The following is a 57,671-nucleotide window of genomic DNA, read 5'->3' on the forward strand; positions in this document are numbered from 1 at the left end:
AACCATTTTTTTATTTTGTGTATCAATGAATGTGGATTCTAGCAAACCATCATTATCTATATGACTCTCGCATCCAAACATCTCCATAAAATCTACATCTTTAGGATAAAAGAACGACATTTTCTTTCCTATGATCAAAGTCTGTGGTCAATTAATTTCGTACAATTTAGGATGATAGAAAAAAGAATGCTAATTATATAGCCAATGCTTCGCTACCTTTATAGCGCATCGAACATACTCTGATAACAGACGTTATGACAAATAATTTTAGTAACAACAGTCGATCGAGCAAAAACCCACCGCAACTACCTATTTAACTAGGTAGCTTTGGTGGTTTTTTAGGTTTTGGTAAAGGTGTTTTTGCGTCACCAGTCTGCTTGTCATCAGAGTCAGTATGGTGTGGATCATCACTAACAACGTCGCTATCAACCGCACTTATCGTTTTGGTGACCTTATCGTATTGGATGTCATCGGTATAAGGAACGCTGTTTAGCTCGTCATCGACTAAACCATCGTCCAAATCCATTACCTTTTCAGGAGAGCTATACGGCTGCGTATGCTCATCTGTTGGCTGCTTTTCATAGTTGATGTCGGTGTTTGTCTGGGAATGTTGAGCATCAGCATGTTTAGATTCAGGCAGGATTCTGACATCAGACAAACGCCTTACCACATAATTACTCGGTATGGATTTGCCATTTTTTTGTGCGGAGGTATCATCAAATATCATGTGACCCTGACTATCGATACGCGCATATTTCATAGGCTTATCACGTGGCCAGAAAAAATCAGATGGATGACTAATAATATGGCCAAATACCAGTTTTGTGAGGCGACTCCATTCAAAAAAGCGAACTTCTTTAGAACGTAGGGCGACAAACAGTGCCAACGAAAAGCTAACGATCAAGTTGACCAGACCAATAAGTGCCACGCCAAGTATAGAAATTAGGATGAGGCTCCAGCTGATGTCATCAGCAGATATATTGAATAGTCCGTGTGCCAAGTTTGCTGAAGCAAAGGCAATGTGACGAATATCAATTGGTAAGCCGAAGATATAGCCGATAGTCGCGGTACTACCTAAGAACACCCCGAATAAGAAGTTACCCATGATAGCGCCCAAGTTGGCCTCTATAAAGCCGCCTAAACGCTGAAGCCATGAACTAGGCAATATGTATTTTAATAATTTGTGACGTTGTATACGCGCGCCTACGTTGTTATAAACTGCCAAGTTATCGTAGTAGCCGGCAATCAAACCAGATAAGAACAGGTAAACCCCCGCAATAGCAGCATGGGGCAGTGCTAATGAGTGGAACGGGTCGAGATCATGTAGCAAGTGTCCTGCTTTTTCGGTATCGATCATTGGCGCACCAGTATATTGCAACCAAGCAAAAGAGATAATCAAAGCGACGGGTACGGCTAGCATAACGTTACCCATAATAGCGACAAACTGGGTACGCAAGATATCGACGACCAATTCTGATAGCTTGGTCAATTGATGTGATTTTTTACCAGAGCCTTCAGATATGGTAGAAGCGATTGCAGCAGCGGTCATGGCTGGCTGCTTGGTCGCTACTGTGCCACGGATAACATGAATAAATACGAAGCCCAAACCATAAATCATACTGTTGATGAACGCGCGACCCATGGGTGCGAGCGCTAAGTGATACGCTAGTATTTTTATGGTTGCCATAAATGCAATGATAAAGCCACCAATAGAGGCTTTTTTGAGCATCTTTTGATAGCCAGCTTTGTCGGTACTAATATAATGCTCACCGACGCGACTGGCATTTTCTGTGACTTTGCGAGAGAGCAGTTTGGTATTGTTATCAATCAAATAACCAATACTATAGCGCTGATTGGCCGTAGTGATGAGCGCCTGTATCAGTTCGATAACAGCACGATCTCGCTTTTGATTATCATCTGTGACCAACTCAGTCAAAATCCGCATACGCTGCAAACTTTGATCTAAACGCAGCATCATATTAGTCAAACGGATAGAGATACCAGTTTTATAAATCCGCTTGCGTACGGTAGCGACGATATCTTCGCACTGTTCAAGCATAACCAATAGGGGTGCAGGGTCGACTGCTTGCTCGGGCGTGATATCTGTCAAGGTATCAAGCTCATGTGCTTGACGATATTGATTGACGAAGAGTACGGCTTCTTGATTTTGTGCAACAAAAGATGCTGAGTAGTTCAGTATTTGTGGATAGGACTCCATCAAATCAGGATGCAAGCCGATACCGCTGATGCGATAAGACAAAATAATAATAGCGTTTAAAATACTGTTTTTTGCGGTAGCGACTAGATTTAAATGTTTCTCTTCTACGCGCACCAGCTCAACCAGTTTGTCCCATTTTTCCTTTTCAATATTGGCAAGCCAGCGTTCATCAGAGCGTTTATTAAATAAGTAGCCCACCAGTTCAACGACAGAGTCATCTTGTGGTAATAATGGTAAAAACCGATGGCCAATCAAACGGCGTAAACTGTTGAAGAACCCTTGATCGGACATGATACCAGTGTCGGTATACAGCGCGATTTGTCGATATTGGATAATCAGTTTTAGTACAAAACTAGACAGACCATCACCATATTCTGGATGCTGATGTATGATATCAATAAGGGATTGAATTTTTTCGTTGGCCAATGCAGGTTCTTTATCACTGACTCGTAGCTCATCAATCAAGCGTTTGAGTACCGCAGGGTCTGGCACGTCGCTCAAGGCGGTAATCTGTTGTAAAATGCGTTTTAATTCTGACACGTCGCACCCTTTATCATGGTTGTTTCAATCGTTTTTATTATTTAAGTCGGTATAAGTGGTTGAGTAATGTTTGCCAATCATTCAATTGTAGTCGAGCGACATCTTGTCTTGCGTTATTTTAATCGGAACTGCCTATTGATATTGAATTATTTTGTTAGCAGTTATTTTGACAAAAAAAAGGACAGTAACACGACTGTCCTTTTAATCAAGATATTTTAGGTTAGCTTTGCCATGAGCTTAGCTTGCAGGAACGTCGAAATAAGCAAGATCAAAGTTCATCATTGGGTCGCTACCAGCTTTGACCATTTGTGCATGCGCATCGATACGCGGTAAGACACGACCGACAAAGTAATCTGCAAGCTTGGCTTTATTGGTATAAAATTCGCCTTCTTTGCCATTAGCGGCTTCTACCATCAACGCAAACATGTATGAGTAAGCAAGGTAGCCAAACGCATGCATGTAGTCAACAGCACAGCCATTGATTTCGTTTTTGCGTTCACCGATGTTGTTAAGCACAGTGGTGGTTAGCTCTTCAATGGTATCTGCTGCATTTAACGTAGCTTGTTTGATAGCGTGGTCTGCTTGCATGTTGTTAACAAAGTCACGAATCTCGCCCAAGAAGTGAGTGACGTACTTGCCGTTGTTACGAGCAACTTTACGACCTAACAAGTCAAGCGCTTGAATACCGTTGGTGCCTTCATAAATCTGCGCAATACGGGTATCACGAACGATCTGCTCCATACCCCATTCGCGGATATAGCCATGACCACCAAATACTTGCTGACAATCAACAGTGGCTTCCAGTGCTTTATCAGTCAGGAACGCTTTAGCAACTGGTGTCAGTAGGGCAACACGAGCTGCAGCCGCTTTGGCTGACTCAGGATCGGTACTAAACTTCTCTTCATCAAGGTTTTTGGCAACGTACATCGCAAAACAGCGCGACGCTTCAGTGTTTACTTTGGCGTTCAATAGCATACGACGGACGTCAGCATGATGGATAATAGCGTCAGCAGGTTTTTCTGGACTTTGTAGCTGGGTATCGCTACGGCCTTGACCGCGGTCATTGGCATATAGAGCCGCATTTTGATAAGCAAGCTCAGAGCCACCAAGGCCTTGCAAGCCCATAGTGACACGCTCGTAGTTCATCATGATGAACATTGATGATAGACCAGTGTTTTCCGCGCCAACCATCCAGCCTTTAGCATTATCAAAGTTCATGACACAAGTCGCAGAGGCTTTGATACCCATTTTGTGTTCGATAGAGCCTACCGCTAACGTATTGCGCTCGCCTAAACTACCATCTGCATTGACCAAGAATTTCGGTACGACAAATAGTGAAATGCCTTTTGAGCCTTCTGGTGCATTAGGTGTTTTTGCCAATACCAAATGAATGATGTTGTCAGTAAGGTCATGCTCACCACCAGTGATAAAGATTTTGGTACCAGAGATATCATAGCTACCATCATCATTAGGCACGGCTTTGGTTTTGATAATACCCAAATCAGTACCAGCATGCGGCTCTGTCAAGCACATAGTGCCCGCCCATTCGCCGTTGTACATTTTTTCTAGATAAGTTTGCTTTTGCTCTTCAGAGCCAGCCGCATTTAAACAAAGCGTCGCACCAACTGTTAGGTTTGGATATAGGGCAAATGATTGGTTGGCAGTGAAAACCATCTCTTCAGTAAGCATGGTAACCATTTTAGGGAAGCCTTGACCGCCGTATTCAGCATTACCGCTTAAACCAACCCAGCCTGACTCAGCATATTGCTTATAGGCTTCTTTGAATCCTGTCGGAGTCGTGACGACGCCATCACCTTCAAAAGTTGCGCCTTCTTCATCACCGCTACGGTTAATAGGAAGTAGAGTGTTTTTTGACAGTTTTCCCATTTCTTCTAAAATCATATCGACAGTTTCCATGTCGACATGAGCCAAGTTTTCGTTGTTTTGCCAAAACTCTGGCGCTTTGAATACGTCATTTAAGATAAAGCGCATGTCATTAAGAGGGGCATTATAAACAGCCATAAACATTCCTTTGGTTCAAATAATTAAAATTGAAGTTGTTAAGATTATCAACTGTTCTTTTGGTATAACCTTAGCGATTAATAATCAAAGTTTAACAAATAAGCTTGTGAGCGAGTGTATTTCTTCGTGAATTGTGCGTACACCAAAAGTTAGCAGCAGCTATTGAAGTGCTTATAGACACCTCACTGATAGCTACAATGTGAGAAGATAGACAGGTCGGTACTTATAGACAGTTGCTATAGTCAAAACTATGTTGATAGTTATCATAAGCACGCGCAAAATAAAGCGGCAACACACCGAAGTATATTGCCGCTCAAGATTATACTATTGCGAAATTTAGCGCTTTAATTAAAAGGCAAACTGATCAACGTCCATGCTCATGTATGGCTCTACACCAGTGCTGATACGTTGTACGTGCGTAGTAGTACGTGGCAATAGCTTAGCAAAGTAGAACTGAGCTGTTTTAACTTTAGCATCATAGAATGTTTTTTCGCCAGTACCGTTTGCGATAGCAGTCTGAGCAACCAGTGCCATACGCGCCCATAAGTAAGCTAGGGTGACATAACCGCTGAAATACATATAGTCTACTGCAGCGCCGCCGACAGCATCTGGCGTTTCAGTTGCTTGCATGCCGATGCGTGCAGTCAAATCGCCCCATTCTTTAAGATGCTTGGCAAGTGGGCGAATGAACTGACCCATCTCGTCATTTTCTTTGTTTTCTTCACAGAATTCTTGGATAACGTTTACAAAGTTCGCAAGTAGCTTACCTTGTGAACCTAGGACTTTACGGCCTAACAAGTCAAGTGCTTGAATCTCTGTGGTACCTTCGTATAAGCAAGAAATGCGCGTATCACGTACGTTCTGCTCCATACCCCATTCACTAACGAAACCATGACCACCATAAACCTGAATACCATGGTTGGCAGCTTCCAGACCTGTTTCAGTCAAGAACGCTTTAGCAATTGGTGTCAGTAGTGACAACATTTGGTCAGCAAACTTCAACTCTTTGCCTTCGCCTTTTGCGACGGTATCTGCAAAGTGTGAGAGATAATACACTAGCGCACGACCACCTTCAGCAAAGGCTTTTTCAGTCAATAGCATGTTACGAACCGCTGGATGTACGATGATAGGGTCAGCCGCTTTCTCTGGTGCTTTCGTACCTGATAGTGAACGCATCGCTAAGCGGTCTTTTGCATAAGTCAATGAACCTTGGAACGCATACTCTGCTGCAGTCAAACCTTGCACAGCAGTACCGATACGTGCCACGTTCATAAAGGTGAACATACACTGTAGGCCACGGTTTTCAGGTCCAATCAAGTAACCCGTTGCGCCATCGAAGTTCATGACACAAGTTGCAGAGGCTTTGATACCCATTTTATGTTCGATAGAGCCACAAACGACATTGTTGCTTTCGCCAACGCTACCATCTGCGTTGACCGTCATTTTAGGAACGATAAATAGTGAGATACCTTTGGTGCCAGCAGGTGCGCCTGGTAGACGAGCCAATACAATGTGGATAATGTTACCGGTTAGGTCATGCTCACCTGCAGAGATGAAAATCTTTTGACCCGTGATGCTATAGCTACCATCTTCTTTAGGCTCAGCTTTGGTACGGATAATACCCAAGTCAGAACCCGCATGCGCTTCAGTAAGACACATGGTGCCTGACCATTCGCCAGTGACCATTTTTTCTAAATAGGTTTGTTTTTGCTCGTCAGTACCATGATGCTCGATGGTTTGAATAGCACCATGTGATAGGCCAGGGTACATAGAGAATGACCAGTTAGCCGTACCAACCATTTCATTGATGACAGTAGATAATGAGAACGGCATGTTTTGACCGCCAAAATCTTCTTCAGCAGATAAAGCAGGGAAGCCAAGCTCACAATACGCGTCATAAGCTTCTTTAAAGCCTTTTGGCGTGGTGACCTTACCATTATCAAACTTACAGCCTTCAGCATCACCGCTTTGGTTCAATGGTGACAGTTCGTTTTCAGCAAAGCTTGCAGCCATTTCAAATAGGCTGTCCATTAGCTCGCGGTCAGCTTCTTGGAACGCAGGCAGAGTTTTGTAGTGGCTTTCACTATCGAGTAGTTCATGCATAACGAATTGGATATCACGTAAGGGCGCTTTGTATTGCATAACTTCCTGTCCTTTTTGGAATGTAACCGATCATAGCCAATAATGAGCATATGGTCGCACTATCCTCTAGTGCGTTATTCTTACCTAGCCAATCTGAAAATCTAAATAAAGGATAAACAGTAAAGCAGGTCAACCATGCTATCGATTACATAAAATAGTGTTGAAAAGAGTGGTGATTGTCAGAGTCAATGAGAGATTAAATGTGCTCTAACAAATTCACTATAAAAGATAGGCTTTCATAGGTGATTATACAAGTTTGGTGACAGGACTGATAAGTCATGAACCTATCTTGCATCGGTTATGCAATCGACGTTAGGCGCTAGTAAACAGCAGCATTAAGCATATGAAAACTCTAACGTTACTAAGACAGATAGTCCTTTATATGATTAGTATTAACATGAAAAAACGACAGCCAAAAAAATAGCGTTCGCCATAAAGACAAACGCATCGGTATAAATGACAACACTATTTGGTAGAACCGAGCATATAAGTTATTTCACAGATATAAACGTGATAAACATTAAACATGCTCGCATACTAGGAGTTTGAACATAGTAGCTTATGGTGAATAACTTATAGCGAATAGCTTAGCGTTTACTCAGAAGCATTTTGTTTAATCAGCATCTCAGTGGCGACATCAGCAGCCACGGGTTTGCTAAACCAATAGCCCTGACCAATTTTGCAACCCATATCTAACAACACATCGCGCTGCTGCTCAGTTTCGATACCTTCAGCAACGACTTGCATATCTAAAGCAACTGCTAAGTCTAAAATGGCTTTTACAATCGCGTGCTGGGTACGATCGGTTTCAATATTGGAGATAAAGCTCTTATCGATCTTGATAAAATCAAATGGGTACTCTTGCAAGTAGCTCAATGATGCATAACCAGTACCGAAATCATCGAGCGCTAGACGTACGCCAAGCTCTCTAAGCGAGTTAAGCTGTTTTTTTACATTATCATGACGCTGAATCAAAGACGACTCGGTCACTTCGATATGCAACTGATGGGCAGCAACGCCATTCTCGGTCAGTAGTGTGCTTACCATATCAAAGAAGTCAGGGTGGCTGAACTCAGCAGCATCAGCGTTGATACAGACGTGTTGATGAAACCCTTGCTGTTGCCAAATGGCTAGTTGTTTGACAATTTTAATGGCCAGTTGCGAAAACAAATCAAAGGAGAGCTTGTGCGCGATAATGGCATTGATAAAATGAACGGGCTTGAGCAATCCGCGAGTAGGGTGTTGCCAACGTACCAATGCTTCAAAACCTGTGATAGCACCAGTCTCTAATGAGAACTTTGGCTGATAATAAGGAACGAATTGACCTTCAATGGTAGCAGTCCTAAGCTCAGATTCTAACTCTAAACTGCCAGCGGTAGCGCTTTCAATGGCCTCATCGTACCAACGTATATCATCGCCTCCATGCTGCTTGACATAGTCCAATGCTTTTTCTGCTTTGGTCAATAAACCCGTTACTTCGTTATCGTCTTTTGGAAAACAGCTCACACCCACAGAAATATGGTAATAGATATTTGCATCTGTCGCATGGCTCTTGTCAGTAGAGAAGGGACGCTCACACATTTGCATGAGTGTGTCTAGCTGATGACGTACCATATTGGCATCTTTAACTTCAAATAATAGCGCAAAATCATCACCCCCAAAGTGAGAAAAGGAGCGTAAATTATGCAGTTTGAGCTTTTCGACTCCTTCTGCAAAGTTTTTTATTAAATCATTGGCACCATCAGGCCCTAATAGGCTGGCAAGATTGCGATAACGGTCAATGTTTAAGCGTACAAGGACAACCTCTTGGTAACTATCCAATAGCATGTCACTTGTCTGACTCAAAAATACCTTGCGGTTAGGGAGACCTGTGAGCTGATCATAGTTGAGTAAATGGGCGACCTGTTTTTGATCTTTAATAACTGCAGACATATCACGCAGCATACCAATATGATAAGCCATTTGATCTATATAAATTCTGCGATAAGTAATATGACAGTCAATATTCTGTCCATAACGGTTGGCCATCGAAAAATCAAGTTCATAAAAACCATGTTCGTTTAAGTTTTTCTTGATATCTTCTAGAATTACTTGCTCTGCTTCTGATAAAAATTCAGCAGCATATATACCAAGTGGACGACCGATTAAAAACTCTTCTTTGTAGCCAATCAAAAGCTCATAGCTAGGATTGACAGATAAATAACGTAAATTATCATCTAATACAAATATGGCGTCTTCAAGCTGTTCACATAGCGTACTCATCAACTGCTGCTTGATTGATACTGGAATAGTGTCAAAATTGCTCATAATAGTGGCTCACAAAAGATAAGGGCTTATAAAAATAAGAACTGCATTATCAATTTATTAACATTGAGTTGGCATCGCGTTTTACTGTGTACGATACAGAACAGACTTTATTTTTGACTATAAGCATAAAAGATAAAAACTACGATAGTCATACTAATACTTATCAGTTTTTACTAGGTGCTTAAGGCGTGTAAAGTAGCTAACGCTACCACTGGTGCAGTTTCGGTACGCAAGACTCTTGTTCCAATTTGCCAAGGCTCAAATCCAACACTCTCCGCTTGCTGACATTCATCGTGACTCAAACCACCTTCAGGCCCGATCAACAGTTTGATATAAGGGGTCTGTTGTTTAAGAATATCAGATAGAGCGTCAGGCATGGCAGGTTGTCCTGCTGCTGGTACACTCATCTGCATACATAGATCTGCAGCGTTTGCTAATACTTGATAGTAAGAATCATGACTAAGCACAGAAACGATAGAACTGACGGCCATTTGCGCCTTCGTAACGCCAGTAGCCATAGCCTCAGTAGTCTTAGCATCAGAATTGGTATTGCTTAGCCATTCGTTGATTGATTGTGGCGCAAGAATAAGAGGTGGGCGATTAAGGCCGCATTGTTCACAAGCAGCGATGGCCACTTGTTGCCAGTGCGCCAGTTTCTTTTCAACTTGAGCAGGTTTTAATGTGACTTCGCCATGGTGGCTGCTGAGCAACTGAATGGCAGTCACTCCAAGCTCAGTTGCTTTTTGGATAGCATAATCCATACGCTCACCGCGGCTCATTACCAAACCAATCTGAGTGATAGTAGGCGGCGTACGATCGTCGTCTATATGTGTAAGCAAAGTAGCAGTGGTATTTTTTTTACTGATTGCCTGTAGCTCTACTGTATATTCGCCACCAAATCCATCGAACAAAATCCCTTGATCCCCAATATTGGCTCGTAGTACACGGCACCAGTGATGGACAACGCTATCTGGTAATTCGACATTGCTACCTAGCGGTAATTCACCCAATTTAGGTAGTGGTGAGGCATCAGTGTTGTCGTTGTTAATGGCATAAAAAAAACGTCGCACGTGGTCTTATTCCTATTATTTGATTGAGTATAGTTATTATTAGATCTATAGAATATCACTTGAGACAATTAATGACATTTGTTTTATGAGAATTTTTCTTAATAAAGAAAATTATTTTTAGAGCAGCATTATTACACAGTGAAGAAATTTTTAAAAATCAAATAAGATAAAGTGTATGAATAAAACGGTAAAGGGTTATTGGTCAAAATTTTGACAATAAAAAACAGGCGCTCCTAGAAGCGCCAGTCATTAATAATGTATTCAGGAATGGTTAAGGGCTATTTTAGAATGCTTACAAATTTAAGCAGTCAATCCCAATGCTTCTACCAAGCGTTTGTTTGGCTCAACTTTGTTCATGCTATAAAAATGCATAGCAGGTACGCCCTCGGCAATCAAGCGTTCACACAAGCGATAAACCACATCAAAGCCAAACTCACGAATAGCCTTACGGTCATCACCAAAATCCGTCAGCTGTTTACGTACATAGCGCGGAATATCAGCGCCACAGCTATCAGCAAAACGCAAGAGATTGCTTGAATTGGTAATTGGCATGATACCAGCGACCAAAGGCTGAGCTACTGTATCAATACCGCGTTTCTCTAACTTATCACGCAAGTACAGATAGCTGTCAGCGTTGTAGAAAAACTGGGTAATCGACGCATTGGCACCAGCTTGGTATTTATTTACCAGATTATCGATATCAAACTCAAAGCTACGCGCTTGTGGGTGCATTTCAGGGTAGGAGGCCACTTCAATATGGAAGTGGTCACCTGAATGCTCACGAATGTACTTTACCAAATCTACCGCAAATGGTAGTTCACCCATGCCCACCTGACCTGATGGCAAGTCGCCGCGTAGCGCTACTAAGCGTCTAATACCTAAAGTCTTATAATACTCGAGCAATTCAGCGATTTCACTTTTGTCATCGCCAATACAAGACATATGCGGTGCGATTTCAGTGGTACCACGCGTACTTAGTGCCTGTACGATATCTAAGGTGCGGCTACGGGTTGAACCGCCCGCACCGTAAGTTACCGAAAAATAAGCTGGTGACAACTTATTAAGCTCATCATAAGTGCTGAGAAGCTTTTCGTGACCTTGCTCGGTCTTTGCAGGAAAGAACTCAAAGGAGAAAGCAGGCTTACTCACAGTCAGGCTCCTTTTAGTATTTATAAGCATCAGGCTTGAATGGACCTTCAACTGGCACACCCAAATACTCAGCTTGCTTTTGAGTCAGCTTAGTTAGCGTACCGTTAAAGCCTGCAACCATCGCAGCGGCCACTTCTTCGTCTAACTTTTTAGGCAATACTTTTACGTATAGGTTGTCAGTACGTTGGTCAGCTGGCAAGTCAGCAAACTTCTCTTCGAACAGATACATTTGAGCCAATACTTGGTTGGCAAATGAGCCATCCATAACGCGTGATGGGTGACCAGTTGCGTTACCTAGGTTTACTAGGCGACCTTCAGCAAGCAAGATCAAATAGTCGTTCTCATCGTCTGAGCGGAAGATTTGATGAACTTGTGGCTTGATCTCAACCCAGCGCCAGTTATCACGCATAAACTGAGTGTCGATTTCGGTGTCAAAGTGACCGATGTTACATACCACAGCACCAGGCTTAAGGGCTGCTAGCATATGTCTATCACAAACATGGTAATTACCAGTAGTCGTGACGATCATGTCAGTGTCTTCAAGCAAGCGCTTGTTGATACTGGCTGCGCCGCCCGTGTTGTCACCGTCGATGTATGGTGATAATACTTCAAAGCCGTCCATACATGCCTGCATCGCACAGATAGGGTCAACTTCTGAAACACGTACGATCATGCCTTCTTGACGTAAGCTTTGTGTAGAGCCTTTACCTACATCGCCATAACCGATAACTAAAGCGCGGCGACCAGCAAGGAACATATCGGTAGCGCGTTTAATAGCATCGTTTAAGCTATGACGGCAGCCATATTTGTTATCATTTTTAGACTTGGTAACTGCATCGTTGACGTTGATGGCTGGTACTTTAAGTGTACCTTTACCAAGCATTTCAACCAAGCGATGGACACCTGTAGTAGTCTCTTCAGAGATACCATGAATACTATCAAGCATTTGGGCGTAATCATTATGAATCAAAGCAGTTAAGTCACCGCCATCATCCAAGATTAAGTTAGCATCCCAAAGTTGGCCTGATGCTTCGCCGCCAACATGTACTTGCTGACGTAGGCACCATTCATACTCTTCTTCTGTTTCGCCTTTCCAAGCATAGACAGAGATACCAGCAGCAGCAATCGCAGCAGCAGCATGGTCTTGGGTTGAGAAGATGTTACATGAAGTCCAGCGTACTTCAGCACCTAGCGCGACGAGTGTCTCGATAAGGACCGCAGTTTGGATGGTCATGTGGATACAGCCAGCGATTTTCGCGCCTTTAAGCGGTTGGTCGGCTTCGTAGCGACGACGCAAACCCATTAGGGCAGGCATTTCAGCTTCGGCTAGCGTGATTTCACGGCGACCGTAATCAGCAAGGCTAATGTCAGCGACTTTATAGTCAGTGAAAGAGGGATCGATCGTATGGGCAGATGGTGTAGTAGACACTGCGTCCATAATATGCTCCTATCAGTGGTTAACGAATGATAAAAAGAATAAAAACGCAGGTGCCGTTGTTTGCGCTGTGAGTGACCAAAAACATGGACTCTCGACAGTTAACCGAGCCTAACATAACCTGTGATTGCATAACTATAGAATGTTAATGCAGTAAATCACTATTATGGCGCAACACCTCTCGGAGGTCGTTATTGTAATAGATGAGTGGTTAATTGTCACCTATTGACTGAGATAAATAGCTGACGCCTTAGACAAACAAAACCTCAAACAGGAATCTATAGCCATAAGAAAAGCCACCTGTAGATGACCTTTTTTGTTTTAATGTTTTTTGATATTGCTCAGCCAAAATTAGTACCAGTTATAGGTGAGAGAGGTGAAATAACTTGTACCTTCTGTGGCGTACTCATTACCGAATTGGCTGGCAAGGGTATAATCTTCATCAGTAATATTATCTACACGTAAGTTAGCACGTAGATTAGGTGTGATATAGGCACTTCCACTTAAGTTAAGCAGCGTATATCTATCAAGTTCATTGTTTTCAGTTGTAAGTCTATCATCGCTATATTTTGCCTCGAGGCGCATATCGAACGTAGGCTGCTGATATCCGATATAAACTAAACCACTATTTTTAGGACGGTAAGGAAGTTGTTGATCAAAGTTGGCATTAGTTTTGGTTTTATTCTTCGCATCTAAGTAGTCATATCCTAGACCAAATATAAAGTCATTCATATTCCAATCTGAGGTCAAACTCAAGCCTTTTATTTTTGCTTCACTAATGTTCGTACCGCTTGCAATAAGGTCTTCTGCGTCCGTGTGATAGCCTGTCAATCGTGAAGTTTGCATATCATTAGCGTATTCAATGAATACTTCAGTATTTTCACTTCTTTCAGGCTTTAGGTTTGGGTTGTTATCACCTGGGTAGTATAGGTCGTTAAAGGTTGGTGCGCGAAAGCCCGTGGCATAATTTGCACCGATGCGCATACCAGCTAGCGGGCGTATGGCTGCTCCTAAGTTGTACGTGCTCTCATTACCATATTGTGAGTTGTCATCTACACGATAGTTGGCTTGTAAATCATAATAAGTATCTGCTAATTGATAACCTACAAAAGCGCTCTTAACATCTCTGTCGTCAGGGTCATAAGCGGTTGCAGTAAAATCAGAAAAATCAGCATTAAATACTTTGACGTTTGAGGCATCTAGTTTTTGTGATAGCCATTCTGCACCCACAATGACGGTACCAGGTTGCGCGTTGATACTAGTCTCTAAGCGTGCCTGCTCTTGAGTGGTATCAAACTGGCTACCATTATCGTAACTGATAGAGTTGTTATCATGAGAGGTTGATTTATCAATACTTTGACCGTAGCTCAGTCTAGTAAGAGTTAATGGGGTTTTATATTGCAAATAGGCGTTAGCGCTACCGTTTTTTTGATCAGAGTAAGCGTAAGGAATGACTTTTCCGGCTGAATCAAACTCAGTCGTAGAGTCTGAATATAAGCCGCTAATCCCTGCACTTAATGCATTTGTGAACTTATGCTGCAGTGCCAAACTGACATTGGTAGATTCAAAACCATCATCATCAGCGTTATAATCAAAAGAATTACGATTAGCAATAGCGTTAAAACCATCAGTTTTATTACGGCTGACACCTAAGCTCAGTGACGAAGTGTCATTTTTAAGTTGACCTGTCACGCCGACTTGGTAGTGATTATTACTACCGTAACCAACGGTAGTGGAAACATTAGATTGTTCTACGCTATTGCCCTTAGTGAAAATTTCAATGCGATCAATTTGATCTGCTGACAATAAATTCAGCGATGGGCTACCTAAAGATACCGAGCTGTAGCGAATACCATCGATAAGCACCAATACTTGCTTACTGTCGTAACCACGCATATAAAAGTTGCTATTAGTTCCCATGCCACCACTTTGCGTAATGTTGATACCAGGTTGATTTTTTAATACATCAGTGACTGTTTGACCTTGATAACGTTGTAACTCTTCTTTATCGATTACTCGTGTTTGCGCAATTACATTACTTGTCTTAGTAGGTGTGCGAGTGGCTGTCACGACAATTTCATCAAGCTCAACTTGTGGTAGGTTACTATCGTTGATGGAAGCGTTTTCAGAAATGGCTGCCATTGCAGTATTTACTGCAAGTAAGCTAAGAACGCTCAAAATACTTAAACGAAGATAGGTACGTGAAGATGCACGTGATACAGACATAGTCGATTCCAAAGTAATCAAGTTAAAAATGCAGAAATGAGAAGTAACTATTATGACGTAAAAGGGGTCAAAAGTTACAAAAAACAGTATATAAGCAAAACTGTGCTCATTATCTACAAATTAACCTGCTTTATAAACTACTTTAACCTAATATTTATTCAGGATAGGCTGAATGGTATTCATGTTAGCTTGCTAAATGATTTATTAAAAATTACTTTACTTAGATATTCTATGGGAATTTATACCACTGTATAATAGAAGCCTATCCTTAGAAACACCTACTATCTATTAGAAGCCTACATAGAGTAAGAAACCAAATACCAATACAGTTAGCTACAAAATTGCGTAATCAAAAGCACTGCTGTTATAAATAATTGTTACTATAGTATGGACGCCACCTGTCATTTATCATGCCATTTTTAAACTAAGAGGTTTGTTTTGTCTATCAAGCATAATCTGACTCCCAGTCCTTCGCCTAATTTATTCTCTGCTACTACTAAAATACCATTTATAGTCGCGATGCTATTACTGACTATGCTGTTGAGTATTACCTTGCCAAATAATGCTTATGCTGTCGAGGCTGGTGCGCTTGGAGTGGGTAATGACAGTAGTGGAGAGACAGTAAGTACGCCATTGCCTGATTCGTTTGGCCGAGATACGCCGCGTCATACGGTACAAGGGTTTATCAGTGCGCTGGGTGAAAATGATTATTTGCTGGCAAGTAATTATCTCAACTTATCAAAGTCCGATAACCCAACGACCGTTGTGCGACAGTTTAAACAGGCACTGGATGCAGGTGGGCGTTTTCAGCCGGATCTACAGATTAGTAACTCACCTGAGGGTAATCTAACTGACCAGCTGCCACCTAGCCAAGAAAATGTCGGTGTGATTAATATCGGAGAGCGAAGTGTTCCGTTACTACTCGAAAGGGTGGTCTCAAAACAGAATGAGCAATATTGGCAGTTCTCTAGCGATACGTTGACCTCAGTACCAGAAGTGATAGAAAATACTGAGCCGACCTTAGTATCGCGCTACACGGTTGATTCTTTAGATGGTAAAAAGCTTTTCGGCTATCAGCTAGCTGATTTGGTTGCCGCGCTCACCATGATTGTGACTAGCTTTGTACTTACTTATGTCGCGGTATGGTTGCTATACCACTTATTAAGGATTGTTTATCCGTATTTGCGTGGTACGCCATTGCCGTTACCTAACAAAGTAATATTGCCACTCTCTGTGGTCATTATGGCATTGATACTATCAGAAGTGATGGTTTATGCAGGCGTATCGGTGACACTACGTGAGCCAGTCAATCGCTTTACGGATATAGCCTCTTGGTTGGCGCTGACTTGGCTACTATTACGAGTGATCGATGCGATATTTACTCGAGCGGTAAATCTAAGCTACAAGAAAAACTATACTGAGCGTGTCTCAATTTTGGGACTGCTGCGTAAGGTCGTCAAAGCGCTATTACTGATATTTGCAGTGATTGTTATTTTTGGCAATTTGGGTTTTGATTTGACCACTGGTATTGCCGCACTGGGTGTGGGTGGTTTGGCGTTGGCCCTTGGTGCGCAAAAGACAATTGAAAACTTAGTTGGTAGTGTCGTCGTCGTCGCAGATTCACCTGTGCGTATCGGTGACTATTGTAAGTTTGGTACTTACGAAGGCACAGTTATCGACATTGGTATTCGCTCATCGCGTGTACGGACCTTGTCGCGGACGATTGTTACGGTACCAAATGGTGACTTTTCATCGATGCAGATCGAAAACTTTACCTCTCGCGATATGTTTCGTTTTTTCCACTACTTATATATTAAGCGTACCGCTGATCTTGACGTAATATTCAAAATGGTTAATGACTTGGATGAATTTATAAAAGAGCATGATTTGACCAATCAAGAATGGAATCAGGTCAATATTTTGGAGCTGCGCCAAGATTGCTATGTTATTCAGTTGCAAGCTTATGTGAATGCTATTGGTATCATTGAGTTCTATGACAAACAAAACGCTTTGTTTGTCGATATATTAAAGAAAGTCGCGAAATATAAAGTAGAACATGCATTGCCGACTCAGCAGTTGATTGTTAATCAAACGGAGCTTGAACATCATGTGGGAAGTAGTACTGATGAATCAGCAGAAGGAAATGAATCAGATAACAGTAGTAACTCTGCTAATAATGAAGTGTCTGATAACAAGGAAGTAAACACAAGCGTATACAGGAAAGATTACAACGACGATGGCGTTGATATTCGTAAAGATAGCGACAAGGCTAAAAATGATGTTGCAAGTCACCACAAATTCTCTATGGCGACCGTCAGCAGAAGTGGTGCGCTTAAGGCACTAAAGCATAAAAGTCATATGCTAAGAAAAAGTAAGTTTAAGCACACTAAAAACAAATCTGGCTTTTCTATATGGAACCAGCCTTAAAAGAGACTTTTTGCTCACGAATGGTAGTGAATAACACTAGCTATGTTTTTTGCTCTATTAGTTATAAAGGTACTGCGGTTTTATCACGTAATGAGCCGTAGTACGACCAAAGCAATAGACTGGCAGCACTGCGATGAGGTGACCAGTGCTGAGTTAGGTCTTTAAGCTGCTTGGGTGTTGGGCGCTCTGTTAAGCCTAACAACTCCATGGCTGCAACTTTAATGGCCAAATCATCGACAGCGAGTATGTCTGCACGTTTTAGCGAAAATAGTAAATACATTTCAGCTGTCCAACGTCCAATCCCTGTCACAGCTGTCAAGGTTGTTATGACCTCTGAATCTGATAAGGTTTCCAATGCTGCAAAGTCTATATCATGATCCACTAAAGAGCGTACATAACGAGTTTTCTGCTTGGACAATCCTTGCGTCTTCAAACTATCGTCTGTCGCTTCACGTATCGCTTGCGGTGTGATCAATTCTGCATCAACCAACCGTTTCCAAATACTGGCAGCGGCAGCAACTGATAACTGCTGACCTACCATCGCTCTCATCAACTGCTCAAACCCACCTGTATTATGCCTAAGATTAGGTGTGCCGACCTGCTTGTAGATAGGAGCGAACCTTGGTTCAAGTACCATCAACGCAGCAATCTGCTGTTCTAGTTCGTTGGTGTTTTCAATAGTCTGCATGCTCATAGTGATTTCGCTTTGCTAATTAGAAGGTGCTCAAGTCAATATATTAATGCAGAATGAGAAGCTAACATTAAATGGAATGTACATTAAAGAGAGCGTTCATTGAAGGAAACATCGTTATAGTCCATGTCTAAACCATGAATGATTGATAAAAAAAGGACTGCAAATAAGCAGTCCTTTTTATATAGTACCGTATTACTAACAGTAGACCTATTCACCATCTGCTTTAGGTTTTTTAAGTAGTACTAATACAGCACCGTTACCACCATCTTTTGGTGGCGCAGAGCAAAATGCTAGTACTTCTGGCAATTGACGTAACCAGCCATTGATACAGGTTTTTAGAATCGCTTCGCTACCTTTACCATGGACGATTTTTACCATAGTTTCGTTTTTCTGCTTGGCTTGGCTCAATAGTTGAGTCATAGCCTCGCGTGCTTCTTCTATCGTACAGCCATGGATATCTACCGCATCATACCAACGCAGCTTGCCTTTTTTGAGCTGATCAAAGATTTTATTTTGCAGTGTTGGCTGCTTATAAGACAAATAAGCTTCAGCAGCGACAGGGTTCAGTAGTGCTTGCATATCTGACAAGCCTGCGCCTAGATCACTGGCTTCACTACCTTGAGCTGCAGCACGTTTTGATAGTGTCGCTGCATCAGGCTTACCTGCTTTAGTTGCGCTGGCAGGTGAGCGGACATTTTTGTCTTCTAGCTGATTGACACCGTGCATGGCTTGCATAAACAGAACTTTATCGTCATCGATATGTTCACTATTTAGCTGCTTAACCGTCTTTTTTACTTGCTTTTGAGTCGGTAGCGATACCGGTTCAGTTGGCTTTTGATTCTCACCTTCAGGTGAATTGGTATCACGCCCCTTGCTCAGCTGGCCTTTGAGTTCTTTGAGCTGGTCTTGCATTTCTTTTGAAAACAGAGAGTTTGACATAAAAGTTAACGTATCGTTGATTGATGAATGGTTGATTGAACTATGTATATAGCGCAGACATTGTTCAAGCTATTAGTATATATTTAAGCATAAATTATTGAGTTACTTTACCCGTCTGCTGCGACGCCCGCAAGTAAGGATTGTAACGCTTGTCCAGGATGATCAGTTTTCATAAATTGCTCACCGATTAAAAAGTGCTGAATATCATTACTTAGCATAAGGCGAATATCATCACTGCTATGAATACCACTCTCGGTCACGATAAGTGGTTTTTGTTCAGCGCTATCAGTAGCGAGTGCGTCGTTTAAAATATTCTTAAGATCAAGCGTGGTTTGCAGGTCCACATCGAAGGTATTTAAATCACGGTTATTGATACCGTAGATATTGTGCTCTGAGCGTGGCAACTGTAGCGCACGCTCAAGCTCAGATTGGGTATGCACTTCTATTAATACGTCCATACCAAGCTCAATACTAAGTGCATGTAGCTCTTGTACTTGCGCATCATCTAGGCAAGCCATAATGAGGAGGATGCAGTCAGCGCCCATTAGGTAAGATTGATAGATTTGATAGACATCAATCATAAAGTCTTTACGTAATATCGGTAAGCTTGAGGTATTAGCTGCTTGAATAAGATAGATGTCATCGCCCTGAAAGTAATCACGATCGGTCAATACAGACAGACAACTAGCGCCCGCTTGCTCATACTGCTGCGCAAATAGAGCAGGGGTAAAGTTATGATTGATAATGCCTTTAGACGGTGAGGCTTTTTTAATCTCAGCAATGATACCGATACCATTTCCTTTAGTGCCAGCAGCACGTAGCGTCGCAGCAAAACCTCGACGCGGTTTATCATCAGCTGCGACCTGTGCTTTCAAGTCTTCTAGAGACAATGCTTCGCGAGCGGCTTTTACTTCTTCTACTTTGGTGGCGACAATGCGCTGTAGCACTGACGGTATGTCTGAATGGGTTGTGGTCATACTGGTATCCGAATATCGTTAAATGTAAATATAGTAAGAAAACTATTAATAACTACTAAGCGGCTACGGCGTTTCCCTTCCTAGATGTACGATTTGTACAATCTGTGGTCGGCTGCCTTGTATCCGTTTTAGATTTTTTTGACTATAGACAGTATATAAGTGCTTATAAGTTAACCTTGAGCGACTAGCTGTTGGGTATAGTTGGCTAAAGACTCAAGTTTGAGTAAAGCATCACCATTTTGAATGATTTTTTGTGCTCGGCTAACACCGTTAGGGTAGTTGCTGGCAAGTCCTGCAGTGTATATCGCGGCACCTGCATTTAGCGCAATCATATCACGTGCTTTAAGTACGGCACGGTCATGAGTGTCGGCTCCAGATAGCGCAGCACGAATCAGATCTAAACTTTGTGCTGGAGAGTCGACATCTAGGCCGATAAGAGTTTGGGACTCGATACCCGCATCTTCTGGCATCATATCATAGACTGATATCTCGCCATCTTTTAGCTCAGCGACTGTGGTCGAAGTCGCAAGACTGATTTCATCAAGACCATCTTTTGCGCCTACTACCATGACATGACGTGCGCCTAAGTTTTTCATCACCTTAGCAATCGGCTCACATAACTGCGCGGTAAATACACCGATGACTAAGTTTGGCGTGCCAGCAGGGTTGGTCAATGGGCCCAAAATATTAAAGATGGTACGTGCTTTTAATTCACGGCGTACAGGGTTGGCATAACGCATGGCGCTGTGATGATTGGGTGCAAATAAAAACCCGATACCTTGGTTTTCGATACAGTCTTTTGCTTGCTCTGGAGTGAGCGCAAGACTGATACCTGCTTGCTCAAGTAAGTCTGAGCTACCAGATTTGGTTGAGACGCCGCGATTGCCGTGCTTAGCAACTTGTGCACCAGCTGCCGCAACAACCAATGCCGATGCAGTCGAGACATTGAACAGATTAGCACCATCACCGCCAGTACCAACGATATCTACCAAGTAATCACAGTTCTTTGGTTCAATATTGGCGGCTAGTGCACGCATGGCGCTGGCTGAAGCAGTAATCTCGTCAATGGATTCGCCCTTCATACGTAGTCCCGTCAAGATAGCGCCCATCATAGCGTCGCTACATCTACCTTGCATGATAATCAGCATCACTTGATACATCTCATCAAAAGTTAAATCGATGTGTTGAAATATTCTACCCAAAGCTGTGGTTAACAGTTGATGTGTTTGCTCATCAGACAATTTTGCAATACTCTCTGGCGTATGCGTTTCTTCTATTTTTGTCGTACTCATTATGGTCTCACTTACTATTATTTTTTATATGAATCTGTGTGAAATTTGGCATAGGCTTATGAAAGCAGCATTTTTTACCAAGGTGCTTTTAGTCAAATCTAGCCAACTTGTGGTAGCTCATCGGATGTTAGAGTAGACAAGCCATGAGTCTGTAAAAAGTTATTGAGCAATTGATAACCTGCTTCGCTCAATATCGACTCAGGATGGAACTGGACGCCTTCTACAGCCAGCTCCTTATGGCGAATACCCATGATTTCCTCAATACTACCATCAGCATTCTGTGTCCATGCGGTGAGTTCAAGGCAGTCTGGCAAGCTTGTCTTATCAATGACGAGTGAATGATAGCGCGTAACCTGTGACGGGTTAGGTAATCTGGCAAACACACCTTGCTCGTTGTGATAGATAGCTGATAAGCGGCCATGCATGACTTCGCCAGCTTTGACCACTTGACCGCCAAAGGCTTGACCGATAGCTTGATGACCCAAGCAAATACCCAGTATAGGAATAATTCCTTTAAATGTCTCAATGGCTTGCAGCGAAATACCTGCACGGTCAGGATCGCACGGACCTGGGCCAATCACAATCACATCAGGTGCAAGGGTTTTAATCTGCTCAATGCTGACCTGATCATTACGCCAGACAGTGATGTCCTGCTTTAGCTCACCGAAGTACTGTACGATATTGTACGTAAAGCTATCGTAATTATCGATCATCAAAATCATTAAGGCTTCAACTTATCAGTTTTATTATATTTTTAACATGAAATTTGTTCTCACTGTTATCGAGTCACTTGATTGCCGAACACAAGCAGCTCTGACTATAACAGAGGAGGTTATTGCGCGCGGTTATCTTACCACTATTTTGTTTTCTATCAAATGTAGGGTACGGGCTATCTAAGTAAGCACCAAGTAAAAACATATTTTTTATTTTTTTTTTGACGCATAAAATAATGTAGTCAGAGACAATGTTATAAATTCAGCTATTAACATTGCACTATAAAATAGCATTTCAATAATAAATATATTTGTATTTGCACCAATTAAGTGCCTTTGGTTCTCAACTGGTGCTCTAATTAAGTGCTATTCTAAAAATTAATTTGATGGGAATTAATGAATATATAACGATATTAATCGTATAAATCACTGTAAATATTGATAATTAAATCTATCTATAACTATATCTGTTATCAGAGTGGCAATACATTGGCATAGCCTTTGCATTATTGCTGTTATGATTATTTTTAAAGCCAAGAAATTGGTCTAAAAATAATTATTAACAAGAGCCCGAAGAGTTCAGCATTATGAGTTGTATATTGCTAGAATGTCGTTAGGATTGAATTGGCGTATGTTAGACCATGTGCACAAATATTGGTCTGATTGAGTAAACGCTTTAGATGAGCATCTTGACTAATACGCAAAATAGTGCTGATAATAAGCATAATATCGAATGCGCTGTTTTAGTATTGAGAGCACATCTGACATTCTTGGACAAGAACATCATATTAATAATTTTAAATCGCAATTACGTGATCAACACAACGGAGACTATTCATGTCGAATAAACTATTAGATCTTATCCAATCCTCTAATGCTAAATGGGTTGATTTTCGCTTTACTGATACACGCGGCAAAGAGCAGCACATCAGCTTCCCAGCGCATACCGTTGATGAAGATGTCATGGAAGACGGCAAAATGTTTGATGGCTCATCAATCGCTGGTTGGAAAGGTATCGAAGCGTCAGATATGATCTTGCGTCCTGATCCAGAAACTGCTTTTGTTGACCCGTTCTTTGACGCGGTGACTGTGGTAGTGACTTGCGATATCATCGAGCCATCAACGCTACAAGGTTATGACCGTGACCCACGTTCTATCGCACGTCGCGCTGAAGAGTATTTAAAGTCTACTGGTATCGGTGATACTGCTTATTTCGGTCCAGAGCCTGAATTCTTTGTATTTGACGATGTTAAATGGTCAGTCGATATGTCTGGCGTTAGTCATAAGATCACGGCTGAAGAAGCAGCATGGTCGACTAACGAGACTTACGAGTGGGGCAACATGGCGCATCGCCCACGTGTGAAAGGCGGCTATTTCCCAGTACCACCGATCGATAGCTCACATGACATGCGTGCTGTTATGTGTGAACGCATAGAAGAAATCGTTGGTGAAGGTTCGGTTGAAGTTCATCACCATGAAGTGGCTTCTTGCCAGTCTGAAATCGGTGTTGCATTCAACACGATGGTACGTAAAGCGGATGAAGTTCAGCAATTGAAATATGTTGTTCATAACGTTGCGCATCAGTTTGGTAAAACAGCGACCTTTATGCCTAAGCCAATCGTTGGTGATAACGGTTCAGGTATGCACGTACATATGTCAATCTCAAAAGACGGCGTAAACACATTCTCTGGTGATGAGTATGCTGGTCTGTCTGAAATAGCATTGTATTTCATTGGCGGTATTATCAAGCATGCTCGTGCGTTGAATGCGATTACCAACCCATCAACGAACAGCTATAAGCGCCTAGTTCCTCATTATGAAGCGCCTATTAAACTTGCTTATTCAGCATCTAACCGTTCAGCATCTATTCGTATTCCACACGTAAGCAGCCCGAAAGCGGTACGTGTAGAAGCACGTTTCCCTGATCCAACGGCTAACCCATACTTAGCGTTTGCTGCACTATTGATGGCTGGCCTTGACGGTATCCAAAACAAAATGCATCCAGGTGAAGCTGCTGATAAAAACTTGTATGACTTGCCACCAGAAGAAGAAGCGCAAATCCCAACGGTTGCAGAGAGCTTAGATGTTGCATTACAAGCATTGCGTGACGATCATGACTTCTTATTAAAAGGTGATGTATTCACTGAAGACATGCTAGAAGCGTTTATCGCTTTGAAAGAAGAAGAAGTACAACGTCTGAACGTAACTGTACATCCTGTTGAATTTGACATGTACTACAGCTGCTAATTAGTCGCTAAAACACTCATTTATTTTGAGTCAAAAAAACCAGCTAAGTTATTCTTAGCTGGTTTTTTTATGCGTATTAATAAAGTGTATCATTCCAATTGCTGAATTTTCTTTGAAATCGCTACTGATTTCATGTCAAAACTCACGCATAATAGTTTTATAAAATTATATTAATAGTAGACACTATCTAGGTTGATGGATTATGACTTTATTAGCAAAACCGAGTTTCTTGAAGAGTAGGATTAGAGTTGGGTTATGGACTACGGTTGCTCTCGCTAGTCTTTGTACATCTCTCACGAATGCTGCACCTATTTACAAAGTGGTCGATGAGCAAACCGGTCAAGTCACCTTTACCGACCGTCCACAGGATTATGAGCAGCAAGTTGGCAAACAAGTCAGTCAAATGGCTATTACGACGGGTAATGAGACGAGCAGATCAACTAGTCTGAATACGACAACCAATCCTAATACAAGTCGCCAATCATCAAATGCGTCGCAGACAGTGACTGCTACTGAGTCGCCTGCGATAAATACTAAGGTTACCACGCCAGTAAACTATCAGTTAGCCATTACTGAACCTAGCGAAGAGAGAGCCTATCGTCGTCCCGTACAGAATATCGATGTCAATGTGCAGATTAAGCCTGCGTTACAGGTAGGGGATAGTGCCCGTATTTATTTTGATGACAAAGAGGTTGCACAAGGTTTGAGCGCGTCTATTGCTACTGTTGATGTTTTGCCAGGTACTCATACAATTAAGGCCATTATACAAAGCGAAACTGGCCAAACACTTGAGCAAATCACACGTACTGTATATGTGATTCAAAATACAACCACATTGCAAGACAACAAAAGAAAGGCAGCGCAGTTGTTGGCTTATCAAAAGCTAGCTTGGTATCAAAAATTGATGCTAAAACTGCGTCAACAGGAAGTTGCTCAGTCACAATAATGGTCTCAATAATGGTCTCAATAATGATTGAATATAATGAATAGATATCGCTAGCAAAATAAAAAGGCAAGCACCGTTAACGATGCTTGCCTTTTTTAATGTAAATCACTTATTTTATTTTAACTATAAGCTGTCTTATTTAGTTAACTCGATGGTACCGTTAGCAGTCAAAGAAATAGTGCTATTACCAGACTCAAAGCTTTGGCTTGGTACTGACTCGTCTGCCATTCCTGATTTCATGCTCATAGCGCTATACATTGGACGTGGATAGTTGCTACCTGTGTTTAGGTTAACATTGACGACGCGGTAGCCACGAGCATCCCAAGCGCGGGTAAGGCTCTTAGCTTGCTGCTGAAAAGCGCGAGAAGCTTCGGTCATTAATTTTTGTTCTAGCGCATCTTTTTTGGTATCTGATACGCCAAAATTAAGATTGTCCATCACTAAGGTTTCTTGTAAGTCAGCAATTAGTTGGCTAGTCGCTGAAAAGTCTGTACTTTTTAAATCTATGTTTGCTTGACCTGTCCAGCCGATGATTTTATCGTTTTTGTCATAGCGTGGATAGGTGCGCTGTTGCCCTGTGCTCACGGTCACGCTAGGGTAGCGCTTGGCAATTTTCATGGCATTGTTGATTGAGGTGTTAAGCATTGTAGCTAAAGTCTTAGAGTCAGTTGCTTGTGCTTTCTTGTACAAGCTGGCTCGTACTTCATCGTTCTGAATCTCTTCTTTTATTTCTGTCTGAAATGTCAGTTGATCATAGCCTGTTGGCTCTGCATGGGCGCTACCCATCATCGCTGTCATGAGACAAACCGTACCAGAAGCTAGTGCTGCTTTATTCAATAAAGTATTTTTCATTATTATCTCCTAAGTTGATTCTAATAATATATAAATGACAATTATCAACGCTCATTCATACATGAAAAGTTGTCCCTATTGTTCTCTAGAAATCGACATGGGTGCAACTTCATTCACTAAAATAGCAAAATTCATATAAGTTGCTGTGAGAATTTTGTGACCTAAGTTACTGATATAATTTGTGCTCATACATTGCGGACCTGAGCTAATAAACTAAATGACAGTGCTATTTAGGGCCTAAAGCAAACAGTTTTAAGATAGGGGTTGTAAAATTAAAAATTTCTTGTATAATTTGCGACTGGTGGCTCCATTGGTAGCCTCGCAACATTGTTCTATGAATCCCGCCAGGACCGGAAGGTAGCAACGGTAATAGTTATAGTGTGTGCCGAGGATGTGCTGATGGAGTCGCTTTTTTTTGCCTAAAATTTGATAATTATATTTATAAAGTACAAAAAACCTATTTGTAATGTATTAAGCCCTTCATTGTAAAGGGCTTTTTTTGGGTCAAATTTTTGTCTGATGGTTAGCTAATTGCTTATGTAGTTTTCAATTTAATTTCCTGTTCGATTTCCTTTATAGTTCCGATCTAGTTCTAAGGTTTTATTGATTAATATGAGTTAAAATACAATGTATTAACTTTTTATTAACATTCTAGACACCTTGGAGTTTGATTATGAAGATGTTTGTTTGGCTATTCATTGCATTTTTGGTGTTGGTAGTTGTGTTTGGGGTATCTATTTTTAATAGATTGGTACGCGCACGTAACCAAGCAAAGAACGGCTTTGCTCAAATAGATGTGCAACTAAAGCGTCGTCATGATCTGATTCCAAACTTGGTCGAAACTGCCAAGCGTTATTTGAGTCATGAAGAAGAAACACTCACTCGCGTCATTAGCGCGCGTAATCATGCTCAAGATCTACAAGACTCTAATAAGCATCAGCCAGACTCGCTAGAGCATATGGCACTGTTTGCAAAAGCAGAAGGTATGCTGTCTAAAGCGTTGGGTCAATTTTCCGCTGTCGTCGAAGCCTACCCAGAGCTCAAAGCCGATAGTATGATCAAGGAACTCATGGACGAACTAACCAATACGGAAAATCGCATCGGATTTGCCCGTCAGCATTATAATGACAGCGTAATGTTTTATAATAATGATCGCGAAGTCTTTCCTAATAACCTCGTTAGTACGACGTTTGGCTTTCGTCCACTCAGTCAGTTGGTATTCGAAGACAGAGAAGCGATTGCTCAGGCACCGATTGTCAATATGGGCTAAGGTTTAGACAATTTTGGCGAACTCTAGGCAGCCTAATCTGATGGATTTTTTTGGTGAACAGCGGATACGTACGCGGCGCAGTCTATTACTTTATGGACTGTTTTTCCTGATTGTACTTGCTCATATGGCAGTGGGACTGGCTGTCATGTCTATACTGCTGACAGTATTTACAGGCGGTATATACTACTGGGTATTGGTTCTGGTCATTGTCTTGACGTTAGGCAGTTTCGTTGGTGGTAGTTTTTTAGAGTATCGACGCCTGCGAGCAGGTGGCCGCGCTATTGCTCAGCGAGTAGGGGCGGTTAGGCTATTCATTGATAACAGCCAAGAAGCATGGGAGCACAGTCAAGGAGTCGCTCATCAACACGAAGCTGAAGAAAAGGTTCGCTATAGTTCACGTCATATAGCAGTACGTGACGAGCGCGATTTTCCGCCCGTTTATCGTCGCTACTATGAAATCGCTCAACAACTGGCCATTGCGGCAGGTTTGCAAACCCCTATTTTGTACGTGCTACCTGACGAGCAGGGTATCAACGGTTTCGTCGCTGGTCGCCATAGCTCAGATATGGTACTCGTCGTTACTCAAGGTGCGTTAGATAAACTGTCTGACGAGGCGCTATACGGACTCATTGGTCATGAATATGGTCATATATTGCACGGTGATGCTACGTTCAATCTACAGCTGATGGTGGTATTGGCAGGCTTGCAGATACTATATGACTGGAGTGACCCAATATCTAATTACCGTTATTTTGATAGCGATAGTATTTCCCAAAAGTTTCTATCACAGAGACAGGTTGATACGCTTGCACGCAATACAGAAGCGCAAACCGCTAATTTCACCACGCATAGTGAATGGGTCGCTTATTGGCAGCAGCAATCACAACAACAGCAGTCCTCAGCCAAGCGTCAGTCTAAATGGGTGCAAACGCCACCTATAATAGATCGTCAAGCCCCGCGTAGTGTCTGGACATTGCTACTGCATGGTTTGAGCTTCTCTAGTATGGCAAGCGCGCAGTTGATTAAGCACAGTTTTAATCGTGAGCGCGAGCTACTTGCTGATGCTACTAGTGTTCAATTGACACGTACGCCTGCGATTATCGAAACCTTAAAAGCTATTCATCAAGACTCGCTCGGCTCGCGTTTGTCTGGCATCGCCGATATCAATGGACTCAGTCATTTTTTCTTTGCTAGTAGTGGGGCAGACTTGGGTGATGTGTCATGGTTTGCCACACATCCAAGCTTGACTGAGCGTATGAGCGCTATTAATGCGGATGCTTATCATGAGTTTGCGGTACAAGTTGCCAAAGAAAAGCGAATAAATCAGCAAAAGGTCAAAGAAATATATAGGCAACGACGCTTAGGTGATTGGGGGGCAACAAAAGAAAATAGCCTAAGTGAAGATTTCCCAGAAAAAAACTTGCAGCAGTCGGCGTTACTTGGATCTCAAACAGCTGCAACGATTAATATAAGAGACAATAAACAGATAAGTGACGCAAAAGTTCTTGCTGAATCTATAAGCGACAGTCGTAATAAAGATAATGGCGAATTAGAGATTGATGACGGTTTAGAGTTTGCCGTAGAAGCTGATGTGGTGGTCGATGGGCGGCTTCAAGTACAGGCCGAAGACGTTGGCGTTCATCAGCTATTAAAACCGTGGCAGTCCAAACCTGACGCTGACCTACCAGAAAACACATTAATTGGGTTTAATGATATTAAAAAGGTATCACTACCTCAGTACATACTCAACCATAGTCATCATCCTTTAGGTGCGCTAGCATTAGTCGAAGCTGTCTTGCTTTGTCATCAGCATCAATCATTATCAACGACTGCCACTTATAGTTTGAATGATATTTGGAATGATGGCTTCTCTGTTGCGACTGACTCGACTTCCCATGAGCAAATATTACCGCATAGGATAGATACTAAGCTGATGACAGTAGTAGCCAGTTTGGACAGACGTTTAGACAGCGCTTTGATTGAGCTCGCCTTAAACCAATTGCATCAAAAGAATTTATCTGAACTATGTATTGAAGATCTAAAGCTCAAAAGTAAAAACGATCATAGTCACGACAGTCATCAGTACTATAAAAAACAAGAAAAATGCCGTACGATGTTGTTGCGTTATCAGCAGGGCATATTTGAGTTATTTAACCAACAGCTGACATCTGACTTAACCAAAAGCTTAGCTTCTGATTCGTCAGATAAAAATATAGCTAGTGATAACGCTCATGCGGTTGCGATTACTCTGAATAACCCGTTAGCTTTAGCACATCAAAAATCGCCAATATCATCATTATGGCAAGCGCTACATTTGCAGCAGTTACTACCGATATTGTCTAAAGTTTTACAAGATACAGACGCGCAGTCTCTATGGCCGCAAATACTAAAGACTGGTATGGAAGACGTAAGGGCGCAATTGGACCCTTCAGGTCAGGTGTTTACAGGACTTAGTAAATCAGAAGTATCAGTTGTTGTCTTATTGGCTTATCGACTATCAAAAGATGCAAAAGGCCAGATGATTTCAATGCATGACCGATCGTTATTGAGTGAGGGTAACGACAGTGTGGCGCATTATATTGTAGATTTGAGACGGCATGCGCGCTTGATTAATATTGATCTTATGACAGTAAGCGACGTTAATTTACAGTGGCTATTATTGACCGCACAGCACTTGAATAGCATTCAGTTATTGGCGATTATTTCTGCGGTTCCTGTCTCTACCAATCACTCTATCAAGCGCTTGGTAGGTGCTCAGAATGCTGATAATTATCGAGAGAAGCAACAGGACGGTAGCCAAATAGATTATAATGAAAGTGAGATGAACCAGCCGACTCATAATGAATACCGCCAATGGCTAAGTACGTTGCATACGGTGATGTTACACGATACGATAATCAGCCAAGATGAATACGATTGTTTGCTGGCAATATCAGAGCGTTGGCTCGGTATTCGACAGCTGTTTTGATGGGTATGGATCTAGTATTTGATTAATAGTGTGATGCATACTCAGTGAGAGCTGCCAAAACCATAAACACATCTGTAAATGATATAAACAAAATGAGTAGGATAGTAGAGTCGAATGAGTGATACCCAAGACCCACTAACTGTATTACAGCGCCGTGTGCAGCAACGCCAAATTCTAGCGATGATGGGTATCAATCAGTGGGTACAACCTGAGTCAGAAACCATCAATATGGCTGACATTGCGACAGCTTCGGTTGAGCAGTCAAATATTGATTCCACTGATATTGAGTCTAATAACAATGAAGTAATAGCGAGCGTTAGAGTGGTAGACACAGTTGATCAACCGTCTGGTGGTTATGATATCAATGATTATAACGCTAGCGACTATGTTGCCGATGAGTATGGTACTGATTTGCAAGCTACTACTGAACAGACGGCTAGTGAGCAAAGCCCTGTTACTTATAGTTTTGATTCCGTTGATTCAACTACGGTCAGTTCAAGTGCTGCTAGTTCAAATACTGTTAGTTCAAATACTGTTAGTTCAAGTACTGGGTCTAACTATCATGACATCCCAAGTACTGCATCGAACCAAACTGCTGTAACCTCTACGAATGCACCTATTGAGCAGCCTCAATTCGCGCAGAGTAATTTTCCGCAGAGTACTAGTGATGACAGCATAAATGATGATAGCTTAAAAAAAGTAGCACCATTTGACCTGCAAGGTGGCCGCTATGGTGACTGGGTGATATTGGTTGATATCAAAGCGCTAAATAGTGACAGTCAAAAACTATGGCAAAACATCACCCAAGCGCTATCAATCACCTGTGAGACCACCTCATTCCCGATTTGTGATGGTATGGATACTGCTGAGCTTGCCAATGCCAGTCTTGCAGGATATATTTTTCGAATTGGCCGAAGCGAAGAAATACAAGTTGCTGCACTGACCGCGCTGCCTGATGGCCTTCAACATCCCAATCTGACCACTGTGCCGACATTAGAAGAAATGCTCGCAGACAGTGATGCTAAACGTCAGCTGTGGGAGCAGATATCTCATTGAGTTGTATAAAAACTAACATCGATACCAATGCCTTTATCAACAAACTGAAATAAAAAACATCCTTTTATTTCATCATACCTAGGACTGTGATTATGCCTACAACCCCAACGTCTACAGCAACTGCCACCCCGCATCGCCTGCCAAATTTTTGTGCTGGCCCTGCTACCATGCCAACAGCCGTATTAGAGCGCGCACAGAGCGAACTGCTTGATTGGCAAGGTCGCGGCCTGTCGGTCATGGAAGTGAGCCATCGTAGCAAAGAGTATATGGCCATTACTGACAAAGCGGAAGCTAAGCTACGCACGCTTATGGAGATACCAGATAACTATAAAGTGCTGTTTTTGCAAGGTGGCGCAAGTTTGCAGTTTTCTGCGATTCCATTGAATCTGTTAAATGGCGGACGCGGTGACTATTTGACGACAGGAGCGTGGTCAGGTAAAGCAATCAAAGAAGCTAAGCGCTATGAAGCATTGGGTTTGGGCGAGATTAATTTAGTTGCGACTGGCAAAGAGAATAACTTTACTGACGTACCAGCGCAAAGCGATTGGAATATCAGTAAAGACGCCGTTTATTTTCATTACTGTGCTAATGAAACAATTCATGGCCTACAGATATTTGAGCCGCCACAAGTAGATGCGCCAATCATTGCTGATATGTCATCTTGTATCTTGTCGCAGCCCATAGATGTGTCTAAATTTGGCATGATCTACGCGGGCGCCCAGAAAAACATCGGTCCTGCAGGTCTAGTCATTGTCATTATCCGTGACGATTTGATGGGGCAAGCAAGTGAATGGTGTCCTATGCTGTTGAACTATGAGCATCAAGCTGACAAAGAGTCTATGTCTAACACGCCAGCGACGTATTCTTGGTACTTAGCAGGGCTGGTGTTTGATTGGTTGGAAGAGCAGGGAGGTGTAGCTGCTATCGGTAAAATCAATCAGCAAAAAGCTGACTTACTTTATAAGACAATCGATGACAGCAGTTTTTATAATAATCCAGTAGATTCTAAGTATCGTTCTATCATGAACGTGCCATTTACTTTAGCAGACAGCAGCCTTGATAAAGTATTCTTAGAAGAGTCAGAAAAAGCTGGATTGTTAAATCTAAAAGGTCATCGTGACGTAGGCGGTATGCGAGCCAGCATCTACAATGCCGTACCAATTGAGTGGGTACAGCAGCTGGTTGACTTTATGATTGCGTTCGAAAAAAAGCATGCATAAGTCATAATAGCCTTTAAAATAAAAGACGCTGCTTTTACAAGTTGCGTCTTTTTTTATGAGTGTATTTGTCGATGCGCAGTTTTAGGAAGAAGCGTTTAATATCTGCCGCCATTATATCTAATATCAATGATGTCGTACTGATGGATGCCGCGTAACACGGCAAACCATTAGGATGAACTACCCACTACCTTATAGGTAGGGGTTTCTTAGGTAACGCTCATACTTGACACGATATTCTGTATCAGCGGTTAAGCGAATTGACTAAGCTAACCCTGTCGCACCGACAGTTTTTGAGTGTTTAGCCAGTAGCAATCCTTGATTTAAGATGTTAATACTGGCGTTGAGGTCTCGGTCATTTTCTTGCAGGCAACTTGGACAATTCTAAGATCTTAACGACAGCGGTAATTCAGCTTTCGTTAGCAAGTGACTGCATCCTGAGCACGTTTTAGAGGATGGATACCACCGGTCTATTTTAACAAGCGTTTTACCGTACCATTCCGCTTTATATGCCAGCATGGTGGTAAAGACCGACCAAGCGCTGTCCGATATGGCTTTGGCAAGTTTCCTGTTCTTAACCATACCCTTTACATTCAAATCCTCAATAGCAATAACATCGTGGTTTTTGATGATATTGAATGAGAGCTTATGTAGAAAGTCTTTGCGGCTATTGGTTATTTTCTCGTAGACTTTAGCAACTTTAAGTTTTTGCTTTTGGTAGTTACCGCTCTCTGATAGTTTACGTTGATCCGCTTTGGCCACAGCTCTACGTTTGGCTAAAATCTTTTGTTCTCGCGCCAGTTTATCTTGCAACTTTGCCAGAAACTTAGGATTGGCAACTCTGCATCCATTTGATAAGACGATGAAGTGGGTCAGTCCTAAATCAATGCCGATATTAGAGTGAGTCTTTGGTAGTGGCTCAACGACCGTTTCAACCAATAGGCTGACGTAATACTTGTCTGATGGGGTTTTGCTTATGGTGGCACTTTTTATTAAGCCGTTTATTTTACTGGGGAATTTGGCGTTGATGTGGCCTATTTTAGGCAGTTTAACGGTGTTTTTTGTGACGGCTACCGTTCCCTTTTGATTGTTGGTGGTGTAGCTGTCTTTAATGCCTTTTTTCTTGAATTTAGGAAAACCTGAGCCTTGTTTGAAAAACTTGCTATAGGCAGCTCTTAGCTGTTGCTGTACGTTAGCCAATGCCAGGCTATCCACTTCTTTGAGCCATTCAAACTCTTTTTTGTACTGAGCTGGGGTGTTGTTTAGGGTGGTTTTAGTAGCTTTGTAATGATCAATCTTATCACCAAGCATTTTATTCCAAATAAAGCGCGTACAACCGAATGATTTAGCAAAGAATACTTGCTGATCGGCATTAGGATATATCCTAACTTTATGGGCGTTTAGAATTTGAGTGGGCATACAGACGGTGCTTATATTTCGTGCTATATTTATTATTAATAATACCAAATGTAGAAATAGTTACTACCAACAATGCATTCATCCCACTACTTTAGAAGTAGGGAAATTCTGCGCTAAAGTGTTAAAAAACCTAAGTTTGTTATGATAAAATTTTGCTATAACGCTGTTTTGCTGTCAGGCTTTACGTTTTGATATTTATATTGGTTAGCATAGAGGTTTATTATAACGTCATGATAATAAAAAACGCCCTGTTAAAAGCTGTATTGCTAACCATCACCGTCAGTTTGATACCGAGCAGTATCGCTGCACCTATCACGACGACCGCGCTTGGTCACAATAGTCCTACTAAGTACATCGATGCACCTTACTTACCTTATGCCAATCCAAAAGCGCCATCAGGAGGTACGCTGTCTCTAGATGCTCGCGGTACGTTTAATAGCGCCAATAAATGGATGACCACAGGCGTCGCGATGATTGGCACAGACTATCTGTATGATACTTTGATGACTGGCTCATTAAATGAAGCATTTACCATGTATCCACAGCTGGCAAGTAAAGTGACATATGATCCAGATGATACCAGCTGGATTATCTATCATCTCAATCCTAATGCTCGTTTTTGGGATGGGTCGGGTGTGACCAGTCGCGATGTAAAAGCGACTTTTGAGGCGATATTGAACAAAGGCCCCATGTATATTCGCAGTTATCTTAGCGATATCAAAGACATTCAAATCATTAATGATCAACAAGTAAAGTTTGTCTTTGCCTCTGCTGAAAACAAAGAGATTTTACTGACTGTTGGCCAGTTCCCTATATTTGCCAAGTCTTCCATTGATGCCGATTTTGAGAAAATCAGTCTGTCACCATTGATGGGTAGTGGTCCTTATAAATTGGGACGCGTCGATGCAGGGCGTTCGGTAAGTTATATACGTGATCCCAATTATTGGGGGCGTGATTTGATGGTCAATCGTGGCCGCTACAATTTTGATATGATCAAGTTTGTTTATTATCAAAGTGATGAGATTGCCTTTGAAGGTTTTAAATCCGGTCAATACCGTTTTCGTCCCGAAAATAAAGCATCTAACTGGGTAACTGGGTATAATTTCCCTGCCGTAAAAGCAGGGCTTATCCAAAAAGAGACGATAACCAGCCAAAATCCAGTACCGATGCAGGCATTGGTGATGAATATGCGTCGCCCAATCTTTCAAGATATCAAAGTTCGCCAAGCACTGACAGCTGCTTATGATTTTGAATGGATGAATAAAACCCTATTTCATGGGCAGTACGAGCGTTTGCAGAGCTTCTTCCATGGCTCAGAACTTGCCGCAACGGGTACGCCATCTGATGCAGAGATGCAGGTATTGACACCGTTATTGTCTGAGCTCGAACCGAAACAGCACCAAGCAACATTAGCAGAATGGCAGCTACCCACCAGCGATGGTAATGGCTTTAATCGTCAAGGATTATTAGAAGCGCGCCAGCTTCTATTAGAGGCTGGGTTTTATTATGAGGATATGAAACTATATCAACCTGATGGGTCGCTTGCTCAGATTGAGATTTTGATGACAGGCGAGACCATGGGCCGTGTATTGTTGCCTTATATTCGCAATCTAAAACGCTTGGGATTTGATGCAACCTTGCGTCAAGTCGATGGGCCGCAATATTATGAGCGTATGCGCCGTTTTGACTATGACATGGTCGTGGACGTATTTGCTCAAAGCCTATCTCCTGGTGCTGAGCAAGCGGCATTTTGGGGTAGCGCTGCTGCTGACGAGCCTGGCAATCATAATAGTGCTGGTATCAAAAATGCTGCCGTCGATAAGGTCGTTGCTGCCCTTGGTAATGCCAAAAATCGTGACGAGATTGTACTGTATACACAGGTGTTAGATCGGTTGTTGCGCGCAGGTCATTATGTCGTACCGCTATACGGCAAATCTGGCACCAATGTCGCCTATTGGGATCAGTATCGCCATACTGAAAAACTACCGACCAATGCTGTTGGTATCGATTACTGGTGGGTGGATAAAGAGGCAGAAGGGCGTATCAATAAATATTTAAAACAATAAACAGTATTTACTATAAAGCTTGACCCGATAACAACGGACAGCTGAGCCTATATGTTGTTTTATTAAATATATGCTATTGCTATCAAATAACAGTTAAATTAAATAATTTAAAATAACACGTAACAAAAATAACTACCGGTAAGGATTTAATATGAGTATTCGTATTCACCCAATCAAAGCATTTAGCGATAACTATATCTGGACATTGATTAATGAAAATAATAAGCAGGCGATTGTCATTGATCCAGGTCAAGCCCAGCCGGTCATTGATTATCTAGAGACGCATGAGCTCGAACTAACATCGATTTGGACGACTCACCATCATCATGATCATATCGGCGGCGTCGCAGAGTTGCAGGAATCGTATCCGATGACTCATCTGGTTGCGCATAGTGAGCATGGCGTCGATGAAGATCAAACTATCAAAGACGGTAGCACGGTGAGCGCATGGGGCTGCTCTGCGCAAGTCTGGGATGTATCAGGGCATACCGCTAGCCATATGGCCTATATTTTGGATATCGATGGGCAAAAGCATTGTTTCTGCGGTGATACGTTGTTTAGTGCAGGTTGTGGACGTGTGTTTACTGGTACGATTGAGCAACTGCATGAGAGCTTTAAGCGTTTGAACGGCTTGCCTCATGAGGCGCTACTGTATCCGGCGCATGAATATACGGCCAGTAACCTACGTTTTGGTCTATCTATTGAACCTGACAATGAATCGATGCAGCAAGCCTTAGCACGAGCAGAGGTACAAACTGAACAAGGCATGGCAACGCTACCAGTGACACTAGAGCATGAGCGCACGGTAAATGTGTTTTTACGTACACAAGAGCCGAGTGTAATCGCAGGAGTTAAATCCAAAATGCCTATCGATGATGAGAAGTCGTTAACGGTATTTGCAGCGTTACGTGAGCTGAAAAACAACTTTTAAAGTAAGTTTTTAACAAATAGTTTGCTTTTAAGCACCTATTTAATACACCACAATTCGCTGCTGAACGTCATTGCTATCTCTCTTTATTTAGGAAGTCGCCATTATGGGTCGTTATATCTTAAAAAGACTACTACTGATATTGCCGACACTATTTTTGATATTGCTTGCCAATTTTGTGATCGTACAGGCGGCACCGGGCGGGCCTGTTGAGCAGCAGCTGGCACTTATTGAGCAGGGCGCAAAAGATAATGCGCTTGGCGGTAATATTGGTGCGGGCAGTGCAGGTGGCAACGACAGTACTTATCAAGGCACGCGTGGTCTCTCTGAGGAGATGGTCGCTGCGATCAATGCTCAATATGGCTTTGATAAATCCGCTCCAGAGCGATTTTGGCTCATGCTAAAGAACTACGCTCAGCTAGATTTTGGTGAGTCGTTTTTTAAAGGGCAGTCGGTGACCGATCTTATCATAGAGAAGCTGCCAGTCTCGATATCGCTTGGGCTGTGGAGTACGTTGCTCATCTATATGATCGCTATTCCGCTAGGCGTCTATAAAGCGATGCATCATGGCTCAGGCATTGATAAAGCCACTGCTATGCTGCTAGCGATCGGACATGCAATACCTGTGTTTGTCTTCGCAGTGATTTTACTGGTTTTCTTTGCAGGTGGCAGCTATTGGAATATCTTTCCATTACAGGGACTGACGTCCGAAAATTTTGATCAGCTAAGCGCGCTTGGTAAAGTAAAAGATTATTTTTGGCATTTGGCGTTACCGCTGCTGGCAAGTACTGTAGGCGGTTTTGCAGGTTTGACCTATCTGACCAAATTCAGCTTTTTAGAGGAGCTGGGCAAACAGTATGTACTCACTGCTCGTGCTAAAGGCTTAGGTGAGCGTCAAGTACTATACGGACATGTTTTTCGCAATGCGATGTTGATTATTATCGCAGGTATTCCGGCCGCTATCGTTGGTATCTTCTTTGCCGGTAACTTTTTGATTGAAATTATCTTTAAACTTGATGGTCTCGGTTTACTAGGTTTTGAAGCCATTCAACAACGCGATTATCCAGTGATCTTTGGCACGCTATTTATCTTTACCTTAGTGGGGCTGCTGCTGCAATTAATCAGTGATTTAAGTTATCACTTAATTGATCCTCGTATTGATTTTGAGGGCCGCTAATGTCAAATAATCAACCTTCACCAAATCGCAGTACTATTAATAGCGAACCAGATAAAGCGCCAATGCCTGAGCAGCTATCTACCACAAAAAAGCAACGCTTGAACCCTATCTGGCAAGCACGACTCAATCGCTTTCGTCAAAATAGACTTGGGGTGATATCGCTGTTTGTTTTCGCAGTGATATTTGTTATTTGTATGGCAGCTAACGTCATTGCCAATGACAAACCTTTACTGGTTCAATATCAAGGCGATTATTACTTTCCGGTATTAAAGGCCTATCCTGAAACGACGTTTGGCGGTGTATTTGAGACCGAAACCAATTATAAAGACCCTGCAGTGCAGTCGCTGATTGATGAGCAAGGGTTTTATATAATGCCGCCTATTCCGTTTGCCGACCAGACGCCCAACGTCGAGCTTGGTCTGCCTTATCCAGCAGCACCCAATGCTCAGAACTGGCTTGGTACTGATGATATGGGACGTGATGTGCTGGCACGGATACTTTATGGTATGCGAGTGTCGTTACTGTTTGGTCTGGCCTTGACGCTTGCGGGTGCACTGATTGGGATTATCGTCGGTGCGGTACAAGGTTATTATGGCGGCTGGGTAGATCTGGCAGGGCAGCGATTTATGGAAGTATGGGGCGGTATGCCTCAGCTGTTTATGATTATTATTTTGGTCAGTCTGTTTAGTCCCAGCATTATTATGCTGTTCGCCATGATGCTACTGTTCGGTTGGATGGGTTTGGTCGGTTTGGTACGGGCAGAGTTCTTACGAGCCCGCAACTTTGACTATGTGCGAGCTGCACGCAATTTAGGTGTTTCGGACAGCCAAATCATGCTCAGACATATCTTACCTAATGCATTAGCTTCTAGTTTGTCGCAGTTGCCATTTATTCTAACGGCCAATATTATCGCTTTGACTGCGCTGGATTTCTTGGGGTATGGATTGCCACCTGGCTCGCCGTCTCTTGGTGAGCTAATGGTACAAGGGAAGAACAACCTTGATGCACCTTGGCTTGCCTTGTCAGGATTCTTTAGTTTGACCTTTATTTTGTCATTGCTCATCTTCGTCGGCGAAGCGCTGCGTGATGCATTTGATCCGAGGCGTTCTTAATATGATTAAAAATATTGTCGCCACCGAGCACAGCAACGCACAAAATGAAATCCCTAATAGTGCACAAGATAAGCTTATGCTAACCGTAGATAAGCTTACTATCATAACTGCTACAGGCATCCAGTTGGTCGATGCGCTGTCTTATGAGCTAAGACAAGGGCAAACATTAGCCATCGTTGGTGAGTCAGGCTCTGGCAAATCAATTGCCAGTCTTGCGCTATTAGGTCTGTTACCAGATAGTTTGACCATCACGGGTGTGGTACAGCTTGCAAATACGGTAGGTATGTCTACCTTGCCCATAGCGAATGATAAGGCGCGTAATGCTGCATTGCAGTCTATTCGTGGACAGCGTATCGGTATGGTATTTCAGGAGCCGATGACTGCATTAAACCCACTACATACGGTCGCGAAACAAATTGCTGAATCGTTGCGTCTAGTTGGCGTGCCTAAGAAGCAATGGCAAGAAACCAGCATTGCTTTGCTAAATGATGTCAATATTACTGATCCTGCTGACAAGTTGAGCCGTTACCCACATGAGTTATCGGGTGGTCAGCGTCAGCGAGTGATGATTGCCATGGCATTGGCTCAGCAGCCTGATATTTTAATTGCTGATGAGCCAACGACTGCGCTCGATGTTACCTTGCAGCATGAGATTTTGACGCTACTAGATTATCTCAAAAGCAAGCACAATATGGCGATGATATTAATCAGTCATGATCTCAATTTGGTCAGGCGCTATAGTGATGAGGTCATCGTTATGCGCCAAGGTCAAACCATCGAACAGGGTCAAACGTCAGCGGTATTTGATCAGCCTAAAGCTGATTATACTTGCACACTTATCAAGCAAGACTTTGGGCAGGCATTAGTCATAGAAGACGATAACGCAGATAAACAATCAAGCGTACTAGAAGTGAAACGCCTTAACGTACAGTTCCCAGTTGAAAAAGGTCTGTTTGGTGGTACCAAGCGCTGGTTCGACGCGGTTAAAGATGTCGATATGACGCTACAAAAAGGCCAAGCATTGGGTATCGTCGGTGAGTCTGGCTCTGGAAAAACCACCATTGCGCTGGGGCTTAGCCAACTACTGAGCAACCAAGCACGTGTGAATGGGCAGATAGTGGTCAACGGGCAAGATATCTCAGCATTGTCCAAAAAAGCGCTACGTAAATTCCGCTCGCAGATACAGATGGTATTTCAAGATCCATTTGCCAGTATTAATCCGCGTATGACGGTCATGCAAATCGTGGAAGAAGGATTGTTAGTACAAGGCGTGGATAAAGTCGCCCGTCAGCAAGCGGTGCTAGATAGTCTTGCTACGGTACATTTGCCTTTAGCATTTGCGCAGCGTTATCCTCATGAGCTGTCAGGTGGTCAGCGTCAACGCGTGGCGCTGGCGCGTGCCCTCATTATGAAACCAAGCTTACTTATATTGGATGAGCCGACCTCTGCGCTCGACAGTACCACACAGGTCACAGTAGTTAGTTTATTACGTGAAATACAAGAAAGACTAGAAATCAGTTATGTCTTTATCAGTCATGATCTCAAGGTAGTACGTGCACTGTGTCAGCATATCATGGTGTTAAAACAAGGCACTTGCGTAGAATCTGGACGTACCGAAGATCTCTTTAATCACCCGCAACATATTTATACTCAGCAATTGTTAAAGGCAAGTACTGACTAGTTTAAACGACTTACTGTAGCCACTGAGACTGATCAATCAAATTAAGCGACTAAATCAAGCGACTTGGTATAAAATTGATACATCGCAGTTCATAATAATAGCGACATATTGAAAAAAGCAGTGGTACAATAATTTTAGAGAGCTGCCCATTTTATAATGCTGTGATGCGTATCTTTATACATTCTGGCGCTCGTAAATTAGTAATATTTAACTGGCTGGCAAAAACGGTCTTTATTGCAGTTAAAACCATCATTAAAAAGGATTTTTGTGCTCATGAAAACACAAAACAGTATTACTAAATTGGTAAAGAACAACAGCTTGCAGCATGCTGGTTATTTGGCTGTCGCTAAAACTCGGGCGAAGGTATTAAAAGCAGTGTCCTATGTGATATCTATTAGAAGACCGATGTTATTCGTTGGTGAGACTGCCTGTGATGAGCTGTGCGATATGCTTATCAATGAAGGCAATACCAATGTGTTTATTGTCACGGATACAGTGCTCAACGAACTGGGCATACCTGCGAAAGTCACTGATTATCTAGATGCGAAAAATATCAGTTATCACATCTATGACGGTATTACGCCAGATCCTACTTTTAAAGTAGTTGAAGAAGGGCTACGTCAGTCTATAGAAGCCAATTGTGACTCTATCGTGGCTATTGGTGGCGGCTCAGTGATCGATGCGGCCAAAATGATAGCAATGTCTCAAGGCAATAAGTGCAAGCCAAAGCAGCTAATCGGTATTCTTAAAGCAAGAAAGCCTGCAACGCCGCTATACTGCGTACCAACGACAGCTGGCACGGGTTCAGAAGCGACACTTGGTGCAGTAGTGTCTGATGACAAAACGCATCAAAAAGCATTGTCTATCGACCCAAGAATGGTACCACTAGCCGCTGCGATTGACCCAGTTATTATGAAAGGCATGCCAGCCCATATAACAGCAGATACTGGCATTGATGTATTGACCCATGCCTTAGAAGCATGGATGAGTGCCAATGCTAGCGTAGAGACAGATTATTATGCAGCCTCTGCCGTAAAATCTGTTATGCATTACCTACCACTAGCTTATAAAGACGGTGGCAATTTAAAAGCAAGAGAAGAGATGGGTATCGCCGCTCATTATGGCGGGATTGCCTTTAACAAAGCAGGTTTGGGTTATGTGCATGCTATTGCGCATCAGTTAGGCGCTTACTATAGTATTCCGCATGGCCGTGCTAATGCCATCGTGTTGCCTTATGTGCTCGACGTCAATCGCAAAGCGAGCAAAAAAAGACTGGCTGCATTGGCGAAAAGAACCGGTATGGTACAGGATGGTCAAGCAGCTAATGGCGATAGTGAGATAGCAGATCACCTTATCACGCAAGTTAGAAACTTGATTGCAGATCTAAACATCGATCCGACTGTCAATGGTATGCAAACCAGCGACTTTAATGATATTGCAAAGGCAGCTGCAAAAGAAGTCAGTGATACTTATGCCGTGCCAACCTATCTGTCAGCAACTGAAATGAAAGAAATTCTAATGAAGATTAAGCAGGCAAGTGACGAACGTGCTGATAAAGATAGCCAAAAATCTTCATAATTCTATGTTTACATTGATAACCTTACGATAAATAAAAGCCCATTACTTTTTTGAGAATGGGCTTTTTTAATGCATTGAGGTAATAAAGTTTCCGTCTTATTTCTATAGTTAACTCATACTAAAATATATAATCGTTATCAAATAATCGTTTAATTTATCTTGTGATTAGGGCGTGTCTTCATTTTAAAAATGGTGATAAAAATGAGATAAATGGCAGTCAAACAAGGAAAATAGCGCAGATAATATCGAGATATTAGTCAGCTATTTGACGCCGTTTGGCAAGATTTAGCCATTTTTAACCCATTTAGATGACTATCGATTGAATTGAGGACACGCTCTAAACCCAGTTGCTAAAAAATATCTTAATAAACTGTAAATATATAACAGTATAGGAATGTTTCAGTGATACAAAAGCGTTAGGATGTTTAAAGGATATTACGCTTAGGAGATTTTCATGAACCGCATATTACCATCTAAAATCATAGGGTTAGTTATCATAGCGAGTAGTGCGATTTACGCAGGCTGCGCATCAACTGAAAACAGCTCTACTGTAAAGAACACAACTGCCGCTAACCCATATGCACCGACTACACCAGGATTGGCAGTAGCCACAGTAGCGGGTGGGTGTTTTTGGTGTGTTGAAGCAGGTTATGAAAAAATCCCTGGCGTGGTAGAAGTCGTGTCTGGCTATACGGGTGGCACCGCTGAAAACCCAACCTACAAGCAGGTGTCGGCAGGTGGTACTGGGCATACAGAAGCGGCGCAGGTGTATTATGATCCTAAGAAGATTACTTACAATGGCATAGTACAGGCGCTATGGAGAATCGCTGATCCTACTGATGATAAAGGGCAGTATGTTGATCGCGGCACACAGTACCGTCCAGCAATTTTCTATAACAATGCGCAAGAAAAGCAAATCGCAGAAGCAGCCAAGCAATCCCTGCAAGCATCTGGTGTGTATGACAAGCCAGTAGTGATTGAGATTGTACCTGCTAGCACTTTTTATCCTGCTGAAGAGTATCATCAGGATTATTATAAAAAGAACCCGATACGCTATAAAGCTTATACCTTTAATTCTGGTCGCTATCAATTTATCGAGAGTGTCTATGGTAAAAACTATGAGCTTGATTTTAGTAAGTTTACGCCCGAAGCAGATAGCACACAGCAAGTGACGCCAAATAACACATCGGATAGTAAGGTAGGCAAAGGTTTTAACCCAGATACATTTGTAAAACCTTCACAAGATGCGCTAAAGAAGTCCCTTAGTGATATTCAGTACAAGGTCACACAAAAAGAAGGTACCGAGCGCGCCTTTGATAATGAGTACTGGGATAATAAAGAGCCTGGATTGTACGTGGACGTCGTATCTGGTGAGCCACTGTATTCTTCGCGTGATAAATATAAGTCTGGTACAGGTTGGCCGAGCTTTACTCGCCCATTGGATACGAGCTTAGTGGTTGAAAAGCCAGATAGAGGAATATTTGGAACCCGTACTGAAATTCGTAGCCGTTACGCGGACTCACACGTGGGCCATGTATTTGATGACGGTCCAGCACCGACAGGTAAGCGCTATTGCATGAACTCAGCAGCGCTCCGCTTTATTCCGCTTGCAGATATGGAAGCTGCTGGTTATGGCGATTGGGTAGATGATGTAAAACCAGTTGGTTAGTGCTATTTTCTATCGCTCAGCCAAACAAAAAGGACGCATTAGCGTCCTTTTTGTTTGTTGTTACTCATAACAGCCTAAAATATTAATAGTTTAAAACGCCGGTTGGCGCTTAGGGACGGCACCCAAAAACTCATTACGAGCTTGATTGTTGTGTTGATACTCACCAAGCATCGCGGTACTACGCGTGGTTGAATGCTGTTTGCTGACACCGCGCATCATCATACACATGTGCGAGGCATCCATGACTACCGCCACGCCGCGACAGCCAGTAACATCCATGATGGTTTGTGCAATCTGTTCACTCAGGTTTTCTTGTATTTGTAGACGACGGGCAAACATATCGACAATGCGGGCAAACTTCGATAGCCCCAGTACTTGACCATCAGGCAGGTAGCCAATATGAGCCACACCATGGAACGGTAGCATATGATGCTCGCACAGTGAATAAAACTCAATGTTCTGTACCAGTACTAGCTCACGATTGGTCGATGGAAAAACCGCATCATTGACCACCTCTTCAATGCTTTGATGATAGCCTTTGGTTAAGTGAGCAAAAGCCTTTGCCGCACGTACAGGCGTGTCTAATAAACCAGGACGATCTAAGTCTTCGCCAGTTGAACCAATCAGTTGGCGATAGGATTCGGTACTTTCTTTATAATCTGGGGTTATTATTGGGGTGTTACTCATAAGTTTGGCAGCCATCCAAAATGTGGGTGTAGCTTAACGTTGAATCCTATCATGTCAGGATTCTTATAAAATTGTGCAAGCTGGGAAGGGCTGTGATTATACTCGAAATCTGCTGAACTTCATACTGCTGTAGCAAGCAGTTGAGTGTTTAATCTGTTCAGAGTCGTCAGACAAATCAATAGGGTCATAACTATAACGGTGTATACCGTTTAGAACGTTTATATAAAGACCGTTATGGATGGCAGATATCTGATTGGTTTACTAAATGAGAGGTTAATACAACGTTAATGAGAGTCGACAAGTACAGTTTACGACTGTTTACTTAAACTAATTCGTGTATAATAAGTCATCTTTTGATTTGCATCATTTCATGACGCGTCACTTTCTGATTACTCTAAATAAACCTATACTCTAAATCATCTCGATTGATTCAAAAGGAAATCTTATGCTATTGCAAGGACAACGATTTGTCGTAACTGGCATCGCAAGTAAACTCTCTATCGCTTGGGCTATTGCAGAAGCGCTACACCGCGAAGGCGCCTCACTGATCCTGACTTATCCGAATGATAAAATCAAAAAGCGTGTGGACATGGCTGCCGAACAGTTCGAAGCGGATTTGGTGCTAGAGTGTGATGTCGCCTCTGATGAGTCGATTGCTGCTTGTTTTGAGCAAGTAACCGCGCATTGGGGTGATGGTATTGATGGTGTGGTACACGCCATTGGTTTTGCCCCAATGGATCAGCTCGATGGTGACTTTGTCAATGCTACCACGCGTGAAGGCAGCCACATAGCACATGATATTTCTAGCTACAGCTTTGTGGCATTGGCAAAAGCAGCTCGTGAGTTGCTTGCAATGCGTCATGGTTCTATGCTGACATTAACTTATGAAGGCAGTATCTCAGTATTGCCAAACTACAATGTCATGGGTATGGCAAAAGCCAGTCTTGAAGCCAGCGTGCGCTACTTAGCGACTTCTATGGGCGGCGAAGGTATCCGTGTCAATGCGATCTCAGCAGGTCCAATTCGCACGCTAGCTGCTAGTGGCATCAAATCATTCCGCAAAATGCTCGATATCAGCGAAAAAATCGCACCACTACAACGTAATGTCAATCAGATGGAAGTAGGTAACGCAGCACTATTCCTATTATCTCCGTGGGCATCTGGTATCACGGGTGAGATCATGTTTGTTGATGCAGGTTTTAATACCGTCGCTATTAGTGAGCAGTTGATGATGCTGGATGAGCCAGCGCAATAATCATTTAAGTATTTTTTGCGTTGATGGTCATTACCAATGATTCACTCAGCTATTGAAATTGAAAAGGCAGCCAATTGGCTGCCTTTTCTCGTTATACTATGAGTCTTTTTGGCAGTAGACCTTTAGGTGACAAATATGATAACCAAGTTACCAAAGTGGATATTGTGGGGTGGGGCAGTATTGGCATTTAGCGCCGGCTGCGTGAATACAACCGCATTGATGGGATTTGCCAATTTATCAGTCTCGCATGTCACCGGTAATGTCAGCTTGTTTGCAGCAGCTATCGCTTATTCAGACGCCCACAGTATTTTGTATATCGGAGCGCTTTTGCTGTCTTTTTTGGCAGGAGCGATATTGAGTGGTTTTGTCATTGGGCAGACATCCTTAACACTAGGCCGTCGTTACGGGCGTGCGCTATATTTTGAAGCAGCATTACTAATAGCTGCCTACTGGTTATATCAGCAGCATGACTATCTCGGACAATTGGCAGCAGCGATGGCCTGCGGATTACAAAACGCGATGGTAGCCACTTATAGTGGAGCAGTTATTCGCACAACTCATTTGACAGGACTGACATCCGATATGGGTGCAGCAATCGGTAACTGGCTTGCGGGTCGCTCCATTAGTAAGCCGACATTGGGCTTTCAAGCCATTATTTGGTATTGCTTCTGCGGTGGCAGTACAGTGGGGGCTTTTTTGTTTGCCAAAGTTAGCTATGATGCGCTGCTTGTACCCATCGCAATCGTTCTAACAGCAGCATTTATATATAACTATGTCTCAGATCATCTGCCAGAGGTGAGAGAAACAAAACTAAAAAAGCGCTCATCATCATGACAAGCGCTTCTTATTTTTGCTGTTAATACTAGATAACTGGCTTTATCTGCCGTTCTGCCATCTTTTATTTTGCGCCTTCTTCTTGATGATCTTCATGCTCATGCATACCTTGCATCATATCTAGCGCTGAGTCGTCAGTACGCTGTTGATCTTCTTTGGCCAGACTATCTTGATTGATGTCTTTTGGCGCCATTTTTGTGGTTGCATCGGTTTTATTTGCATCTGTCATAGTGTCATTCCTCTTGTTTTTATTGATGATTATCTATCTAACCCTAAAATTATGTGGTATCGGTTTTTACTTGTATAGCCCCAAATGATGAATGTTTGAATGCTTTATGTAATTTTTATCAACCAAGGCGTCCATTCAAAGCAGTGAGAACAAAGTAGTGAGAGAGCTACTATTGAAAAATCTCACAAAGTCGAGAGGTGATTATCATTAACGAATCAAACAGATATCCTAAAAAAACAAAATTAATCAAAATGTATTCATATATAAGTTATTCTGATATGATATTTTCGCGCGTAATGTTCGCTATATGAATATCATGATGTCTTATAATAAGTGTGTGTTGCAATAATTTTGACTTCATACTCACTTTGGATGCGATAAGGATAATTTATGTCAGAGAAAAAGCTGGATAGCCATATTCCTGATGATGGTAACGAGTATTTATTTACGGATACATTCCCAAAGGGAACGGGAAAAGGATTGATCGTGGTCGCCATTGCGGCAATCATTAGTTTTATTATTTATAGTGTATTGCCATTTGAGGTCAGTGCTAACAAAGGGCTAGCAATGCTGTTTTTTATCGGCGTGCTATGGCTCACTGAGGCGATACACGTCACAATCACTGCGATCTTGGTGGTTGTGGTTGGGACATTAATTGGCATTCCTGATTTTAATGCTGAAGTCGGTCTGCAAAGCTTTGCTAGTCCCATTATTTATCTCTTCTTTGGTGGTTTTGCCTTGGCGGCCGCGTTACATGTACAAAAGCTTGATAGAAAGATTGCGCTAAAAATTCTATCGTTGTCGGGCGGCAAGCTCAGTACAGCAGTATTTTTGATATTTGGTGTGACGGCATTCTTGTCCATGTGGATATCGAATACAGCGACAACGGCAATGATGCTCCCATTGGCACTCGGTATTTTAACGCAAGTTGATAGTAAAGAAGATCGCGGTACTTTTGTGTTTGTACTGCTTGGTATTGCTTATTCAGCAAGTTTGGGTGGTTTGGGCACGATTGTCGGCTCGCCACCAAATGCCATTGCTGCAAAAGCATTGGATATCGCATTTGTTGATTGGATGAAGTTTGGTATCCCAATGATGCTGATACTATTACCAGTACTGTTGGGTGCGATGTATTTGTATCTAAAGCCGAACCTAAACCGTACTATGCAGCTAGAGCAAGATGAAATCATTCCTTGGACCAAAACCCGCCTATTAACAATTACTGTTTTCATTGTCACGGCAGCTAGCTGGATGTTGTCTAAACAAATTGGGGCTGCAGTTGGTATCGAAGATACAGATGCCGTTGTCGCGTTGCTTGCAGCAGTGGCGGTCGTGAGCTTGGGTCTAGTTTCTTGGAAACAGGTATCAGACAACACGGATTGGGGCGTGCTCATGTTATTTGGTGGCGGTATTGCGCTATCAAATATCCTAAAAGTATCAGGTGCGTCATTAGTGTTAGGCGAGACGGTTGCTAATGGCTTACAAACAGCGCCACTATTGGTGGTGATGCTTGCAATCTCAGCCTTTATTATTTTCTTGACAGAGTTTGCATCAAATACGGCTTCAGCAGCGCTCTTAGTACCTGTGTTTGTGGCAATTGCCGAGCATATGGGTATACCGAGTGAGGTCTTAGTACTTATTATTGGTATCGGTGCGTCTTGTGCCTTTATGCTACCAGTTGCTACGCCGCCGAATGCTATTGTGTTTGGTACAGGTTTGATCAAGCAAACAGAGATGATACGTACAGGTGTCATCCTTAATATTATCTCTACTATCATCGTTGGGTGTTGGGCATACTTTTTCTTATTGTAGTTAAGTAGTTAAGTAGTTAAGTAGTTAAGTAGTTAAGTAGTTAAGTAGTTAAGTAGTTAAGTAGTTCATGTAGACACAGTCATATGTACAAATGCTAAAAACCCCAATGTTCAAGACAAATTGAACGTTGGGGTTTTTTATGGCTTATCATACGAGCTAACGGTATAGAATGTTTATTATTAACGTCATCTTATTAAATGGATTTGATCACATGACACAGTACTTATTAAAAGCAACTGTTCTGATATTACTAGGCGCAATTGCCGTGCTAATGGCATTTATAGCAAAATATTGGGCACCTGATCGTACCATCGCTGAGTTAAAACAATGGCAACTACCCAACAGCGAATTTATAGACATACAAGGTATGCAGGCGCATGTAGTGCAGTCAGCTAATTGTCATACACACCGTGGCGATGCAGCCGAAAAAAACCGACCCGAAACAATCGTTTTATTGCATGGTACATCGGCAAGTTTGCATACATGGGAGGGCTGGACCAAGGCGCTGTCTGATCAATACTGTGTCGTGAGCATGGATTTGCCAGGGTTTGGTTTGACAGGTCCTTATGTGGACGAGAGCACACAATATAGCAGCGAAAATTATGCGGCGTTTGTCATTGAAGTACTTAATCATTTGAAGCTGGACCGTGTCACGCTAGCTGGTAATTCATTGGGAGGCAAGGTAGCGTGGCGTACTGCAGCTTTGTATCCTGAGCGTGTCAATCGATTGATATTGGTAGATTCAGTTGGTTATCCAGCAACGCCCAAACATATTCCTATTGGTTTTAAACTTGCTAAATATCCAGCGATGTCACCAATTTTAAATCGCATCCTACCCAGAAGTGTTGTTGAGAAAAGCGTTTTAAGTGTGTATGCAGACAATAGCAAAGTAAACGATGCCTTAGTTAATAGATACTATGAATTGACCCTACGTAAAGGTAATCGGCAGGCTTTGAGTCGTCGCCTAAATGAAACTGATGATGAGAGCGATCAAGCTCAAATAAAGCAGCTAGACATGCCGACTTTGATCTTATGGGGTGCAAAAGATGATCTTATTCCTGTAGGAAATGCCGCGTTATTTCATAGGGATATAAGTAATAGTCAGCTTAAAATATTTGATAACTTAGGTCATGTACCGCACGAAGAAGATCCGTTAGCAACCGTTGACGTTGTAAAGCAGTTTTTAATTAGTGAGTCAGGAAATGGATAACTTAGAAAAGAAACAGATAACAACCATCGCTGCGATTTCAGATATTCATAGTAATATCTACGCTCTTGAAGCTGTGCTTGCCGATATAAGATATCGAGATGTTGATCAGATTGTCAATCTTGGTGATATTTTATACGGGCCAATAGCACCTCATGCTACCTATGAGCTATTAATGGCAAATCGAGATGATATTATTACCATTAGAGGCAATCAGGATAGGCAGATTTATGAAGCCACTACGGCAGAAATTGCTAATAATCCAACCATGGGTTTTATTATCAAAGATCTCTCTAAAAAAGCGATTGAATGGATGCGGTCTTTGCCATTTTATTTTCATGTCAGTGAGGATGTATACCTCTGCCATGGTTCGCCGACCGATGACATGATATATTTACTAGAGGATATCGAAACGGGTCAACCAATAGTGCGTAATGATGCGACTATATTGGCGTTACTTGATGGTATTGATAATGATGTTATCTTATGTGGTCATACACACATCCCGCGTACAGTAGTACTGTCGTCAGGACAAACTATTGTGAATAGTGGTAGCGTTGGCTATCCAGCTTACGAAGACGATTTGCCTATTATTCATAAGATGCAAACTTATTCGCCTCATGCTAATTATGCTCTTATCAAATGTATTGAGACTCAACAAGGTAAACATTGGCAAACTGAGCATGTCAGGGTCGCTTATGACCATGAAGCAGCAGCAAATATGGCTCTAAGAAACGGACGTGAAGATTGGGCATTTGCATTGAAGACGGGTAGAGTGATTCCAGTATGACAGTACTTAAAAACGTTCTATCCTAGCAATGACAGCATTACCTTTAGATTAACTATGGGTTTTTATTTAATAGAGATTACGTAAAATGCTAACACTATATATGGTTCAATTGGGCGGCCGTCCTAAAGGCCGTCTGATTGAGCAACACGATATTTTCTTTGGTGCAGCCAGTCAAGTGAGTGACTTGATAGGAGATATCAATGAACATTGGCCTGAGGTAAAAAATAAATGGCATATTGATTCGTATCGAGCGATTGCCAAAGTGGGTAGTTATGCCATTAAGTTAATTGAACCAAGTCAGCAATTAAAGGCTGCTGCTGACTTAAAGTTATTCTTTATCAATCTAGGTGGCTATCAGCAGGACAGTTTTGAAGAATTCCATTATAAGCTACTCATCGTTGCACCTAACCAAGCTGACGCGATCAAACAAGCAAAAAAAAGTGATTTTTATAAGCAATCTACTTTTAAAGATAAAACGTCACCTTTCAATGCAGCTTCTCATATTGATGATAAGTTTGCAGTAGATATAGATGACATATATAACGTAAATGATCTTATCTCCAATGTTCAGCTTTCGATTGAGCCTATTAGTGATACAGATGAGCTGAATGCTAAAGAAGACAAAGAGTACGTCGGCTATCTAAGCATCAAGAATTTAAAGAAATTGGCGCTATAATAGATTTATCTAAATTTCATAAAAGTAACTCAATACACGCTTGATTAAATAAACCTAATGGACAGCTTACGAGAGCAATCAGGACTCGACTAACTTGAATCATACCCCAATTACCCCCATAATCTAACCAATTCTACATAATAAATAGCCTAAGCAAATATGCCCAATACTTCTAAGCCCAATATTCCTGAAAACAGCGATTCAGATACATCTACTGTAAATGAAACTCAAGATACTAAGAAGCCAGCAGTACCACTGGCGGATCTACCAGTACTTGCCAAGGATAGCTATTACTTAAGCCGTCTTGAACGTGAGCTGGCACGTGCTGCTGTGCCTAAGAATAAAAAATCTAATCATGATTCTGAGCAAGAAAAGAAGCTAGATGATGTACTCGCTAAAAAACGTGCTCAGTACGAGAAAATAAAAATGCGTTCTCAAGAAGCTGTGCAGGCACGTATCAATAGTATTCCAAGTGATTTACCTGCCAAGCTAAATCTGGATCTGCCTGTTAGCCAACGCGCAGAAGACTTAGTACAAGCGATTATCGATAATCAAGTTATTATCGTTGCTGGTGAGACGGGTTCTGGTAAAACGACGCAGTTGCCTAAGCTTGCAATGCTAGCAGGGCGCGGTATTACAGGGCAGATAGGGCATACACAGCCGAGACGATTGGCTGCTCGTAGTGTGGCAAACCGTATCGCAGAAGAGCTGGGTGAGCCATTAGGTAATACTGTCAGTTTTAAGATTCGCTTTAATGAGCAAGGGACAGCACAATCTGTTGTAAAGCTCATGACGGATGGTATCTTACTCGCTGAGTTGGGTCATGATCGGTTTTTGAGTAAGTACGATACTATTATTATCGATGAGGCGCACGAGCGTAGTTTGAACATCGATTTTATTATGGGTTATCTCAAAAAGATGCTGCCCAAGCGCCCAGATTTAAAAGTCATCATTACCTCAGCGACCCTTGACACTAAGCGCTTTAGTGAATACTTCAGCCGTTATGACAATAAGCTCAAACGGCAAGTCCCTGCGCCTATTTTTAATGTAGAAGGGCGTAGCTTTCCAGTAGAAGTCCGTTATCGTCCGTTGACAGATGAGCCAGTGAACAGCTCGGAAGATGACAGCTATGATGATTTTGAAGAGAACCTGCCGCGTGCTGTGGTTGCTGCTGTCGAAGAGTGTTTTAGCGATGCACAGAGTAAAGGTCACGCCGATCAAGCTGATATTTTGATATTTGCTGCGACTGAAGCGGAGATTCGCGAAACGCAGGAAGTGCTTGAGCGTCATGGCCCTCGCCATACAGAAGTGCTGCCCTTGTTTGCACGGCAGACTTATGAAGAGCAGCAGCGTATCTTTCAGCCATCGGGTCGAGGTCGCCGTATTGTTATCGCGACCAACGTTGCTGAGACTGCATTGACTGTGCCGGGTATTCGATATGTGATCGACTTGGGTTTTGAGCGGATTTCACGTTACTCGTATCGTTCACGCGTACAACGTTTACCGATTGAAGCAATTTCGCAAGCAGCGGCCAATCAGCGTAAAGGTCGCTGTGGCCGTGTTGCTCCAGGTGTTTGTATTCGTCTTTATAGTGAAGAAGATTTTAGTGGCCGCCCTGAGTTCACTGAGCCTGAGATTTTACGTACTAATTTAGCGTCAGTAATCTTGCAAATGGCCAATCTACGTCTAGGTAGTGTGGATGACTTTGAGTTCATTGAGCCGCCTGATAGCCGATTGGTCACTGATGGTCATAAATTGCTAGATGAATTGGGCGCTATTACTTCTAAGAAAGACATTGCTGCTCAAGACAAAGTTAACAAGCCAAAAGCGAGAAAAGGGCTTGATCACCTGCGCTTGACAGCGACTGGTCAGAAAATGGCACGTATGCCAATCGATCCAAGGCTGGCACGTATGCTGGTCGCTGGTTCTGATTTTGATTGTATTCGTGAGATGCTGATCGTTGTGGCCGCGCTTGCCGTGCAAGACCCTCGTGAGCGCCCTGCCAATAAGCGCACGCAAGCAGATCAAAAGCATGCAATCTTCCGTCAAGATGATTCTGACTTTTTGTTTTATTTGAGTCTATGGAAAGCGCTGTTTGAAAAAGATGAAGACGGCAATAAACTGTCTGGTAATCAGCGTAAGCAGTTTGCTAAGAAAAACTATTTAAGCTTCCCGCGTGTACGTGAATGGCATCAGACGCATCGTCAGTTGGTACAGATGGTCACTGAGCTGAAGTTAACGGATGTCAATGAGTCAAAAGCTGCTGATAAAAATGTGGCTGTTAATGATCCAACAGCGATCGAAGACGAAGAGTTAAAAGCGGTCAAATATGCCAATCTGCATAGAGCGTTGTTAACAGGATTGTTGTCTATCATCGCGCATAAGACTGAAAGCCGCGGTGAGTATTTGGCTGCGCGTCAGCAAAAGGCCAAGATATTCCCAGCCAGTACGGTGTTTAAACAAATACCCCCTTGGGTGATGGCATTTGAAATGGTGGAGACTTCACAAGTCTTTATGCGTACTGTTGCCAAAATCGAACCAGAATGGATTATTTCAGCGGCAGGTGACTTGCTGAAATATCACTATTTCGAACCACATTGGTCCAAGAAAACAGGACGCGTCAAAGCCTACGCACAGATTAGTTTGTTTGGGCTGATTATTATTAGTAAGCAGCTGACCAATTATGAACAAGTCAATCTGGTCGAGTCACGAGAGATATTTATCCGTGATGGCTTAGTGACGGGCAACTTTGGTCGCAATGCACCATTTTTACAACATAACATGGATAAGATTGCTCATGTTGAGCGTATCGAAGACAAGCTGCGTCGCCGTGATTTATTGGTGGATGAAGAGACGCTGTATCAGTTCTATGATAAGAAAATTCCTGAGCACGTTGCCAGTCGCAAAGCGTTTGAGGATTGGCGTGCAGAAGTGGAGAAACATGATGCCAAGCATCTATTCTTTACTGATGAAGACGTACTTAATAGCCAAGCGCCGACCACAGGGGACTTCCCAGAAGTGTGGAAGCTGGGCGATTTAAAACTGCCGCTCCGCTATATCTTTGATCCGGCCAGCGATGATGATGGTGTGACCATACGTGTACCGCTTGCCGCATTACCGCAGCTCGACGCGATTGAGCTACTGTGGGGTGTGCCCGGTTGGCGCTATGAATTAGTATTGCAGCTGCTCAAGTCACTGCCAAAGGAGATACGTCGTCAAATCGTACCGATACCCAATACTGCAGACAGTTTGTTTGATGAGTTGCAGCCAAAGGGTGGGCAAGGATTGTTGAAGCAGCTGTGTCAGGCATTGCATCGTCGCGGTATCATGTCGGTGACACCAGAGAACTTCAATCCATCTACGATTGATCGCTATTTGCAGCCACAAATCTGCGTGGTCGATGAGAAAAACCGTATCATCGAAAAAGGCCGTGATCTGCAAACCCTACAGATTCGTCATGCATCTGAGACCAGTCAAGCGGTAAATGAACAGCAAGGCGTGCATACTGAGTTTCCTGAGCATTTTGCTTTCAGCAAAAATCATCATAGTGCGGGTGTGGTGATGAAACAGTTTGCAGCGCTCGTCGCTGATGAAGCGGGAGAAGCTGTATCGATTCATCAATATACTGATGTCAATGCAGCACTTCAAGCACATCGTATCGGGGTGCTGACTTTAATAAAAGGCAAACTTGGTGCAAAGAAAAAGCAATTAACGAGCCAAATCGATAGTATATTTAAATTGGCATTTGCGCCACTTGGCGACATGGATAAACTCAAAACGATTGTTATAGATGCTGCGTTAGACGCGGCTCTCGAAGAGCACTACGTCTTATTTGATCATTCTGAAAATTTACCAGAAAGCGCTGATAACATCGCAGTTGGATTGAGCGAGGAGCTACCGTTTACCTCTGAAGAGTATGCACAAACGCTCGAAGTGGTAGTCAATAACTTCTTATTAACTGGTCAAAGCGTCATCAAAACGCTTAAGAATGTCTACACTCGTTGGCAGCGTATTCGCCAAGGGTTGCTGATGTTAGATCGTGAAATATTTGGTGAGTCTATCGATGATATCGAAGATCAGTTAGAAGATTTACATTTGGCTGATTTTGTTTATCGGATGGATTACAGCCATTGGCAACAGTATCCACGCTATCTTGAAGCGTTACAGATTCGACTAGAGCGTTTGGAGCACAACCTCGACGCCGACCTTGATGGTGTCTACGCGCTTGATTTGCATATGGAGCGGCTAGCAGGACGTGCGGACAAAGAAGCCATTAGTGAGTATCGTTGGATGGTGGAAGAGTATCGTATTCAACTGTTTGCCCAGCCTATGAAAACTCGTATGGCAGTATCGCCCAAGCGTCTAAGCAAAATGTGGGACAAGGTGAGTTAGGCTAAATTTTAGTTTTGTATGGTACGTCATGTTATAGAGCACACATTGATCTTAAGATACGGGCTCTATAACTAAGCGTTCTAAATGCCATATGTTACCTACTAAATTGGATATCAATCTCAAATAAAAGGACAATTAAAATGTGGGATGAACGCTATAGCGGTACAGAGTTCGCATTTGGCACTGAACCTAATGATTTTTTGAGAGAGACATTTGAGCAGATACCTGTAGGTGGACACGTACTTTGTCTAGCAGAGGGCGAGGGTAGGAATGCAGTATTTTTAGCTGAGCAAGGCTTCAAGGTGACTGCGATGGATATGTCCGAAGTAGGGTTAAACAAAGCGAACAAGTTGGCCAAAGATAGAGGCGTAGCTATTACCATCCAAGTAGCTGATTTAGCAGATTACAAATTTGGTCAGGATAAATGGGACGCCATAGTTTCTATCTGGGCACACGTTCCTAAAACGGTACGTCAATATGTACACGCACAAGTTGGCACTGCTCTCAAGCCAGAGGGAGTATTTATCGTCGAAGCTTATACAGAACGGCAGCTTGAAACAGAGGCAGTCGGTGGACCACCAGCCAGTCAAAGGGAACGTTTTGGCTGTTTACAGAGCTTTCAACATGAGCTTGTAGGGCTGAACGAAGTGATTGGTGTAGAGAAGTTGCGTATGGTATCAGAAGGAAAGCGGCATCAAGGGCTTAGCGCTGTAGTACAGTTTGTTGGCAAAAAAGTCAGCAACTAGCCGTTGTAAGTGAAATCTATTGGTCGTGATAGTCGCTATATACATAGTTAGAGAAGATAGTTTGCAAACCATCTTCTCTATGAGCTATTGGGGCTTAATGTTTGATAATTAGCGACTGGTATCTAATGTCTAGTATTTAATGATTGGTACTTAATGGCTAATCTTTTCTGTCAGTACACCCATGCTATAAAGCACATAGGCAATCACTGTTAATGCGACGATAAATGGAGTAAGCATCCAAATCACAATATTAATCAAAAGTGATGGTAACAATCCATTGAACAATTCAATATCTGGTGCGAAAAAATCGGTCATGACATCGACGGCACGCTTAGCAATAGGGAATAGCAAGGTGCTAAAAGCTAACATATAAATGTACTTGCTAAAGCCAGGGTCACTCATGACTACCATAAAGTAGAACACTGTAAAAAACGTGATGCCAAGTGCCCAGCATTTGAGAGTGTAGCTTAAACGAATCATGTTATCTCCTCCCTAAGCTTTCTATTGATCGCTTTACATCGATCGTACGCAGAGTAAAGCTGCTCCTATACATTCATTATTTTAAATATACACAATATGTTATAATACGAATATATAGTCACGTCAACCAATTTTTCTATTTATTTAAAATACTCCATAAATCATTCAACTTAAAAATGATATTTTTTAAGGAATGCTTTCGTAAATATAATAGTAAATAGCCTAA

Annotated in this window: 40 protein-coding genes and 1 other RNA gene; 23 read left to right on the top strand and 18 right to left on the bottom strand. The window is 42.4% G+C overall.

Going from position 1 to position 57,671, the window contains the following annotated elements; all coding sequences use genetic code 11:
- Nucleotides 1–313 precede the first annotated feature (313 nt).
- The 8 genes from CXF61_RS01815 to CXF61_RS01850 form a co-directional block, all read right to left on the bottom strand.
- Entirely contained in the window at nt 314–2,758 is a 2,445-nt protein-coding gene (locus CXF61_RS01815) for a site-specific recombinase (RefSeq protein WP_165596951.1), read from the bottom strand.
- Between the two features lie 237 nt (nt 2,759–2,995).
- Entirely contained in the window at nt 2,996–4,780 is a 1,785-nt protein-coding gene (locus CXF61_RS01820; protein WP_165596952.1) for an acyl-CoA dehydrogenase C-terminal domain-containing protein, read from the bottom strand.
- Nucleotides 4,781–5,128: 348 nt separating this feature from the next.
- Nucleotides 5,129–6,922 (bottom strand): acyl-CoA dehydrogenase C-terminal domain-containing protein, encoded by a 1,794-nt coding sequence (locus tag CXF61_RS01825; RefSeq protein ID WP_165596953.1) that lies wholly within the window; start codon nt 6,920–6,922, stop codon nt 5,129–5,131.
- Nucleotides 6,923–7,516: 594 nt separating this feature from the next.
- Nucleotides 7,517–9,229, bottom strand: coding sequence for a putative bifunctional diguanylate cyclase/phosphodiesterase (locus CXF61_RS01830; protein WP_165596954.1), 1,713 nt, complete (start codon nt 9,227–9,229; stop codon nt 7,517–7,519).
- Between the two features lie 173 nt (nt 9,230–9,402).
- Nucleotides 9,403–10,299 (bottom strand): 16S rRNA (uracil(1498)-N(3))-methyltransferase, encoded by an 897-nt coding sequence (locus CXF61_RS01835; RefSeq protein WP_165596955.1) that lies wholly within the window; start codon nt 10,297–10,299, stop codon nt 9,403–9,405.
- Nucleotides 10,300–10,599: 300 nt separating this feature from the next.
- Entirely contained in the window at nt 10,600–11,478 is an 879-nt protein-coding gene (gene metF, locus CXF61_RS01840) for a methylenetetrahydrofolate reductase [NAD(P)H] (RefSeq protein WP_227526567.1), read from the bottom strand.
- The gene (ahcY, locus tag CXF61_RS01845; RefSeq protein WP_165596956.1) at nt 11,462–12,886 is read right to left on the bottom strand and encodes an adenosylhomocysteinase; all 1,425 of its coding nucleotides are present in this window, start codon (nt 12,884–12,886) and stop codon (nt 11,462–11,464) included. The genes metF and ahcY overlap by 17 nt, the downstream gene beginning before the upstream one ends.
- Before the next feature lie 348 nt (nt 12,887–13,234).
- Entirely contained in the window at nt 13,235–15,109 is a 1,875-nt protein-coding gene (locus CXF61_RS01850; protein ID WP_165596957.1) for a TonB-dependent receptor domain-containing protein, read from the bottom strand.
- A 519-nt stretch (nt 15,110–15,628) separates the two neighbouring features.
- Between CXF61_RS01850 and CXF61_RS01855 the strand changes: the two genes are divergently transcribed.
- Nucleotides 15,629–17,536 (top strand): mechanosensitive ion channel family protein, encoded by a 1,908-nt coding sequence (locus tag CXF61_RS01855; RefSeq protein ID WP_193834163.1) that lies wholly within the window; start codon nt 15,629–15,631, stop codon nt 17,534–17,536.
- A 61-nt stretch (nt 17,537–17,597) separates the two neighbouring features.
- Here CXF61_RS01855 and CXF61_RS01860 read toward each other — a convergent pair whose 3' ends face one another.
- The 5 genes from CXF61_RS01860 to CXF61_RS01880 form a co-directional block, all read right to left on the bottom strand.
- A complete protein-coding gene (locus tag CXF61_RS01860) occupies nt 17,598–18,230 on the bottom strand; it encodes a DNA-3-methyladenine glycosylase family protein (protein ID WP_165596959.1) in 633 nt (210 codons plus the stop codon).
- Nucleotides 18,231–18,437: 207 nt separating this feature from the next.
- Complete coding sequence (locus CXF61_RS01865) at nt 18,438–19,169, bottom strand: Smr/MutS family protein (protein ID WP_165596960.1); 732 nt, start codon at nt 19,167–19,169, stop codon at nt 18,438–18,440.
- Nucleotides 19,170–19,276: 107 nt separating this feature from the next.
- The gene (trpC, locus tag CXF61_RS01870) at nt 19,277–20,146 is read right to left on the bottom strand and encodes an indole-3-glycerol phosphate synthase TrpC (RefSeq protein ID WP_165596961.1); all 870 of its coding nucleotides are present in this window, start codon (nt 20,144–20,146) and stop codon (nt 19,277–19,279) included.
- A gap of 170 nt (nt 20,147–20,316) precedes the next feature.
- Nucleotides 20,317–21,438, bottom strand: a complete 1,122-nt coding sequence (gene trpD / locus CXF61_RS01875) for an anthranilate phosphoribosyltransferase (protein WP_165596962.1) — start codon at nt 21,436–21,438, stop codon at nt 20,317–20,319.
- Nucleotides 21,439–21,536: 98 nt separating this feature from the next.
- Complete coding sequence (locus CXF61_RS01880; protein ID WP_101204991.1) at nt 21,537–22,160, bottom strand: anthranilate synthase component II; 624 nt, start codon at nt 22,158–22,160, stop codon at nt 21,537–21,539.
- An 828-nt stretch (nt 22,161–22,988) separates the two neighbouring features.
- On the opposite strand from CXF61_RS01880, the gene glnA reads away from it, so the two are divergent.
- Both glnA and CXF61_RS01890 read left to right on the top strand, forming a co-directional pair.
- Nucleotides 22,989–24,398, top strand: coding sequence for a type I glutamate--ammonia ligase (gene glnA / locus CXF61_RS01885; protein WP_165596963.1), 1,410 nt, complete (start codon nt 22,989–22,991; stop codon nt 24,396–24,398).
- Between the two features lie 202 nt (nt 24,399–24,600).
- Nucleotides 24,601–25,344, top strand: coding sequence for a DUF4124 domain-containing protein (locus CXF61_RS01890; protein ID WP_165596964.1), 744 nt, complete (start codon nt 24,601–24,603; stop codon nt 25,342–25,344).
- A 135-nt stretch (nt 25,345–25,479) separates the two neighbouring features.
- Here CXF61_RS01890 and CXF61_RS01895 read toward each other — a convergent pair whose 3' ends face one another.
- A complete protein-coding gene (locus tag CXF61_RS01895) occupies nt 25,480–26,196 on the bottom strand; it encodes an SIMPL domain-containing protein (RefSeq protein ID WP_165596965.1) in 717 nt (238 codons plus the stop codon).
- Between the two features lie 308 nt (nt 26,197–26,504).
- On the opposite strand from CXF61_RS01895, the gene ffs reads away from it, so the two are divergent.
- From ffs to serC, 5 genes are all read left to right on the top strand, one after another.
- An RNA gene (ffs, locus tag CXF61_RS01900) (signal recognition particle sRNA small type) lies at nt 26,505–26,601 on the top strand.
- 268 nt (nt 26,602–26,869) lie between these two features.
- Nucleotides 26,870–27,466 (top strand): LemA family protein, encoded by a 597-nt coding sequence (locus CXF61_RS01905; protein ID WP_102091727.1) that lies wholly within the window; start codon nt 26,870–26,872, stop codon nt 27,464–27,466.
- A gap of 13 nt (nt 27,467–27,479) precedes the next feature.
- The gene (locus CXF61_RS01910; protein ID WP_227526568.1) at nt 27,480–30,434 is read left to right on the top strand and encodes a M48 family metalloprotease; all 2,955 of its coding nucleotides are present in this window, start codon (nt 27,480–27,482) and stop codon (nt 30,432–30,434) included.
- 114 nt (nt 30,435–30,548) lie between these two features.
- Nucleotides 30,549–31,490 carry a DNA polymerase III subunit psi gene (locus CXF61_RS01915; RefSeq protein WP_165596966.1) on the top strand — a complete coding sequence of 314 codons (942 nt, stop codon included), beginning with the start codon at nt 30,549–30,551 and terminating at the stop codon, nt 31,488–31,490.
- A 92-nt stretch (nt 31,491–31,582) separates the two neighbouring features.
- Nucleotides 31,583–32,710, top strand: a complete 1,128-nt coding sequence (gene serC / locus CXF61_RS01920; protein WP_165596967.1) for a 3-phosphoserine/phosphohydroxythreonine transaminase — start codon at nt 31,583–31,585, stop codon at nt 32,708–32,710.
- Between the two features lie 381 nt (nt 32,711–33,091).
- Here the strand turns inward: serC and CXF61_RS01925 are convergent, their stop codons facing one another.
- Nucleotides 33,092–34,126, bottom strand: coding sequence for an RNA-guided endonuclease TnpB family protein (locus tag CXF61_RS01925; protein WP_264755658.1), 1,035 nt, complete (start codon nt 34,124–34,126; stop codon nt 33,092–33,094).
- Nucleotides 34,127–34,359: 233 nt separating this feature from the next.
- On the opposite strand from CXF61_RS01925, the gene CXF61_RS01930 reads away from it, so the two are divergent.
- The 7 genes from CXF61_RS01930 (at nt 34,360) to msrB (ending at nt 44,337) form a co-directional block, all read left to right on the top strand.
- A complete protein-coding gene (locus CXF61_RS01930; RefSeq protein WP_165596994.1) occupies nt 34,360–36,192 on the top strand; it encodes an extracellular solute-binding protein in 1,833 nt (610 codons plus the stop codon).
- Between the two features lie 151 nt (nt 36,193–36,343).
- Complete coding sequence (gene gloB, locus CXF61_RS01935) at nt 36,344–37,123, top strand: hydroxyacylglutathione hydrolase (RefSeq protein ID WP_057760343.1); 780 nt, start codon at nt 36,344–36,346, stop codon at nt 37,121–37,123.
- Between the two features lie 103 nt (nt 37,124–37,226).
- Nucleotides 37,227–38,297, top strand: coding sequence for a microcin C ABC transporter permease YejB (gene yejB, locus CXF61_RS01940; RefSeq protein ID WP_057760341.1), 1,071 nt, complete (start codon nt 37,227–37,229; stop codon nt 38,295–38,297).
- A 62-nt stretch (nt 38,298–38,359) separates the two neighbouring features.
- Nucleotides 38,360–39,409, top strand: coding sequence for an ABC transporter permease (locus tag CXF61_RS01945; RefSeq protein ID WP_102093033.1), 1,050 nt, complete (start codon nt 38,360–38,362; stop codon nt 39,407–39,409).
- A 1-nt stretch (nt 39,410) separates the two neighbouring features.
- Nucleotides 39,411–41,090, top strand: coding sequence for an ABC transporter ATP-binding protein (locus tag CXF61_RS01950; RefSeq protein WP_165596968.1), 1,680 nt, complete (start codon nt 39,411–39,413; stop codon nt 41,088–41,090).
- A gap of 273 nt (nt 41,091–41,363) precedes the next feature.
- Nucleotides 41,364–42,668, top strand: a complete 1,305-nt coding sequence (locus CXF61_RS01955; RefSeq protein WP_165596969.1) for an iron-containing alcohol dehydrogenase — start codon at nt 41,364–41,366, stop codon at nt 42,666–42,668.
- 454 nt (nt 42,669–43,122) lie between these two features.
- Nucleotides 43,123–44,337, top strand: coding sequence for a peptide-methionine (R)-S-oxide reductase MsrB (gene msrB, locus CXF61_RS01960; protein WP_165596970.1), 1,215 nt, complete (start codon nt 43,123–43,125; stop codon nt 44,335–44,337).
- Nucleotides 44,338–44,427: 90 nt separating this feature from the next.
- Here msrB and folE read toward each other — a convergent pair whose 3' ends face one another.
- Nucleotides 44,428–45,024, bottom strand: coding sequence for a GTP cyclohydrolase I FolE (gene folE / locus CXF61_RS01965; protein WP_180958127.1), 597 nt, complete (start codon nt 45,022–45,024; stop codon nt 44,428–44,430).
- Nucleotides 45,025–45,469: 445 nt separating this feature from the next.
- Here folE and CXF61_RS01970 point away from each other — a divergent pair, with 445 nt between their 5' ends.
- Together CXF61_RS01970 and CXF61_RS01975 are read left to right on the top strand one after the other, a co-directional pair.
- Entirely contained in the window at nt 45,470–46,279 is an 810-nt protein-coding gene (locus CXF61_RS01970) for an enoyl-ACP reductase FabI (RefSeq protein WP_165596971.1), read from the top strand.
- 135 nt (nt 46,280–46,414) lie between these two features.
- Nucleotides 46,415–47,113, top strand: a complete 699-nt coding sequence (locus tag CXF61_RS01975; protein ID WP_165596972.1) for a YoaK family protein — start codon at nt 46,415–46,417, stop codon at nt 47,111–47,113.
- A gap of 64 nt (nt 47,114–47,177) precedes the next feature.
- On the opposite strand, the gene CXF61_RS13990 is transcribed toward CXF61_RS01975, so the two are convergent.
- Nucleotides 47,178–47,342: a hypothetical protein gene (locus tag CXF61_RS13990; protein ID WP_167669405.1), complete on the bottom strand. Its 165-nt coding sequence runs from the start codon at nt 47,340–47,342 to the stop codon at nt 47,178–47,180.
- A 390-nt stretch (nt 47,343–47,732) separates the two neighbouring features.
- Between CXF61_RS13990 and CXF61_RS01980 the strand changes: the two genes are divergently transcribed.
- From CXF61_RS01980 to CXF61_RS02005, 6 genes are all read left to right on the top strand, one after another.
- Nucleotides 47,733–49,154 (top strand): SLC13 family permease, encoded by a 1,422-nt coding sequence (locus tag CXF61_RS01980; protein ID WP_165596973.1) that lies wholly within the window; start codon nt 47,733–47,735, stop codon nt 49,152–49,154.
- A 211-nt stretch (nt 49,155–49,365) separates the two neighbouring features.
- Entirely contained in the window at nt 49,366–50,364 is a 999-nt protein-coding gene (locus CXF61_RS01985) for an alpha/beta fold hydrolase (RefSeq protein ID WP_165596974.1), read from the top strand.
- Nucleotides 50,357–51,151 (top strand): metallophosphoesterase family protein, encoded by a 795-nt coding sequence (locus tag CXF61_RS01990; protein WP_102078401.1) that lies wholly within the window; start codon nt 50,357–50,359, stop codon nt 51,149–51,151. Before CXF61_RS01985 ends, CXF61_RS01990 begins: the two co-directional genes overlap by 8 nt.
- Nucleotides 51,152–51,236: 85 nt before the next feature.
- A complete protein-coding gene (locus CXF61_RS01995) occupies nt 51,237–51,827 on the top strand; it encodes a DUF1543 domain-containing protein (RefSeq protein ID WP_102091714.1) in 591 nt (196 codons plus the stop codon).
- Between the two features lie 159 nt (nt 51,828–51,986).
- Complete coding sequence (gene hrpA / locus CXF61_RS02000) at nt 51,987–56,219, top strand: ATP-dependent RNA helicase HrpA (RefSeq protein ID WP_227526569.1); 4,233 nt, start codon at nt 51,987–51,989, stop codon at nt 56,217–56,219.
- Between the two features lie 140 nt (nt 56,220–56,359).
- Nucleotides 56,360–56,965, top strand: a complete 606-nt coding sequence (locus CXF61_RS02005) for a class I SAM-dependent methyltransferase (protein ID WP_165596975.1) — start codon at nt 56,360–56,362, stop codon at nt 56,963–56,965.
- A gap of 150 nt (nt 56,966–57,115) precedes the next feature.
- On the opposite strand, the gene CXF61_RS02010 is transcribed toward CXF61_RS02005, so the two are convergent.
- Nucleotides 57,116–57,445, bottom strand: coding sequence for a hypothetical protein (locus tag CXF61_RS02010; protein WP_102091713.1), 330 nt, complete (start codon nt 57,443–57,445; stop codon nt 57,116–57,118).
- Between the last annotated feature and the right edge of the window lie 226 nt (nt 57,446–57,671).

Source organism: Psychrobacter sp. 4Dc (genome assembly GCF_002836715.1).
Lineage (GTDB): Bacteria > Pseudomonadota > Gammaproteobacteria > Pseudomonadales > Moraxellaceae > Psychrobacter.

Coding starts and splice junctions, on each gene's coding strand:
- CXF61_RS01820 (WP_165596952.1), bottom strand. CDS start 4,780: ATGGCTGTTTATAATGCCCCTCTTAATGACATGCGCTTTATCTTAAAT.
- CXF61_RS01825 (WP_165596953.1), bottom strand. CDS start 6,922: ATGCAATACAAAGCGCCCTTACGTGATATCCAATTCGTTATGCATGAA.
- CXF61_RS01830 (WP_165596954.1), bottom strand. CDS start 9,229: ATGAGCAATTTTGACACTATTCCAGTATCAATCAAGCAGCAGTTGATG.
- metF (WP_227526567.1), bottom strand. CDS start 11,478: ATGCTTATAAATACTAAAAGGAGCCTGACTGTGAGTAAGCCTGCTTTC.
- ahcY (WP_165596956.1), bottom strand. CDS start 12,886: ATGGACGCAGTGTCTACTACACCATCTGCCCATACGATCGATCCCTCT.
- CXF61_RS01850 (WP_165596957.1), bottom strand. CDS start 15,109: ATGTCTGTATCACGTGCATCTTCACGTACCTATCTTCGTTTAAGTATT.
- CXF61_RS01855 (WP_193834163.1), top strand. CDS start 15,629: ATGCTATTACTGACTATGCTGTTGAGTATTACCTTGCCAAATAATGCT.
- CXF61_RS01860 (WP_165596959.1), bottom strand. CDS start 18,230: ATGAGCATGCAGACTATTGAAAACACCAACGAACTAGAACAGCAGATT.
- CXF61_RS01865 (WP_165596960.1), bottom strand. CDS start 19,169: ATGTCAAACTCTCTGTTTTCAAAAGAAATGCAAGACCAGCTCAAAGAA.
- trpC (WP_165596961.1), bottom strand. CDS start 20,146: ATGACCACAACCCATTCAGACATACCGTCAGTGCTACAGCGCATTGTC.
- trpD (WP_165596962.1), bottom strand. CDS start 21,438: ATGAGTACGACAAAAATAGAAGAAACGCATACGCCAGAGAGTATTGCA.
- CXF61_RS01880 (WP_101204991.1), bottom strand. CDS start 22,160: ATGATTTTGATGATCGATAATTACGATAGCTTTACGTACAATATCGTA.
- glnA (WP_165596963.1), top strand. CDS start 22,989: ATGTCGAATAAACTATTAGATCTTATCCAATCCTCTAATGCTAAATGG.
- CXF61_RS01890 (WP_165596964.1), top strand. CDS start 24,601: ATGACTTTATTAGCAAAACCGAGTTTCTTGAAGAGTAGGATTAGAGTT.
- CXF61_RS01895 (WP_165596965.1), bottom strand. CDS start 26,196: ATGAAAAATACTTTATTGAATAAAGCAGCACTAGCTTCTGGTACGGTT.
- CXF61_RS01905 (WP_102091727.1), top strand. CDS start 26,870: ATGAAGATGTTTGTTTGGCTATTCATTGCATTTTTGGTGTTGGTAGTT.
- CXF61_RS01915 (WP_165596966.1), top strand. CDS start 30,549: ATGAGTGATACCCAAGACCCACTAACTGTATTACAGCGCCGTGTGCAG.
- serC (WP_165596967.1), top strand. CDS start 31,583: ATGCCTACAACCCCAACGTCTACAGCAACTGCCACCCCGCATCGCCTG.
- CXF61_RS01925 (WP_264755658.1), bottom strand. CDS start 34,126: ATGCCCACTCAAATTCTAAACGCCCATAAAGTTAGGATATATCCTAAT.
- gloB (WP_057760343.1), top strand. CDS start 36,344: ATGAGTATTCGTATTCACCCAATCAAAGCATTTAGCGATAACTATATC.
- yejB (WP_057760341.1), top strand. CDS start 37,227: ATGGGTCGTTATATCTTAAAAAGACTACTACTGATATTGCCGACACTA.
- CXF61_RS01945 (WP_102093033.1), top strand. CDS start 38,360: ATGCCTGAGCAGCTATCTACCACAAAAAAGCAACGCTTGAACCCTATC.
- CXF61_RS01950 (WP_165596968.1), top strand. CDS start 39,411: ATGATTAAAAATATTGTCGCCACCGAGCACAGCAACGCACAAAATGAA.
- CXF61_RS01955 (WP_165596969.1), top strand. CDS start 41,364: ATGAAAACACAAAACAGTATTACTAAATTGGTAAAGAACAACAGCTTG.
- msrB (WP_165596970.1), top strand. CDS start 43,123: ATGAACCGCATATTACCATCTAAAATCATAGGGTTAGTTATCATAGCG.
- folE (WP_180958127.1), bottom strand. CDS start 45,024: ATGAGTAACACCCCAATAATAACCCCAGATTATAAAGAAAGTACCGAA.
- CXF61_RS01970 (WP_165596971.1), top strand. CDS start 45,470: ATGCTATTGCAAGGACAACGATTTGTCGTAACTGGCATCGCAAGTAAA.
- CXF61_RS01975 (WP_165596972.1), top strand. CDS start 46,415: ATGATAACCAAGTTACCAAAGTGGATATTGTGGGGTGGGGCAGTATTG.
- CXF61_RS13990 (WP_167669405.1), bottom strand. CDS start 47,342: ATGACAGATGCAAATAAAACCGATGCAACCACAAAAATGGCGCCAAAA.
- CXF61_RS01980 (WP_165596973.1), top strand. CDS start 47,733: ATGTCAGAGAAAAAGCTGGATAGCCATATTCCTGATGATGGTAACGAG.
- CXF61_RS01985 (WP_165596974.1), top strand. CDS start 49,366: ATGACACAGTACTTATTAAAAGCAACTGTTCTGATATTACTAGGCGCA.
- CXF61_RS01990 (WP_102078401.1), top strand. CDS start 50,357: ATGGATAACTTAGAAAAGAAACAGATAACAACCATCGCTGCGATTTCA.
- CXF61_RS01995 (WP_102091714.1), top strand. CDS start 51,237: ATGCTAACACTATATATGGTTCAATTGGGCGGCCGTCCTAAAGGCCGT.
- hrpA (WP_227526569.1), top strand. CDS start 51,987: ATGCCCAATACTTCTAAGCCCAATATTCCTGAAAACAGCGATTCAGAT.
- CXF61_RS02005 (WP_165596975.1), top strand. CDS start 56,360: ATGTGGGATGAACGCTATAGCGGTACAGAGTTCGCATTTGGCACTGAA.
- CXF61_RS02010 (WP_102091713.1), bottom strand. CDS start 57,445: ATGATTCGTTTAAGCTACACTCTCAAATGCTGGGCACTTGGCATCACG.